Source organism: Nocardioides sp. (genome assembly GCF_051876515.1).
Taxonomy (GTDB): Bacteria; Actinomycetota; Actinomycetes; order Propionibacteriales; family Nocardioidaceae; genus Nocardioides.
Map to the genome: position 1 here is coordinate 1 of NZ_JBJEHY010000036.1, position 56,764 is coordinate 56,764.

At 71.9% G+C, this 56,764-nt stretch carries 53 protein-coding genes (1 of these 53 cut by a window edge); 27 read left to right on the forward strand and 26 right to left on the reverse strand.

Going from position 1 to position 56,764, the window contains the following annotated elements; translation table 11 throughout:
- A partial coding sequence (locus ACI379_RS02005; protein ID WP_439790384.1) for a carbon starvation CstA family protein occupies positions 1-384 on the reverse strand: 384 nt, incomplete at its 3' end.
- Between the two features lie 116 nt (positions 385-500).
- Here ACI379_RS02005 and ACI379_RS02010 point away from each other — a divergent pair.
- Entirely contained in the window at positions 501-737 is a 237-nt protein-coding gene (locus ACI379_RS02010) for a DUF3099 domain-containing protein (RefSeq protein WP_439790385.1), read from the forward strand.
- A 34-nt stretch (positions 738-771) separates the two neighbouring features.
- Here the strand turns inward: ACI379_RS02010 and ACI379_RS02015 are convergent, their stop codons facing one another.
- A complete protein-coding gene (locus tag ACI379_RS02015) occupies positions 772-1,740 on the reverse strand; it encodes an aldo/keto reductase (RefSeq protein WP_439790386.1) in 969 nt (322 codons plus the stop codon).
- Between the two features lie 75 nt (positions 1,741-1,815).
- Here ACI379_RS02015 and ACI379_RS02020 point away from each other — a divergent pair, with 75 nt between their 5' ends.
- Together ACI379_RS02020 and surE are read left to right on the forward strand one after the other, a co-directional pair.
- A complete protein-coding gene (locus tag ACI379_RS02020; protein WP_439790387.1) occupies positions 1,816-3,540 on the forward strand; it encodes a fumarate hydratase in 1,725 nt (574 codons plus the stop codon).
- Positions 3,541-3,701: 161 nt separating this feature from the next.
- On the forward strand, positions 3,702-4,889 hold the full coding sequence (gene surE, locus ACI379_RS02025; RefSeq protein WP_439790388.1) for a 5'/3'-nucleotidase SurE: 1,188 nt from the start codon (positions 3,702-3,704) through the stop codon (positions 4,887-4,889).
- Between the two features lie 17 nt (positions 4,890-4,906).
- Here surE and ACI379_RS02030 read toward each other — a convergent pair whose 3' ends face one another.
- Entirely contained in the window at positions 4,907-5,455 is a 549-nt protein-coding gene (locus tag ACI379_RS02030) for an NADPH-dependent FMN reductase (protein ID WP_439790389.1), read from the reverse strand.
- 70 nt (positions 5,456-5,525) lie between these two features.
- Here ACI379_RS02030 and ACI379_RS02035 point away from each other — a divergent pair, with 70 nt between their 5' ends.
- The 4 genes from ACI379_RS02035 to ACI379_RS02050 all read left to right on the forward strand — a co-directional run bounded on the left by ACI379_RS02035 (position 5,526) and on the right by ACI379_RS02050 (position 9,775).
- The gene (locus ACI379_RS02035) at positions 5,526-6,908 is read left to right on the forward strand and encodes a class II fumarate hydratase (RefSeq protein WP_439790390.1); all 1,383 of its coding nucleotides are present in this window, start codon (positions 5,526-5,528) and stop codon (positions 6,906-6,908) included.
- 59 nt (positions 6,909-6,967) lie between these two features.
- On the forward strand, positions 6,968-8,407 hold the full coding sequence (locus ACI379_RS02040) for an acyl-CoA synthetase (protein ID WP_439790391.1): 1,440 nt from the start codon (positions 6,968-6,970) through the stop codon (positions 8,405-8,407).
- A 105-nt stretch (positions 8,408-8,512) separates the two neighbouring features.
- Positions 8,513-8,947, forward strand: a complete 435-nt coding sequence (locus ACI379_RS02045) for a universal stress protein (RefSeq protein WP_439790392.1) — start codon at positions 8,513-8,515, stop codon at positions 8,945-8,947.
- Between the two features lie 3 nt (positions 8,948-8,950).
- Positions 8,951-9,775: an acyl-CoA thioesterase domain-containing protein gene (locus ACI379_RS02050; RefSeq protein ID WP_439790393.1), complete on the forward strand. Its 825-nt coding sequence runs from the start codon at positions 8,951-8,953 to the stop codon at positions 9,773-9,775.
- 10 nt (positions 9,776-9,785) lie between these two features.
- Here ACI379_RS02050 and efeB read toward each other — a convergent pair whose 3' ends face one another.
- Genes efeB through efeU form a run of 3 tightly spaced genes read right to left on the reverse strand, consistent with a single transcriptional unit; the run spans position 9,786 to position 13,160 of the window.
- Positions 9,786-11,129: an iron uptake transporter deferrochelatase/peroxidase subunit gene (gene efeB / locus ACI379_RS02055; RefSeq protein ID WP_439790437.1), complete on the reverse strand. Its 1,344-nt coding sequence runs from the start codon at positions 11,127-11,129 to the stop codon at positions 9,786-9,788.
- Entirely contained in the window at positions 11,126-12,286 is a 1,161-nt protein-coding gene (gene efeO, locus ACI379_RS02060) for an iron uptake system protein EfeO (protein ID WP_439790394.1), read from the reverse strand. Before efeO ends, efeB begins: the two co-directional genes overlap by 4 nt.
- Positions 12,287-12,305: 19 nt before the next feature.
- The gene (efeU, locus tag ACI379_RS02065; RefSeq protein ID WP_439790395.1) at positions 12,306-13,160 is read right to left on the reverse strand and encodes an iron uptake transporter permease EfeU; all 855 of its coding nucleotides are present in this window, start codon (positions 13,158-13,160) and stop codon (positions 12,306-12,308) included.
- Positions 13,161-13,239: 79 nt separating this feature from the next.
- Between efeU and ACI379_RS02070 the strand changes: the two genes are divergently transcribed.
- Positions 13,240-15,024: a DUF429 domain-containing protein gene (locus tag ACI379_RS02070; protein WP_439790396.1), complete on the forward strand. Its 1,785-nt coding sequence runs from the start codon at positions 13,240-13,242 to the stop codon at positions 15,022-15,024.
- Between the two features lie 64 nt (positions 15,025-15,088).
- On the opposite strand, the gene ACI379_RS02075 is transcribed toward ACI379_RS02070, so the two are convergent.
- Complete coding sequence (locus tag ACI379_RS02075; RefSeq protein WP_439790397.1) at positions 15,089-16,252, reverse strand: acyl-CoA dehydrogenase family protein; 1,164 nt, start codon at positions 16,250-16,252, stop codon at positions 15,089-15,091.
- 19 nt (positions 16,253-16,271) lie between these two features.
- On the reverse strand, positions 16,272-17,117 hold the full coding sequence (locus tag ACI379_RS02080) for a 3-hydroxybutyryl-CoA dehydrogenase (RefSeq protein ID WP_439790398.1): 846 nt from the start codon (positions 17,115-17,117) through the stop codon (positions 16,272-16,274).
- Between the two features lie 129 nt (positions 17,118-17,246).
- Here ACI379_RS02080 and ACI379_RS02085 point away from each other — a divergent pair, with 129 nt between their 5' ends.
- Together ACI379_RS02085 and ACI379_RS02090 are read left to right on the forward strand one after the other, a co-directional pair.
- Positions 17,247-17,927, forward strand: coding sequence for a TetR/AcrR family transcriptional regulator (locus ACI379_RS02085; protein WP_439790399.1), 681 nt, complete (start codon positions 17,247-17,249; stop codon positions 17,925-17,927).
- The gene (locus ACI379_RS02090) at positions 17,924-19,300 is read left to right on the forward strand and encodes an MFS transporter (RefSeq protein ID WP_439790400.1); all 1,377 of its coding nucleotides are present in this window, start codon (positions 17,924-17,926) and stop codon (positions 19,298-19,300) included. The genes ACI379_RS02085 and ACI379_RS02090 overlap by 4 nt, the downstream gene beginning before the upstream one ends.
- Here the strand turns inward: ACI379_RS02090 and ACI379_RS02095 are convergent.
- Genes ACI379_RS02095 through ACI379_RS02110 form a run of 4 tightly spaced genes read right to left on the reverse strand, consistent with a single transcriptional unit; the run spans position 19,230 to position 23,375 of the window.
- The gene (locus ACI379_RS02095; RefSeq protein ID WP_439790401.1) at positions 19,230-20,033 is read right to left on the reverse strand and encodes an SDR family NAD(P)-dependent oxidoreductase; all 804 of its coding nucleotides are present in this window, start codon (positions 20,031-20,033) and stop codon (positions 19,230-19,232) included. The genes ACI379_RS02090 and ACI379_RS02095 overlap by 71 nt on opposite strands.
- A complete protein-coding gene (locus tag ACI379_RS02100; protein ID WP_439790402.1) occupies positions 20,030-21,307 on the reverse strand; it encodes a class I SAM-dependent methyltransferase in 1,278 nt (425 codons plus the stop codon). The genes ACI379_RS02095 and ACI379_RS02100 overlap by 4 nt, the downstream gene beginning before the upstream one ends.
- Positions 21,304-22,095, reverse strand: coding sequence for a DUF1365 domain-containing protein (locus tag ACI379_RS02105; RefSeq protein ID WP_439790403.1), 792 nt, complete (start codon positions 22,093-22,095; stop codon positions 21,304-21,306). Before ACI379_RS02105 ends, ACI379_RS02100 begins: the two co-directional genes overlap by 4 nt.
- Positions 22,092-23,375, reverse strand: coding sequence for an NAD(P)/FAD-dependent oxidoreductase (locus tag ACI379_RS02110; RefSeq protein ID WP_439790404.1), 1,284 nt, complete (start codon positions 23,373-23,375; stop codon positions 22,092-22,094). Before ACI379_RS02110 ends, ACI379_RS02105 begins: the two co-directional genes overlap by 4 nt.
- Positions 23,376-23,474: 99 nt before the next feature.
- Here ACI379_RS02110 and ACI379_RS02115 point away from each other — a divergent pair, with 99 nt between their 5' ends.
- Together ACI379_RS02115 and ACI379_RS02120 are read left to right on the forward strand one after the other, a co-directional pair.
- The gene (locus ACI379_RS02115; protein ID WP_439790405.1) at positions 23,475-23,900 is read left to right on the forward strand and encodes an SRPBCC family protein; all 426 of its coding nucleotides are present in this window, start codon (positions 23,475-23,477) and stop codon (positions 23,898-23,900) included.
- Positions 23,901-23,908: 8 nt separating this feature from the next.
- Entirely contained in the window at positions 23,909-24,796 is an 888-nt protein-coding gene (locus tag ACI379_RS02120; RefSeq protein ID WP_439790406.1) for a MerR family transcriptional regulator, read from the forward strand.
- A gap of 109 nt (positions 24,797-24,905) precedes the next feature.
- Here ACI379_RS02120 and ACI379_RS02125 read toward each other — a convergent pair whose 3' ends face one another.
- From ACI379_RS02125 to ACI379_RS02135, 3 genes are read right to left on the reverse strand one after another with little or no spacing between them, the layout of a single operon-like run.
- Entirely contained in the window at positions 24,906-25,667 is a 762-nt protein-coding gene (locus tag ACI379_RS02125) for an enoyl-CoA hydratase/isomerase family protein (protein WP_439790407.1), read from the reverse strand.
- Positions 25,668-25,669: 2 nt separating this feature from the next.
- Complete coding sequence (locus ACI379_RS02130) at positions 25,670-26,848, reverse strand: thiolase family protein (protein WP_439790408.1); 1,179 nt, start codon at positions 26,846-26,848, stop codon at positions 25,670-25,672.
- Between the two features lie 58 nt (positions 26,849-26,906).
- Entirely contained in the window at positions 26,907-27,836 is a 930-nt protein-coding gene (locus ACI379_RS02135) for an alpha/beta hydrolase (protein ID WP_439790409.1), read from the reverse strand.
- Positions 27,837-27,909: 73 nt separating this feature from the next.
- Here ACI379_RS02135 and ACI379_RS02140 point away from each other — a divergent pair, with 73 nt between their 5' ends.
- From ACI379_RS02140 to ACI379_RS02160, 5 genes are all read left to right on the forward strand, one after another.
- The gene (locus ACI379_RS02140) at positions 27,910-28,413 is read left to right on the forward strand and encodes a MarR family transcriptional regulator (protein ID WP_439790410.1); all 504 of its coding nucleotides are present in this window, start codon (positions 27,910-27,912) and stop codon (positions 28,411-28,413) included.
- A gap of 300 nt (positions 28,414-28,713) precedes the next feature.
- Positions 28,714-29,958 carry an RtcB family protein gene (locus ACI379_RS02145; RefSeq protein WP_439790411.1) on the forward strand — a complete coding sequence of 415 codons (1,245 nt, stop codon included), beginning with the start codon at positions 28,714-28,716 and terminating at the stop codon, positions 29,956-29,958.
- Positions 29,959-30,004: 46 nt separating this feature from the next.
- Positions 30,005-30,478, forward strand: coding sequence for an HNH endonuclease (locus ACI379_RS02150; RefSeq protein WP_439790412.1), 474 nt, complete (start codon positions 30,005-30,007; stop codon positions 30,476-30,478).
- 87 nt (positions 30,479-30,565) lie between these two features.
- Complete coding sequence (gene icmF, locus ACI379_RS02155) at positions 30,566-33,796, forward strand: fused isobutyryl-CoA mutase/GTPase IcmF (protein WP_439790413.1); 3,231 nt, start codon at positions 30,566-30,568, stop codon at positions 33,794-33,796.
- 375 nt (positions 33,797-34,171) lie between these two features.
- The gene (locus ACI379_RS02160) at positions 34,172-34,909 is read left to right on the forward strand and encodes a FadR/GntR family transcriptional regulator (protein ID WP_439790414.1); all 738 of its coding nucleotides are present in this window, start codon (positions 34,172-34,174) and stop codon (positions 34,907-34,909) included.
- Between the two features lie 185 nt (positions 34,910-35,094).
- On the opposite strand, the gene ACI379_RS02165 is transcribed toward ACI379_RS02160, so the two are convergent.
- The 4 genes from ACI379_RS02165 to ACI379_RS02180 all read right to left on the reverse strand — a co-directional run bounded on the left by ACI379_RS02165 (position 35,095) and on the right by ACI379_RS02180 (position 39,413).
- Positions 35,095-35,865, reverse strand: a complete 771-nt coding sequence (locus ACI379_RS02165; RefSeq protein WP_439790415.1) for a FadR/GntR family transcriptional regulator — start codon at positions 35,863-35,865, stop codon at positions 35,095-35,097.
- A gap of 182 nt (positions 35,866-36,047) precedes the next feature.
- On the reverse strand, positions 36,048-36,716 hold the full coding sequence (locus tag ACI379_RS02170; RefSeq protein ID WP_439790416.1) for a lytic transglycosylase domain-containing protein: 669 nt from the start codon (positions 36,714-36,716) through the stop codon (positions 36,048-36,050).
- Positions 36,717-36,955: 239 nt separating this feature from the next.
- Positions 36,956-38,344: a PhoH family protein gene (locus ACI379_RS02175; protein ID WP_439790417.1), complete on the reverse strand. Its 1,389-nt coding sequence runs from the start codon at positions 38,342-38,344 to the stop codon at positions 36,956-36,958.
- A gap of 289 nt (positions 38,345-38,633) precedes the next feature.
- Positions 38,634-39,413, reverse strand: a complete 780-nt coding sequence (locus ACI379_RS02180; RefSeq protein WP_439790418.1) for an isoprenyl transferase — start codon at positions 39,411-39,413, stop codon at positions 38,634-38,636.
- Positions 39,414-39,447: 34 nt separating this feature from the next.
- Here ACI379_RS02180 and ACI379_RS02185 point away from each other — a divergent pair, with 34 nt between their 5' ends.
- Genes ACI379_RS02185 through trhA form a run of 3 tightly spaced genes read left to right on the forward strand, consistent with a single transcriptional unit; the run spans position 39,448 to position 41,242 of the window.
- Positions 39,448-39,978 (forward strand): hypothetical protein, encoded by a 531-nt coding sequence (locus ACI379_RS02185; protein ID WP_439790419.1) that lies wholly within the window; start codon positions 39,448-39,450, stop codon positions 39,976-39,978.
- Positions 39,978-40,463 carry a DUF421 domain-containing protein gene (locus ACI379_RS02190; protein WP_439790420.1) on the forward strand — a complete coding sequence of 162 codons (486 nt, stop codon included), beginning with the start codon at positions 39,978-39,980 and terminating at the stop codon, positions 40,461-40,463. Before ACI379_RS02185 ends, ACI379_RS02190 begins: the two co-directional genes overlap by 1 nt.
- A gap of 53 nt (positions 40,464-40,516) precedes the next feature.
- Positions 40,517-41,242 (forward strand): PAQR family membrane homeostasis protein TrhA, encoded by a 726-nt coding sequence (gene trhA, locus ACI379_RS02195; RefSeq protein ID WP_439790421.1) that lies wholly within the window; start codon positions 40,517-40,519, stop codon positions 41,240-41,242.
- Positions 41,243-41,248: 6 nt separating this feature from the next.
- Here the strand turns inward: trhA and ACI379_RS02200 are convergent, their stop codons facing one another.
- Positions 41,249-41,899 carry a TetR/AcrR family transcriptional regulator gene (locus ACI379_RS02200; RefSeq protein ID WP_439790422.1) on the reverse strand — a complete coding sequence of 217 codons (651 nt, stop codon included), beginning with the start codon at positions 41,897-41,899 and terminating at the stop codon, positions 41,249-41,251.
- 51 nt (positions 41,900-41,950) lie between these two features.
- On the opposite strand from ACI379_RS02200, the gene ACI379_RS02205 reads away from it, so the two are divergent.
- The 5 genes from ACI379_RS02205 to ACI379_RS02225 all read left to right on the forward strand — a co-directional run bounded on the left by ACI379_RS02205 (position 41,951) and on the right by ACI379_RS02225 (position 49,368).
- Positions 41,951-43,891 carry a YhgE/Pip family protein gene (locus ACI379_RS02205; protein ID WP_439790423.1) on the forward strand — a complete coding sequence of 647 codons (1,941 nt, stop codon included), beginning with the start codon at positions 41,951-41,953 and terminating at the stop codon, positions 43,889-43,891.
- Between the two features lie 218 nt (positions 43,892-44,109).
- Positions 44,110-45,504 (forward strand): hemolysin family protein, encoded by a 1,395-nt coding sequence (locus ACI379_RS02210; protein WP_439790424.1) that lies wholly within the window; start codon positions 44,110-44,112, stop codon positions 45,502-45,504.
- Positions 45,501-46,532, forward strand: coding sequence for a hemolysin family protein (locus ACI379_RS02215; RefSeq protein WP_439790425.1), 1,032 nt, complete (start codon positions 45,501-45,503; stop codon positions 46,530-46,532). The genes ACI379_RS02210 and ACI379_RS02215 overlap by 4 nt, the downstream gene beginning before the upstream one ends.
- A gap of 63 nt (positions 46,533-46,595) precedes the next feature.
- Entirely contained in the window at positions 46,596-47,237 is a 642-nt protein-coding gene (locus tag ACI379_RS02220; RefSeq protein WP_439790426.1) for a TetR/AcrR family transcriptional regulator, read from the forward strand.
- A 28-nt stretch (positions 47,238-47,265) separates the two neighbouring features.
- A complete protein-coding gene (locus ACI379_RS02225; protein WP_439790427.1) occupies positions 47,266-49,368 on the forward strand; it encodes a DUF4185 domain-containing protein in 2,103 nt (700 codons plus the stop codon).
- A gap of 13 nt (positions 49,369-49,381) precedes the next feature.
- Here ACI379_RS02225 and ACI379_RS02230 read toward each other — a convergent pair whose 3' ends face one another.
- The gene (locus ACI379_RS02230; protein ID WP_439790428.1) at positions 49,382-49,660 is read right to left on the reverse strand and encodes a hypothetical protein; all 279 of its coding nucleotides are present in this window, start codon (positions 49,658-49,660) and stop codon (positions 49,382-49,384) included.
- 13 nt (positions 49,661-49,673) lie between these two features.
- Positions 49,674-50,564 carry a mycothiol conjugate amidase Mca gene (gene mca / locus ACI379_RS02235; RefSeq protein ID WP_439790429.1) on the reverse strand — a complete coding sequence of 297 codons (891 nt, stop codon included), beginning with the start codon at positions 50,562-50,564 and terminating at the stop codon, positions 49,674-49,676.
- 43 nt (positions 50,565-50,607) lie between these two features.
- Here mca and ACI379_RS02240 point away from each other — a divergent pair, with 43 nt between their 5' ends.
- Both ACI379_RS02240 and greA read left to right on the forward strand, forming a co-directional pair.
- Positions 50,608-51,054: a DUF4307 domain-containing protein gene (locus ACI379_RS02240; RefSeq protein ID WP_439790430.1), complete on the forward strand. Its 447-nt coding sequence runs from the start codon at positions 50,608-50,610 to the stop codon at positions 51,052-51,054.
- 219 nt (positions 51,055-51,273) lie between these two features.
- On the forward strand, positions 51,274-51,768 hold the full coding sequence (gene greA, locus ACI379_RS02245; RefSeq protein WP_439790431.1) for a transcription elongation factor GreA: 495 nt from the start codon (positions 51,274-51,276) through the stop codon (positions 51,766-51,768).
- 81 nt (positions 51,769-51,849) lie between these two features.
- On the opposite strand, the gene ilvA is transcribed toward greA, so the two are convergent.
- The 4 genes in view from ilvA to ACI379_RS02265 are tightly spaced (at most 11 nt apart) and all read right to left on the reverse strand, a layout consistent with a single transcriptional unit that may run on beyond the window.
- Entirely contained in the window at positions 51,850-53,067 is a 1,218-nt protein-coding gene (gene ilvA / locus ACI379_RS02250) for a threonine ammonia-lyase (protein ID WP_439790432.1), read from the reverse strand.
- A complete protein-coding gene (locus ACI379_RS02255; protein WP_439790433.1) occupies positions 53,060-54,511 on the reverse strand; it encodes an AI-2E family transporter in 1,452 nt (483 codons plus the stop codon). Before ACI379_RS02255 ends, ilvA begins: the two co-directional genes overlap by 8 nt.
- A gap of 10 nt (positions 54,512-54,521) precedes the next feature.
- Complete coding sequence (locus ACI379_RS02260; protein ID WP_439790434.1) at positions 54,522-55,907, reverse strand: glutamate mutase L; 1,386 nt, start codon at positions 55,905-55,907, stop codon at positions 54,522-54,524.
- A gap of 11 nt (positions 55,908-55,918) precedes the next feature.
- Positions 55,919-56,764, reverse strand: the 3' portion of a protein-coding gene (locus ACI379_RS02265) for a cystathionine gamma-synthase (protein WP_439790435.1). Its footprint extends 315 nt past the window's final position; the window shows 846 of its 1,161 coding nt (coding positions 316-1,161); its start codon lies beyond the right edge, outside the window; its stop codon occupies positions 55,919-55,921.

Consider the following 56,764-nt stretch of genomic DNA (forward strand, 5'->3'; position numbering starts at 1 on the left):
CATCTGCGCGGCCAGCACCGGGCCGACCAGCGGGCCGGCGCCGGCGATGGCGGCGAAGTGGTGGCCGAACAGGACGCGACGGTCGGTGACGTCGAAGTCGCGCCCGTTCTCCAGGCGTTCGGCGGGCGTGGCCCGGGTCTTGTCGACCATGAGGACCCGGTACGCGATGAAGCGGGCGTAGAAGCGGTACGCGATCGCGTACGAGGCCAACGCCGCGAACAGGATCCACAACGCCGAGACGTCCTCACCCCGCCTGAGGGCCAGCATCGCCCAGCAGGTCGCGCCGGCGAGGGCGACGGCCACCCACACCACGACCTGCAGCGGTGAGGTCCGGCGGCGTCGGGTGGGCGGAGGTGGGGGTGCGGTCGCGGTCTCGTGCGCCATCACGTGGTCCTTCCCGAGAAGGGCCCGGCCGCGGCGGTCGGGCCACTCCTTCGAGAGTGGACCTCGGCGGGTGGGAGGGCAAGGAGGCGTGCGGTGCGGCGTGGCACGCTGGAACCATGGCGTACCACCCGAGACCGGTCAGCGTGACCGACGCCAAGGAGTCGCAGAGCGACCGCCTGCGCCGGCGCCAGCGCTGGTACGTGCTGCTGATGACGGTCTGCGTCACGCTGATCGTGCTCGCCTGGTACGTCGTGAAGGACTACTCGACCACCGCGGCCGTGGCCATGTCGGCGGTCGCGGCCGTCATCCCGCCCGTGGCCGCGATCGTCGCCAACTGGGGAGCCGACCGCTGACGCCGGGCCCCGGAGCGGGCCTCAGCGGCCCGGCTCAGTGCCCGACGATGCGGTGCGGCTCGTACGGGGCGGCCAGCTCGGCCAGCTCCTCGGCGGTGAGCTCGAGGTCGACGGCTGCGACAGCGTCGGTGAGGTGGTGCGGCTTGGTGACGCCCACGATCGGCGAGGTGACCGCCGGCTGCGCCATCAGCCAGGCCAGCGCCACCTGCGCGCGGGAGACGCCCCGACGCTCCGCGACCGCGGCCACGGTGTCGACGATGACCCGGTCGGAGTCCGGGTAGAGGTTGCGGCCCCACTCGTCGCCCTCGGAGCGGGCGGTGGTGGCGTCCCAGTCGCGGGTGAGCCGGCCCCGCGCCAGCGGGCTCCACGGCAGGACGCCGACGCCGGAGTCCTCGCAGTACGGCAGCATCTCCCGCTCCTCCTCGCGGTAGAGCAGGTTGTAGTGGTTCTGCATCGAGACGAACGTCGTCCACCCGTGGCGCTCGGCAACGTGCTGGGCCGTGGCGAACTGCCACGCGTACATCGACGATGCACCGATGTAGCGCGCCTTGCCCGCCTTCACCACGTCGTGGAGCGCCTCCATCGTCTCCTCGATCGGGGTCGCCGGGTCCCACCGGTGGATCTGGTAGAGGTCGACGTGGTCAGTGCCCAGGCGCGTCAGGCTGGCGTCGATCTCCGTCATGATCGCCCGCCGCGACAGCCCTGCGCCGTTGGGACCGGGCCGCATCCGGCCGTGCACCTTGGTGGCCAGCACGTACTCCTCGCGCGGGGCGATCTCGCGCAGGATCTTGCCCGTCACCTCCTCGCTCGAGCCGGCCGCGTACACGTTGGCCGTGTCGAAGACGGTGACCCCGGCCTCCCACGCGGCGGTGATCAGCGGGCGGGCCGCGTCCTCGTCGAGGATCCACGGGTGCCAGCCGCGGGCCGGGTCGCCCCAGCTCATGCAGCCCAGCGTGACGGCGGAGACCTCGAGGCCGGTGGTGCCGAGTCGGGTGTAACGCATGCCACGCATGCCTAGGTCGGCCGGATGGCGGAGCCCCCCGGTGTCCTCCTGGTGGGCGGCGTATCCTGACACATCGTGAGCAACGCTGCGACCGGACCCGAGTTCCGCTACTCCGACCTCCTCCCGACCCACGGCTCCAACGGCGAGGACGAGACGCCGTACCGGCTGATCACCACCGAGGGCGTCTCCACCTTCGAGGCCGACGGCGAGACGTTCCTCAAGGTCTCCCCCGAGGCGATCCAGACGCTGACCCGCGAGGCGATGCACGACATCAGCCACTACCTGCGCCCGGGCCACCTCAAGCAGCTGCGCAAGATCATCGACGACCCCGAGGCGTCCGGCAACGACCGCTTCGTCGCGCTCGACCTGCTCAAGAACGTCAACATCTCCGCCGGCGGCGTGCTGCCGATGTGCCAGGACACCGGCACCGCCATCGTGATGGGCAAGAAGTCCGAGGGCGTCCTGACCGGCTCCGACGACGGTGAGGCGATCAGCAAGGGCGTGTACGACGCGTACACCCAGCTGAACCTGCGCTACTCGCAGCTCGCGCCGATCACGACGTACGAGGAGAAGAACACCGGCACCAACCTGCCGGCGCAGATCGAGATCTACTCGACGCCGCAGACCTCCGGCAAGCCCGAGTACAAGTTCCTCTTCATGGCCAAGGGCGGCGGCTCGGCCAACAAGTCGTTCCTGTTCCAGGAGACCAAGGCGGTGCTCAACCCGACCCGCCTGCTGGAGTTCCTCGACGAGAAGATCCGCTCGCTCGGCACGGCCGCGTGCCCGCCGTACCACCTCGCCGTGGTCATCGGCGGCACCAGCGCCGAGTTCGCGCTCAAGACCGCCAAGTACGCCTCCGCGCACTACCTCGACGACCTGCCGACCGAGGGCTCCATGTCGGCCCACGGCTTCCGCGACACCGAGCTGGAGGAGGAGGTCTTCAAGCTGACCCAGTCCTTCGGCATCGGCGCCCAGTTCGGCGGCAAGTACTTCTGCCACGACGTGCGCGTGGTACGACTCCCCCGCCACGGCGCCTCCTGCCCCGTCGCGATCGCGGTCTCCTGCTCGGCCGACCGCCAGGCGCTCGGCAAGATCACCCCCGAGGGCGTCTTCCTCGAGCAGCTCGAGACCGACCCGGCGCAGTACATGCCGGACGCCGGCATCGCCGAGGACATCGCCGGCGGCGAGGTCGTCAAGGTCGACCTCAACCAGCCGATGGACCAGATCCTCGCCCAGCTGAGCCAGTACCCGGTCAAGACGCGTCTGTCGCTGACCGGCCCGCTGGTGGTGGCCCGCGACATCGCGCACGCCAAGATCAAGGAGCGCCTCGACGCCGGCGAGGAGATGCCCGACTACCTCAAGAACCACCCCGTCTACTACGCCGGCCCGGCCAAGACGCCGGAGGGCATGGCGTCCGGCTCGTTCGGTCCGACCACGGCCGGGCGCATGGACTCGTACGTCGAGCAGTTCCAGGCCGCCGGCGGCTCCATGGTGATGCTGGCCAAGGGCAACCGGTCCAAGCAGGTCACCGACGCCTGCGGGACCCACGGCGGCTTCTACCTCGGCTCGATCGGCGGCCCCGCCGCCCGTCTGGCGCAGGACTGCATCAAGTCCCAGGAGGTCATCGAGTACCCCGAGCTCGGCATGGAGGCCGTGTGGAAGATCGAGGTCGAGGACTTCCCGGCCTTCATCGTGGTCGACGACAAGGGCAACGACTTCTTCACCGACCCCTCCGGCGCGGTGACGGTCCCGCTGAGCACGCTGGCCGCCTCCGGGATCCGGGTGCGCTCCGCGGAGTGACCCCTCGTTCCTGACGCGCGACGTGCGACGACCCGGCTGCTCCAGCGGCCGGGTCGTCGCACGTCCGGTGAGTGGAAGCGGGAGACCCGTCGCGCGGCGCAGCCACCTACGGTGCGCGTCGTGACGGACGTCACACACCACCCCTGACACTCGGAGATCCCATGAAGATCCCTCACGCGCGCCGTACCGCCGGCGTCGCCAGCCTCGCGCTCGTCGCCACCCTCGGCGGCACCGTCGCCCTCACCGCGCACGCGGACGAGACGACCGCCCCCGCGGCCGCGGTCCTGCCCACGACCGGCCTCAACATCCTGCTCACCAACGACGACGGCTGGGACGCGCCGGGCATCACCGCCGTCCACGACGCCCTCGAGGCCGCCGGCCACACCGTCACCCTGGTCGCCCCCGCCACCAACCAGAGCGGCGTCAGCGCCCGCGTCGACTTCTCCGGCAACCTCACCGCCCTGGAGCAGCAACCGGGCGCGTGGTCGGTGAGCACCAGCCCCGCCGGCACCGTCCTGTTCGGCCTCGACCAGCTCTTCGACGAGAAGCCCGACCTGGTCGTCTCCGGCACGAACGTCGGCTCCAACACCGGCTTCGACACCAACTTCTCCGGCACGATCGGCGCCGCCACGGTCGCCGCCGGCATGTTCGACATCCCGTCGGTGGCGATCAGCACCGCCACCGGGTACGGGGCGGGCGCCACCGGGGCGTACGCCGAGACCGCGGACCTGCTCGTCGACATGCTCGCCCAGGGCCTTCCCGACCTCGACCGCGGCCACGTCATCAACGTCAACTACCCGCAGCTGAGCGCCGAGCGTCCCGCACCCCTGGGGATCCGGTACGCGGCGAATTCGCAGGCCTCCGCTGCCGCGTTCACCTACGTCCCGCAGGCCGACCCCGGCGTGTACAAGATCCAGGGCGCCCGCGGCACCGAGACGCCACTGCCCGGCACCGACACCGCCGTCCTGGCGCAGGGCTACGTCACCGTCGGCGTGCTCGACGCCGACCGGTCGGTGGCGATCGAGGACGCCGACGCCGTCACCGCGCTGATCGAGAAGCTGGGCGGCGACCCGGCCCCGCAGCCCGAGACCGTCGACCCGTGGGTCCAGGTTCTGCCCGCCCGGGCCGCGGCCGGCTCCACCCAGTGGCTGCGCCTGCGCGGCATCGAGGACAACGCCACCGTCCAGTTCGTGTGGACGCCGGTCCGCAAGGGCGCGAAGGTCACCACCACCGCCCGCGCCGCCGCCGACCTGGTGAAGCTGAAGGCGCCCAGGCGCAAGGCCACCTACAAGGTCGCCGTGCGCGTGGGCGGCAAGACGCTGCGCACGGGTCGGATCACGCTCGTCTGAGAGACGCGCCGCGGCGGTCAGCCGCGCAGGGTGGCGGTGAGCTCGAGCAGTGCGCCGAGCATCTTCTCCGCCTCTCCTGCGCGGCGCTCCGTCGGGGCGAACCCGTCGTCACCGAAGTCGATGTACGTCGGCAGCGTCACCACGGACCGCACCGCGAGCAGGTGGGCGTTGGCGACGACGGGACGCCAGTGCTCGACCGCGCGCACCCCGCCGTCGGCGCCGTACGAGACGAACGCGACCGCCTTGCCGCCCCACTCGGGGTACAGCACGTCGAAGGCGTTCTTGAAGGCCGCGGGGATGGAGTGGTTGTACTCCGCGGTGACGAAGACGAACCCGTCGAAGGAGTCGATCGTCTCCGACCAGCGCCGGGTCGCGGGGTTCTCGTACTGCCGGGCAGCGGCCCCGGGGACGGTCGCCTCGTCGAGCAGGACGAGGCCGAAGTCGGCGACCTCGACGAGCTCGTACTCCGCCCCGCCGTACGCCTGCGCCTGCTCCAGGACCCACCGGCCCACGCTGGGGCCGACGCGTCCGGGACGGGTGGTTCCGACGATGATCGCGATCCTCACGGGTTCTCCTCTGCACGGGGACGGGTCGTCGGCCAGTCAAGCAGCACCGGCTGCGCGCTAGGTTCGAGGCATGGCCGACTTCCGTACCGAGCACGACTCCATGGGCGAGGTCCAGGTGCCCGCCGACGCGATGTGGCGGGCGCAGACGCAGCGGGCGGTGGAGAACTTCCCGATCTCCGGCACCACGCTGGAGCCCCGGCACGTACGCGCCCTCGGCCTGGTCAAGCAGGCCGCGGCACGGGTCAACGGCGAGCTCGGCGTCCTCGACGCCGGGCAGGCGGCCGCGCTGCAGGTGGCGGCGGGACAGGTCGCGGCCGGGCGGCACGACGACGCGTTCCCGCTCGACGTCTTCCAGACCGGGTCGGGCACCAGCTCCAACATGAACGCCAACGAGGTCATCGCCTCCCTGGCCAGCACCGCCGGCACGCAGGTGCACCCCAACGACCACGTCAACGCTTCCCAGTCGTCCAACGACACCTTCCCGACCTCGATCCACGTCGCGGCGACCCTCGCGGTCGTCGAGGACCTGCTGCCCGCTCTCGACGTGCTCGCCACCTCGCTCGAGCGCAAGGCGGACGAGTTCGCGGGCGTGGTGAAGTCGGGCCGCACCCACCTGATGGACGCCACCCCGGTGATGCTGGGCCAGGAGTTCGGCGGGTACGCGGCCACCGTGCGGTACGCGACCGAGCGCCTCACCTCCGTGCTCCCGCGCGTCCGCGAGCTGCCGCTGGGCGGCACCGCCGTCGGCACCGGCATCAACACGCCGCCCGGCTTCTCCGCGCGGGTGATCGAGGTCCTCGCCGAGCTGACCGGCGAGCCGTTCACCGAGGCCCGCAACCACTTCGAGGCCCAGGGGACCCGCGACTCCCTCGTCGAGCTGTCGGGGGCGCTGCGCACGTACGCGGTGGGCCTGACCAAGATCTGCAACGACCTGCGCTGGATGTCCTCCGGCCCCACCACCGGGCTCGCCGAGATCCACCTGCCCGACCTGCAGCCGGGGTCGAGCATCATGCCCGGCAAGGTCAACCCGGTGCTCCCGGAGGCGACGCTGATGGTCTGCGCGCAGGTCGTCGGCAACGACGCGACGGTCGCGTGGGCGGGTGCCGCGGGCAACTTCGAGCTCAACGTGATGATGCCGGTGATGGCCCGCAACCTGCTGGAGTCCGTACGGATCCTGTCCACCTCCAGCCGCCTGCTCGCCGAGCGCTGCGTCGACGGCATCAACGTCGACGCCGACCGGATGCGCCGCTACGCCGAGTCGTCCCCGTCGGTGGTCACCCCGCTCAACCGGCACATCGGGTACGAGGCGGCGGCCACGGTGGCCAAGAAGGCACTGGCCGACGGCGCCACGATCCGCGACACGGTGCTGGCGATGGGCTTCGTGGAGCGCGGCGAGCTCACCGAGGAGCAGCTCGACGCCGCGCTCGACGTGGAGTCGATGACGCACCCGTGACACCCGGCGGTCTGGTCCCCCGTGACCCCGGACGAGGCCCGGGCCTAGGCTGCGGGCCTGTGATCAACGGCCTCCTGATCGGCGACCCGGAGCACTTCGTGGAAGTGGCCGGCGAGCGCCTGTCCCACCCGGACGTGTTCGGAGCCGCGGAGACGGTCGCCCGCTCCGTGACCGGGCTCGCCCGGGTCGCGGTCCTCGCGCGCCCCACGCTGAGCACCACCATCGCGGTGGTCGGCGCCCTCATGGCCGGCATCGAGGTGGTGCCCGTACCGCCCGACTCGGGCGCCGCCGAGCTGCGGCACATCCTCGCCGACAGCGCACCGGACGCGTGGTTGGGCGAGATGCCCGACGTCGACGGGTTGCCCGACCTCCCCCAGGTCCACGTCGACCTGGCCGAACGCACCTGGCCGGCCCTCCTGCGCCCCGTGGACGACGCCAGCACCACCGCGTTCGTCCTCTACACCTCGGGGACGACGGGCCTTCCGAAGGGCGTTCTGCTGTCTCGCAGCGCCGTGCGCGCCGGCCTCGACGCGCTGGTCGAGGCGTGGCAGTGGACCTCCGAGGACGTCCTGGCCCACGGCCTTCCCCTCTTCCACGTGCACGGACTCATCCTCGGCGTGCTCGGCCCCCTCACCGTCGGCGCGAGCCTGGTCCACGTCGGGCGCGGCACCCCCGAGGCGTACGCGTCCGCCGCCGGGAAGGGCGCGACGATGTACTTCGCGGTCCCCACGATCTGGTCGCGGATCGCGGACTCCCCCGAGCACGCGCGGGCCCTGGCGGGCGCCCGCCTGCTCGTGTCGGGGTCGGCGGCGCTGCCCGTCCCCGTCTTCGACCGGCTGCAGGAGCTGACCGGCCTGGCCCCGGTCGAGCGGTACGGGATGAGCGAGACCCTGATCACCGTGGCCACCCGTGCCGACGGCGAGCCCCGAGCCGGCTGGGTCGGCACCCCGGTCGCCGGGGTCGAGACCCGACTGGTGGACGACGCCGGCCACGAGGTCCCGCACGACGGCGAGACCGTGGGGCACCTGCAGGTCCGCGGCGCGACCCTGTTCGACGGCTACCTGAACCGTCCCGAGGCGACCGCGGAGGCGTGGACCGAGGACGGCTGGTTCCGTACGGGCGACGTCGCGGTGGTGACGGCCGACGGCGCGCACCGGATCGTGGGCCGCGAGTCGGTCGACCTGATCAAGTCCGGCGGCTGGCGCATCGGCGCCGGTGAGATCGAGTCCACGCTGCTGGGCCACCCCGCGGTGGCAGAGTGCGCGGTCGTCGGCGAGCCGGACGACGACCTCGGCCAGCGGATCGTCGCCCACGTGGTCGCGCGCACCGGAGTCGACGTGGCGGGCGCCGCGGGCGAGCGGCTGGGCGCCGAGCTGGTCGACCTCGTGGGCGCCGAGCTGTCCGCGCACAAGCGTCCGCGCGAGGTCCGGTTCGCCACCTCACTGCCGCGCAACGAGATGGGCAAGGTCCAGAAGAAGCGGCTGCTGCCACCCCCGTGAGGCCTCCGGGCGTGCCACCCGAGATCCGCTGGGCGGTACCCGCTGTTCCGTACCGGCGGTCGGGCTGACATTCTGCGCAGACACGGACCGGACAAAGGAGTTCACGTGGCACCCAAGATCGTCGTCGGAGTCGACAACAGCATCACCGCCGCCGCCGCGGCCGACCGCGCCGCCACCCTCGCCGCCGCACTGGGCGCCGAGCTGCACGTGGTGAGCGCGTTCGGCAAGCAGGAGGTCGAGACGGTGGAGATCGGTCACGAGACCTTTGTGATCTCCTCGGCCGACGAGGCCCGCCAGCTGACCGAGTCGCTGGCCGCCCGCCTTCACCTGGCCCACCCCGAGCTCACGGTGGTCACCAGCGGCCTCGAGGGCCGCGCGGCCACCGCGATCACCGACCACGCGGAGTCGATCGGTGCCAGCCTCATCGTGATCGGCAACAAGCGCGTCCAGGGACCCTCGCGGGTGCTCGGCAGCATCGCGACCGCGATCCTGCACAAGGCGCACTGCGACGTCTACGTCGCGCACACCCACGACCACTGATCGGTGAGCGACGCCTACTTCGCCCGGCAGGGGACGCTGTTCGCGCCCCTGCCGGACGCCCGTGGCTCCTGGAGCCACGACAGCATCCACGGCGTGGCCGTGTGCGGCCTGCTCGGTCACGCCGCCGAGCAGGCGCTCGTCGGCCACGGGCGTGCCGAGGACCTGGTCCCGGCCCGGTTCGCCGTCGAGCTCTTCGCGCCGCCGCGGTACGCCGACTGCACGGTGAGCACCCGGGTGGTGCGCGACGGGCCCCGGATCTGCCTGCTCGACGTGGAGCTCACCCAGGACGGACGACCGGTGGCCCGGGCCAGCGCGACGTTCGTCCGCGCCAGCGAGTCCGCGCCCGGGGAGGTCTGGTCCCCCACCGACCGACCCACCGCCCCGAGCACCGACGTGGCACCCGTCTCCGACGTGCCCCAGATGCCGTTCGTACGCAGCGGCGAGGGCCCGTGGACCCAGGAGTTCGCCTCGCACCAGAACGGTGAGCGGCACAGCTACTTCCACGTCTGCCACCCGGTCGTCGACGGCTCCCCGCTGACGGCGTTCGAGGCTGCTGCGTCCTCGGCCGACGGGGTCAACATGACGACCAACTGGGGCAGCCGCGGCGTGGAGTACATCAACACCGACGCCACCCTGAGCATGACCAGGCTGCCGGTCGGGGTCGAGGTCGGCCTGCGCACGCTGGACCGCACCGAGCACGCCGGCGTGGCCGCAGGAGCGGCCGCCGTCTTCGACCGCGAGGGTCAGTTCGGCGTGGTGGTGTGCAGCTCGATCGCCAACGCCCGCCGTACGGTCGACATGGCCACGCTCGAGGACGACACCGTCTGACGCACGTCGGTCAGGCGGTGGCCTCGAACAGCGCCTGACCCACGTGCTCACCGGGCTTGGCTCCGGCGGGGATCGCGAACAGCGCCGACCCGGTGACCTTGAGGTACTCCATCAGCGCGTCGGACTTGGCCATCGCGGTCTGCACGGGGATGAAGTGGGTGTCGGGGTTGCGGACGTAGGCCAGGAAGAACAGGCCCGCGTTGAGCCCCCCGAGGTCGTTGGAGCCGTCGACGAAGTTGTAGCCGCGACGCAGCATCCGGGCGCCGTCGTGGAAGTCGGGGTGCACCACGCGCACGTGGGCGTCCACCGCGATCGCGGGACCGTTGGAGCCCGGCAGGTCGAAGTCGGGCTCGGTGAACTCCTGCCCTCCCGACAGCGGTGCGCCGGTGTCCTTGGAGCGGCCCGTGAAGGCCTCCTGGTCGGCCAGCGGCTGGCGGTCCCAGGTCTCGATCAGCATGTTGATGCGACGCGCCGCGAGGTACGACCCGCCGGCCAGCCAGGCGCCCTTGGGGTCGTCGTCGGCCTGCACCCACACGTGGTCGGCGAGCGCCTCGGTCTCCTCGGCCTTGACGTTGGCGGTGCCGTCCTTGAACCCGAACAGGTTGCGCGGGGTGGACTGGGAGGTCGACGTGGTCGACGTACGCCCGAAGCCCAGCTGCGACCAGCGCACGGCCACGGTGCCCATGCCGATGCGGGCCAGGTTGCGGATCGCGTGCACGGCGACCTGCGGGTCGTCCGCGCACGCCTGGATGCACAGGTCCCCGCCGACCGCCCGCTCCTCGAGGACGTCGAACGGGAAGTGCGGCAGCGGACGCAGAGCCGCGGGCTGCGCGGAGGCCAGGCCGAAGCGGTCCTTGCCGTCGGCGTCGGTGAAGAGCGTGGGCCCGAACCCGAAGGTCAGGGTCAGGCCGCTGGCGCCCAGACCGATCGCCTCACCGGTGTCGTCGGGCGGCAGGTTGGCCGCACCCTGGACGGGTCCGATCTCGCCGGCCGGCTCACCGCGGGTGAGCCGCTCGGCCGCCTCGGTCCAGGCGACCAGCAGGGCCACGAGCTCCTCGCGGGAGTCGGTGGTGACGTCGAAGGCGGCGAAGTGCAGGCGGTCCTGGGCGGGGGTGGTGATGCCGGCCTGGTGCTCGCCGCGGAAGGCGTACGGCTCGCGCGGGGCGGCGGGTGCCCCAGCGTCGCGGGACTCGTTGACTGCCCAGCCGGCCGCGAAGACGCCGGGAGCGGCAGCCGCCGCGGCGCCCCCGCCGAGCAGACCGCGGCGCGAGAGCGCGCCGCGCGCCGGGGCGGTGGCGTGCGGCGACGCCGGGGGCTGCTCGCCCCCGGCGTCCGGAAGGGTGTTGCCGGTCAGGACAGCACCGCCGCGGTGAGCTTGGACAGCGGCTCCGAGAGCGCGTTGACCGCGTTGGAGAGCTCCTGCACCTCGGCCTGGGAGAGCTCGTCGTAGTAGCGGAAGCCGTCGTCGGTGCGCTGGGCGTCGAGCAGCTCCTGCAGGGCGTCGAACCGGGTGGTCAGGGTGTCGGCCAGCTCGGCGTCCTTGGCCTCGACGATCGGCTTGACGCCCTCGAAGGCGACGCGGGCGCCGTCGATGTTGGCCTGGAAGTCCCACAGGTCGGTGTGCGACCAGATCTCCTCCTCGCCGGTGACCTTGCCGCTGGCGACCTCCTCGAGCAGGCCGCGCGAGCCGTTGGCGATCTGGTCGACGGTGTACTCGAGCTCCTGGACGCGCTCGTCGAGGGTCTCGGTGTTCTTCATGAGGTCGTCGGCGAAGGTGGCGCGCTGCTTGTCGTTGAGCGCCTTGTATCCCTTGGCCGGCGGCCACAGGTCCTTCTCGATGCGGTGCCAGCCGGTCCACTTCTGACCGGGCTCGAGGTCGGCCTCGCGGGCGTCCATCATCGGATCGAGGTCACCGAAGGACTCGGCGACGGTCTCGATGCGCTCCCAGTGCACGCGGGCCTCCGCGTACAGGGCGCGCGCCTCGTCGTCGTTGCCGGCCTTGTAGAGCTCGACGAACTCGGAGGTCTTGGTGACGAGCTGGTCGGACTGGTCCTGGACGTACGCGGCGTAGTTCTTCAGCGCCGCGTCCACCAGGGCCTGGTCGTCGGCGTCCACCGTGGGCGCCTCGTCGGACTCGGTGACCGTGAAGTCGTCGCGGATGCCGTCGCCCTTCATCCCCGGCTTGCAGGCGGTGAGGTACCCGCCCTCGGGGGCGGCGACCACGAGCTGGCGCGACAGCTGGGGACCGATGTTCTCGACCTCGGCCACGATCCGCAGGCCGTCGGAGGCCAGGAGGTAGAACTCGGTGACCTCGGAGCCGTTGTTGGTGACGTTGAACGTCAGCGTCCCCGCCGGTGCCTCGGTGGCCGACAGCTCGCACGCGTCCGCGGTGGACAGGACGTCGATGGTGCGGGCGTCGCCGGACTCCGTGTCCGGGTCGACGTTCTCGGTGCAGGCCGCCAGCAGGGGCACCGCGGCGAGCAGTGCGACGGCGAGGGACGAGCGCTTCATGGTGCTTCCTTGGTGTCGGTCAGATCTCGGACGCGGCCGGTTGCGGCGTCGAGGGGGTGGAGGAACGTCGGATCCCGCGGACGAAGAGGAACATCACCGGGACCACGTAGAGCACCCACGCGACGGCCTCGAGGACCGTCGTGGCGGGCGAGAAGTTGAAGATGCCCTTGAGCAGGGTTCCGTACCAGCTGGACGGCGGGATGGCCTCCGAGACGTCCCAGGCCAGGGTGTGCAGGCCGGGCAGGATGCCGGCCTCCTGCAGGTCGTGGACGCCGTACGCGAGGACGCCGGCGGCCACGATGATGAGGAAGCCACCGGTCCAGGCGAAGAACTTCGACAGGTTGATCGAGATGGCCCCGCGGTAGATGAGCCACCCGAGGACCACGGCGGTGGCCAGTCCGGCCGCGGCGCCGAGGAGCGGCTGCCAGGTGGCCCCGGACTCGCGGGTGGCGGCCTCGGTGGTCGACCACAGGAACAGGGCCGTCTCCAGGCCCTCGCGGCCCACCGCGAGCATGGCGACGAGGACGAGACCCCACCAGCTGCCCTCGGCGGCGTCGTCGATCTGGCCGCGCAGCTCCCCGCTCAACGAGCGGGACGCCTTGGCCATCCAGAAGATCATCCAGGTGACCAGGCCGACCGCGACGATCGACAGGATGCCTCCGATGGCCTCCTGGGCCTCGAACGTCAGTCCGCGCGGGCCGTAGAAGAGGGCGAACCCGAACGCGAGCGCCACCCCGGCGGCGATGGCCACGCCGAGCCAGATCCGCGGAAGGAGGTGACGTCGGTCCGTCTTGACGAGGTAGGCCACCAGGATGCTCACCACGAGGGCAGCCTCCAGGCCTTCACGCAGACCGATCAGGTAGTTCGCCAGCACATCTCGGGAATGTACTCCTGCTTCTTAGGTTCACCTAACTGATGCGGCGCACGTCACTGTCGTACGGCAGGGTGGCCCCATGCATGTCGTAGGAGTGGACCTCGCCTGGGGTGGCCGCCGCCCGACCGGGCTGGCCGTGCTGGACGCCCATGGGCGCCTGGCGCACCTGAGCAGCGTCACCGACGACGACGAGATCGTGTCGGCCCTCGACCCGTACGTCGCCGACGCCTGCCTGGTCGCGTTCGACGCGCCCCTCATCGTCGTCAACGCGACTGGCAACCGGCCGGCCGAGGCCGCACTCAACCGCGACTTCGCCCGGTTCGACGCCGGCGCGCACCCGTCCAACACGGGCAAGCCCGAGTTCGCCGGCAAGCCCCGCGGCGCCCGCCTGGCCGGACGGCTCGGGCTGGACATGAACCCGCGCTCCGGACGGGCCCGGCGTGCCCTGGAGGTCTACCCGCACCCGGCGACGGTCGCGCTGTTCGGGCTGGGCCGCACGCTGAAGTACAAGAACAAGCCGGGCCGCACGCTGGACCAGCTGCGGTCCGAGCTGCTGGTCCTGATGGGGCTGCTGGAGGGGCTGGCACGGGCCGAGGTCCCGCTGCGCCTCGACGAGGGGGCCGCCGCCGGCGTCTGGTCGTCGCTGCGCTCCGACGTGGCCGGCGCTGGCCGCAAGAGCGAGGTCCGCGTCGTGGAGGACCAGGTCGACGCCGTGGTCTGCGCGTACGTCGGGCTCCTGGCGGTGCGCACCCCGGAGGCGCTGACGACGTACGGGGACTTCGAGAACGGCTACATCGTGACGCCGACCCTGCCGGCCGGGCACTCCCCCGCGCCGCGCCGCCCGGCGGCGGAGCAGGCGAGCCAGACGCCGGCGGCGCCGACCGACACGTCGGCGGCGGTGAGCGAGTACGCCCGCCGGCAGCCCGCGCTCAAGCGGGCCACCACGTCGTTCACCGAGCTCATCACCTCCGTGCTGGACGAGGCCGGCATCAACTACCTGGCGATCAGCGGACGCACGAAGTCGGTCGCCTCGTTCGCCGGCAAGGCGCGGCGCACGGTCGACGGGGTGCCGATGTACGCCGAGCCGCTGGAGGACATCGGCGACCAGATCGGGCTGCGCGTCATCACCTACGCCCAGGACGACGTCACCGCGGTGGCGCACCTGATCCACGAGCAGTTCGTGGTCCACGACGACCGCGACCTGGGGCTGGTCACGGCCAGCGAGGGACGCTTCGGGTACGCCAGCCGCCACCTGCACATCGGGCTGGGGCCCGACGACGCCGCCGCGCACCCCGAGCTGGCCGACCTGGTCGCGCAGGTGCAGCTGCGCACCGTCCTGCAGCACGCGTGGGCCGAGTTCGAGCACGACATCCGCTACAAGGGCACCGTCCCCGACGAGCACGTGCCCGACCTCGACCGCCGGTTCACCCTCGCCGCGGGCCTGCTCGAGCTGGCCGACCGAGAGTTCTCGACGATCCGCGCCAAGCTGCGCGAGTCGCTGACCAGCGCCGGGGCTCCGGAGACGGGCGGGGACCCGCGGATCTCGGCGCGCGAGCTGGCCGCCTTCCTGGCCGGGCAGTACTCCGACGCGGGCTGGTCGCGCACCGAGCACTACGACTGGATCGGCACCCTGGTGCTCGAGCTGGGCATCACCTCGCTCACCGAGCTGGGCGAGACCCTGCGCGGCGTGGACGAGGAGACGCTCGCAGAGCGCATGGACTACCGCTACCCTCCCGCCGCCGTGCGGCGCCTCGACGACGCCCTGCTGTGGGCGCACGGCGAGACGTACGTGTCCCTGCACGCCAACGCGCACCGCGTCGACGCGCTGCGGGCCCGGCTGGCCAAGATGCGCGCCAGCGACTGAGCGCCCCGGACGCACGACGGCCCCTCCCCGCGGTGGCGGGAAGGGGCCGTACGAGAGGTCTGCGTCAGCCGGCCAGGACCTGGCGGCCCATCACCAGACGCTGGATCTGGTTGGTGCCCTCGTAGATCTGGGTGATCTTGGCGTCGCGCATCATGCGCTCGACCGGGAAGTCCTGCGTGTAGCCGTACCCGCCGAGCAGCTGCACGGCGTCGGTGGTGATCTCCATGGCCACGTCGGAGGCGAAGCACTTGGCGGCGGCACCGAAGAAGCCGAGGTCGGCGTCGTCGCGCTCGGACTTGGCGGCGGCGACGTAGACCATCTGGCGGGCGGCCTCGAGCTTCATCGCCATGTCGGCCAGCATGAACTGGATCGACTGGAAGTCGGCGATGTGCTTGCCGAACTGCTTGCGCTCCTTGACGTAGCCCACGGCGAAGTCGAGCGCGCCCTGGGCGATGCCGACGGCCTGCGCACCGATGGTGACGCGGGTGTGGTCGAGGGTGCGCAGCGCCAGCTTGAGGCCGGTGCCGGGCTCGCCGATCATGCGGTCGGCGGGGATCCGGACGTTGTCGAAGAGCAGCTCGCGGGTCGGGGACCCCTTGATGCCGAGCTTGCGCTCCTTCTCGCCGAAGGTGAAGCCCTCGTCGGACTTCTCCACGATGAACGCCGAGACGTTGCTGCCGCGCTTGCCCTCGGGGTCGGTCACCGCGAGCACGGTGTAGAACTCCGAGACGCCCGCGTTGGTGATCCACGACTTCTGGCCGTTGAGGACGTACTCGTCACCGTCGCGCACCGCACGGGTCTTCATCGAGGCCGTGTCGGACCCGGCGTCGCGCTCGGACAGGCCGTAGGAGAAGCCGCCCTTGCCCTGCGCGAGCGGGGTCAGGTACTTCGCCTTCAGCTCCTCCGAGCCGCCCAGGATGAGCGGCATCGAACCGAGCTTGTTGACCGCCGGGATCAGCGAGGACGACGCGCAGACACGGGCGACCTCCTCGATCACGATGCAGGTGGCCAGCGCGTCGGCGCCGACACCGTCGTACTCCTCGGCCACGTGGGGCGCGTAGAAGTCGGAGGCGATGAGGGCGTCCTCGGCCTCCTGCGGGTACCGGGCCTGGTCGTCCACCTCGGCCGCGAACGGCGCGATCTTGGCCTCGCAGATCTCACGGACGGCCTCGCGGATCGCCTCGTGGTCCTCGGAGAGCCGGTAGACGTCGAAGTCGGGGTTGCTCATGGGGTGGTGCCTTCCGAGATCAGTTGTAGGTGTAGAAGCCGCGACCGGTCTTGCGGCCCAGCAGGCCGGCGTCGACCATGCGGTTGAGCAGCGGCGGGGCGGCGTACAGGGACTCCTTGAACTCCTCGTACAGCGACTCGGCGACGGCCTTGGTGGTGTCGAGGCCGATCAGGTCGGCCAGGGCGAGCGGGCCCTGCGGGTGCGCGGCGCCCAGCACGAGGCCGTTGTCGATGTCCTCGGCGGAGGCGAAGCCGGACTCGAACATCCGGATCGCCGAGAGGATGAACGGGATCAGCAGCGAGTTGACCACGAAGCCGGCGCGGTCCTGGCAGTCGATAGCGGTCTTGCCCAGGGTGCCCTCGACGAAGGTGCGCGCCTGCTCGGTGACCTCCTTGGAGGTGACGATGGAGGGCACGAGCTCGACGAGCTTGAGGACCGGCACCGGGTTGAAGAAGTGGATGCCGAGCACGCGCTCGGGGCGCGAGGTGACCACGCCGAGCTTCATGATCGGGATCGAGGAGGTGTTGGAGGCCAGGATCGCGTCGGGCGAGGTGACGATCTTGTCGAGCTGGCGGAACAGCTCGGTCTTGGCGTCCTCGTCCTCGACGATGGCCTCGATGACCAGGTCGCGGTCGGCGAGCTCGTCCAGCGAGGTGACGACGCGGATGTTGTCGAGCACGGCGGCCGCGGAGTCGATCTTGCCCTTCGCCTCGGCACGCTCGAGCGACTTGGTCAGGCGGCCCTTCGCGGCCTCGGCGGCGGCGTCCGAGGACTCCACCACGATCACGTCGAGACCGGCGCGCGCGCTGACCTCGGCGATGCCCGAACCCATCAAGCCGCCACCGACGACTCCGACCTTCTGCATCTGCATCTCCTTGCGGGAACTGGTCTCCGTACCGGAATTGGTACTCGATACAGTCCGTACGGTACTCAGTACCATGACGTTCGCGCACATCGACGCCGTCGATCCCCACCCCAGGAAGGGACGCCCCACGTGAGCAGCACCCGCGACCGCCTCATCGAGGCCGCCTTCGCCCTCTTCGAGGAGCGCGGGTACGAGGCGACCACGGTGGACGACGTGGCCGAGCGCGCCGGCGTCGGGCGTACGACGTTCTTCCGCGCCTTCCGCTCCAAGGAGGACGTGATCTTCCCCGACCACGCCGCCGTGGTCGGGGCCATCGAGGACCGGCTGGCGACCGCCACCGACACGACCGCGCTGCTGGCCGTCACGGAGGCCGCGCGGCTCGTCCTGCTGCACTACCTGCACGAGGGCGCCCGCGCCCGCACCCGGTACGGCCTGACCCGCAGCGTCCCCGCCCTGCGCGCCCGCGAGATCGCGGGCCAGCAGCGCTACCAGCGCACCTTCCGCGGCTTCCTGCACGAGTGGATGGGCGGCACCGCCGCCAGCGCCCTGCGGGCCGAGCTGATGGCCAACGCGGTCGTGACCGCGCACAACCACGTGCTGCGCCGCTGGTTGCGCGCCGAGATCGGCGACGCGGTGGCGCAGAAGGAGTTCGACACGGCGATGGGTTACCTCACCCAGCTCTTCGAGGACCAGACCGGAGAGCGGAAGCAGGACGAACCGGCGGCCGTGGTGGTGGTACGAACGGACAGCAACCTCGCCTCCGTCGCCGACGCCGTGCGCACCGCCCTCGAAGGATTCCGCACCACGTGACCCCCTCCCCGCAGCCCCGGCTGCTCCTGACCGCTCTGGTCGTCATCACCACCGCCACCTCCGTCGTGAGCAGCCTCGGCGCTCCCCTGGTGCCCCTGCTCGCCACGCACTTCGAGGTCAGCCTCACCGACGCGCAGTGGTCGCTGACCGCATCGCTGCTGACCTCGGTGGTGGCCACGCCGCTGCTGGGGCGCCTGGGCAGCGGGCGGCGACGACGGCCGGTGGTCCTCACGGCGCTGGCACTCGTTCTGCTCGGCACCGTCGTCGCCGCGTTCTCGCCGTCGTTCTGGCTGCTGGTGGCCGGGCGCTCCCTGCAGGGGCTCGGCCTCTCGGTCACGCCGCTGGCGCTGGCCATCGCCCGCGAGCACCTGCCAGCCAGCCAGGCACCCGGGGCGCTCGCGGTGCTCTCGCTGACCACCGTGGCAGGAGCCGGGCTGGGCTACCCGTTCACGTCGTTCATGGCCGAGCACCTCGGCATCCGCGGGGCGTACCTCGCCGGCGCGGTGCTGATGGCGATCACCCTCGCGATCACCGTGGTGGCGGTGCCCGGGGCCCAGGGTGACGACCCGCAGCGTACGGACGTGCTCGGTGCCGGCCTGATCGGCGTCGGCCTGGGTGGCGTGCTGCTCGCCCTCTCGCGCGGCGAGACGTGGGGGTGGACGTCGGTCGCGACCCTGGTCACCGCCGGCCTGGGCGCGGCGCTGCTGGCCGCTTTCGTGGTCCGTACCCTGCGGGTCCCCCACCCGCTGGTGGACCTGCGCCTGGCCGTCCGGCCAGGGCTGGCCAACGCCAACCTCGTCGCCTTCGCGGCAGGCGTGGGGATGTACAGCCTGCTGACCCTCGCCGTCGTGGTCGTGCAGGCCGACTGGGGGCTGGGCCGGTCCGTGGCAGTGGCCGGCTGGGTGCTGGTCCCCTACTCGCTGTGCGCCGTGATCGGGACCCGGCTGTCCCAGGCGTACCGCCGCCAGCTCGGCGTCCGGTACCAGCTGCTCGTCGGGTGCCTCGTGTTCGGCGGCGCGTGCGCGCTCATGGCGCTGAGCCACGACAGCCTCACCGCCGTGCTGGTGGCGATGGGCGTCGGAGGCATCGGCAGCGGGTTCACCTTCTCCTCGATGGCGGTGATCATGGTGCCGTACCTGCCCCCGGGCGAGACCGGCAGCGCGATGGCGCTCAACATGCTGCTGCGCCACAGCGGGTTCACCGTCGGCAGCGCGGCCGCGATCACCCTGATGCACGTCTTCGGAGGGCTCGGCGAGCGCGGCTTCACCGGAGCCCTCACGGTCATCGTCGGGCTCTGGGTCCTCACCGCGCTGGCGAGCGCCGTGATGGACCGTCGGACGCCCCCGAGCGGCGCGGTGCCCGGCTCCGCGTGAGGAGCGTCCACAGCCGCGCCGGGAGCAGGCGGGCGGCCCCCATGAGCACGGCCATCGGCCAGGGGAAGACGATCGTGGCGCGCTCGGCCTCCAGCCCGTCGGCGATCGCCCGCGCCGCCTCGTCGGCCTCCACCATGAACGGCATCGGGAACGTGTTCCGCGCCGTCATCGGCGTCCGCACGAACCCGGGGCAGACCGTCGTGACCCGGACGCCGCGCCGCTGCAGCGCCCCGCGCAGGGCCTCCAGGAGGTTGATCTGGGCGGCCTTCGTCGCCCCGTACGCCTCCGATCCGGGCAGCCCGCGGTAGCCCGCCACCGACGCCACCCCGACGACGTGGCCGGCGCCGCGGGCGACCATCGGCGGCACCACGGCAGCGAGCAGGTTGTTGAGTCCCAGCAGGTTGACCCGTACGTGCTGCTCGAAGACGTCGGCGTCCCAGGTGGCGGCGTCGAACTGCTCCCAGTGGCCCGCGCACCACACGACCATGTCGATCCCGCCCAGACCGTCGGCCACCGCGGTCGCAGCCTCGGCGACCGAGGCCCGGTCGGCGGCGTCCACCGGGACCGCCAGCATGCGGGTGCCGGCCACCTCCTCCAGCGCCTCGCGGCGGCGGGCGCTGACCGCCACCCGCGCCCCGCGGGCCCGGAGCTCGTCGGCCAGTGCGGCGCCGATGCCGCTGCTGGCCCCGACCACCCAGCAGCGGCGGCCGTGCAGTGGCGACAGGCCGCTCACGCGACACCCTCCTCGGGGCGGGTCAGGCGGATCTGCGCCACGTCGAGGTAGCCGGAGGTGAACCCCGCCTCGCAGTAGGCCAGGTAGAACTCCCACGTGCGGCGGAACGACTCGTCGAAGCCGAGGACGTCGACCTGCTCCGCGGCCGCGACGAACGCTGCGCGCCAGCGGCGCAGCGTCTCGGCGTAGTGCTGGCCGAAGGCGTGCACGCGGTCCACCCGCAGGGCGGTGTGGCGCTCGGTCGTCTCCTCGATCGCCCGGACCGAGGGGATGAGTCCCCCGGGGAAGATGTGCTTCTGGATCCAGCCGTACGACCGGCGCGTGGCCAGGTAGCGGTCGTGGGACATCAGGATCGCCTGCACCGCCACCACTCCCCCGGGCGCCAGCAGCCGGTCCAGGGCGGAGAAGTACGTGGGCCAGTACTCCTCGCCGACGGCCTCGACCATCTCGACGCTGACCACGGCGTCGTACCGGCCGGTGGCCTCGCGGTAGTCCTCCAGCCGTACCTCGACCCGGTCCTCCAGGCCGGCGTCGCGCACCCGCTCGCGGGCGAGCTCGGCCTGCTCGGTGGAGAGGGTCAGCGTGGTCACCTGCGCCCCGCGGCGTGCCGCCTCGATCGCCAGGGTCCCCCAGCCGGTGCCGATCTCCAGCACCGTGCTCCCCGCGCGCACCTCGGCCAGGTCGAGCACCGCGTGCACCTTGCGCAGCTGCGCCTCCTCGAACCCCTGGGCAGCGAAGGGCTCGGCGGGGTCGAACAGCGCCGAGCTGTAGGAGAGCGTGGGGTCGAGGAAGGTGGCGAACAGGTCGTTGCTCAGGTCGTAGTGGGCCTCGATGTTGCGGCGCGACCCGCTGAGCGTGTTGCGCTCGGCGTCGGGCAGCGGCTGGTCGACGAGACGGCGCAGCCGGGCCAGCGGCCGCGGGACGACGTGGGAGAGGCGCTCGGCGAAGGGCAGCAGGACCTCCGCGAGGTCGTACCCGTCCCCGGCGCGCCAGTCCCCGGCCGTGTAGCCCTCACCGATCCCGATCTTCGGGTTGTCCGCCAGACGGGCGTACATCGCCTCCGGCCGCACGATCTGGACCACGCCGCGCAGGGGTCGTACGGCGTTGCCGAGGGTGGAGCCGTCGGGCAGGCGCAGCTCGACCGGCACGCGACCGGCCACCTGGCGCATCACGGCGCGGGCGGCACGGGCCCGCAGCCCGCGACGGGACGGCGCCGCGACCTCGGGCCGCGCGCCCGGGAGGGTGTGCTGCTGGGGAACGAGGGTGGTGCTCATCGGACGGCCTCCTGGGAGTGCGGCGGTCGGGGTTGGACGGGGAGTCGGGAGAGCCACAGCCGGATGCCGTGGAAACGGATGAGGGCGCTGACCCGGTGGGTCATGCCGAGGTGTCGGGCCCACGTGCGGAGCAGGGTGCGGGAGGTGGCGGGGACCGCACGGCCCCGGGCGGAGGCGGTGAAGACCTCCTGCCCCTCGCGCACCAGGCGCACCGTGACGCCCACCCGGTCGGGACCGAGCGCGAGCCGCACCCGGTAGGTGCCGGACACGTCGTTGAACGGGGAGACGTAGAAGGCCTTCTCGACCTCCGCGTTCCCCTCGGCGTCAGGTTCCAGGAGGTACGCGTGCCGCTCGCCGTAGGTGTTGTGGACCTCGAGCACCACCGCCCGCGGCGTGCCGTCGGGGCGCAGCACCCAGAAGACGGTGAGCGGGTCGAACGCGTACCCCAAGGAGCGGGCGTGGGCGAGCATCAGGACCCGGTCCTCGGTGGCGACCTCCACCGACCGGCCGGCGAGCCAGCGCTCCAGGTCACCCCGGATGCCACCGCCGAGCCGGCCCCCGTCGAGGTGGTCCGCGGCGTCGAAGCGGGCCAGGACCCGCAGTCCGCGGGGCAGGCGCGGGAGGTCGTCGAGGTCGACCAGCCACTGGTAGTGGTCGTGGGTGAAGGCGTAGCGGCGCGGAGTCCTGCGCAGGTGGCTGACCTGGCCCACCACCAGGGCGGGGACGGTCGGCGGCACCAGGGCCGCCCGGCTGGCGGCGGTCGGCCCGGTCAGGTGCAGCGTGCTCACCAGGCCACCCCCAGGGAGGCGGCGGCCTCGACACCGGAGCGGCAGCCGTCCTCGTGGAACCCCCACCCGAGGTGGGCTCCGGCGAAGGCGAGGCGCTCGCCCCCGGCCGCACGGAGCCGCTCGGCGGCCGCGACCGCCTGCGGGGTGAAGACGGGGTGCTCGTAGACCATCTCCGCGACCACCGACCCAGGCGCCACCAGGTCGCCGCCGTTGAGGGTGACCACGAGGTCCTCGCCCTCGAACCCCTGCAGCCGGTTCATCCAGTACGACACGGTGACGCCGTCGGGCCGCGCGCCCGGGCCGCAGGTGGTGCGGTGGTTCCACGAGGCGCGGGCACGGGTCGGCGGCAGCAGCGAGGAGTCGCGGTGCAGCTGGGTGCGGTTGACCGAGTAGCCGATCGCCCCGAGCAGCTCCTTCTCCTCCACCGACGCGTCGGCGAGGAGTCCGAGCGCCTGGTCGGCATGGGTGGCGACCACGACCTGGTCGAACTCCTCGACGTGCCCGTCGGCCGTGCGGACCTCGACCCCGTCGTGGTGCCGCGTCACGGCGACGACCGGCGCCGAGGTACGGACGTCGGGCAGCGCGGCGGCCAGCTTCTCCACGTACGTGCGCGACCCGCCCTCGACCGTACGCCAGGTCGGCGACCCCTTCACGGTGAGCATCCCGTGGTGGTCGAGGAAGCGGAAGAGGTGCCGGGCCGGGTAGGCCAGCGCGTCCTCCACGCCGGCCGACCACACGCACGAGACGAGCGGCACGGCGAAGTGGTCCACGAAGTAGGCCGACCACCCGCCGGAGGTGAGGAAGTCGCCCCAGGTGATCGCGTCCGCGACCGGGTCGTCGTCCTCCAGCAGCTCGCGGGCCGCCCGGTGGAACCGCGGCACGTCGGCGAGCATGCGCACGTACCGGGGGTCGAGGGCGCGCCGGGGCTGGGCCAGGAATCCGGCGGCACCACGGCCGCCGGCGTACGTCAGACCGCACGTGGTGCAGCTGATGCTCATGCTCATCTCGGTGGCCCGGGTCCGCACCCCCAGCTCGGCGAAGAGGCGGAGCAGCTGGGGGTACGTGCGGTCGTTGTGGACGATGAAGCCGCTGTCCACCGCGACGTCGCGCTCCCCTGCCGGTCCACCCAGCGGCACGTCGTGGGTGTGGGCGTGCCCGCCGAGACGTCCGTCCTGCTCGAACAGGGTCACCCGACGCGCTCCCGAGAGCACGTGGGCGGCGGTCAGGCCCGAGACGCCGCCACCGACGACGGCGGCTGTGGGTTCGTGTCGTGCAGTCATGCGGCTCTCCCGGGTCCTGGTCGACCGGCACGTGTTGCCGGCCCCCGATGACGACGCTAGAGTCTTTGTTCAAGGTTTGTCAAAGGTTTGGAGAGGGTTATGAAGATCGAGCGCACCGTCACCTCGTCGCGCCCCGCGGCGGAGGTCTTCGCCTACCTGAGCGACTTCACGACGACCGAGGAGTGGGACCCCGGTACGATCCGGACGACCCGGGTCTCGGGCGACGGCGGGGTCGGCACCGTGTACGCCAACGTCTCGCAGTTCCGCGGCCGCCCGACCGAGCTCACCTACGAGGTCACCCACCTCGAACCCGAGCGCCTGATCCGCCTGCGCGGCGAGAACCGGACCGTCCTCGCCGAGGACACGATGACCTTCACCCCCACCAGCACCGGAGGAACCGACGTGACCTACACGGCGCAGTTCACCCTCAAGGGTGTGGCGCGGCTGGCCGCCCCGTTCCTCGCTGGCGCGTTCCGCGCGCTGGGTGACGAGGCCGAGCAAGGTCTCTGCGCGGCCCTGGCCTGAGCGGTCCCATGTTCACTATCAAGCGCGCGGCCGAGCTCGTCGGGGTCTCCGAGGCGACCCTGCGCGCCTGGGAACGCCGGTACGGCATCGGCGCCCCGGCACGCAGCGAGTCCGGGTACCGCCTGTACGACGACGCGGCAGTGCGCGACCTGACCCGGATGCAGGCGCTGGTCATGGACGGTTGGTCGGCCCGCGAGGCAGCCGCCGAGGCACTGGCGCTCCGGGACGCGCCGGTCCCCCGCGCCAGCGCGGCAGCGGGGGGCGGGCCGACCGAGCCGGACCTGGGCGCCCTCGCCCGGGCCGCGACCACCCTGGACGCCCAGGAGCTGGCGCGGCTGCTCGACGAGCGGTTCGCCGGAGGCTCGTTCGAGACCGTCGTCGACTCTTGGCTGCTGCCCGCGCTCGACCGCCTGGGCGCGGGCTGGGAGGCCGGCGAGCTCACCGTCGCGGGTGAGCACTTCGTCGCCCACGGCGTGACTCGCCGGTTGGCCGCCGCCTACGAGGCTGCGGGCGACAACCCGACCGGGCCCCGCGTGCTGATCGGTCTGCCGCCGGGCGCGCGCCACGACCTCGGGCTGCTCAGCTTCGCCACCGCTGCCCGGCGTGCCGGCCTGTCCACCCGCTACCTGGGCGCCGACGTGCCCGTGGCCGCGTGGGCCCACGCCGCCTCCGACTCGTCGGTCTCAGCGGCCGTGCTGGCCGTGCCCATGGCCTCCGACGCTCCGGCGCTGGAACGGACGGTGGAGGCCCTCCTGGGCGTACGGCCCGACCTGCTCGTCGCGGTCGGTGGGGCGGCCCAGGAGCTGGCCCCCGCAGCGTGTCTGCTGCTGGGCCACTCGGTCCCCCGGGCCGCCGCCGAGCTGGTCCTCAGAACTCCACGCGCAGCGCGTCGCTGAGCGGACGCGCCCGACGTACGCCCAGCTCCCGGAGACGACTCGACCCACCAGCGTCCGCTGGTGGGTCGAGTGGGTGGGCGCGCGTGGGCGCGCGTGGGCGCGCGTGGGCTCAGCGCTTGAGGAACGCCTTGATCAGCGCCTGGGACTCCTCGGTGGAGACGCTGGCGGCGATGGTGCGCGCCTCGTCGGCACCGATCTCCTCGCGGGTACGGTCGGCGCTGCCGCGGATCAGGCGGCGGGCCTGGCCCAGCGCGAGGGCGGGACCGGCGGCGAACGTGGCAGCGACCTGCGCAGCACGCTCGGCGGCGGCCTCGTCGACCTCCGCGACCAGGCCCCAGTCGAGGGCCTGCTCGGCCGACAGCGGCTTGCCGAGCAGCGCGAACTGCAGCGCACGCTGCTGGCCGACCGCACGCGGCAGCAGGTACGAGACCCCGCAGTCCGGCGTGGCGCCGATGCCCGGGTAGGCGAAGACGAACTTCGTCCCGGGCTCGGAGATCACCACGTCGGCGGCCAGCATGAGACCGAGACCGGCACCCGCGACGGCACCCTGGACGACCGAGACGACCGGCTTGGCGAGCGAGGCGAGGTGGCGGAACGCCGCGTCGAGCTCGGTGGCCAGGACCAGCAGGTAGTCCGACGGCTCGGGGGCGTCCACGAAGGACGCCACGTCGCCGCCCGCGCAGAACCGCTTGCCGGCGCCGCTGACCAGCACCACGCGGACGCTGTCGTCGCCGTCGGCCTTCACCACGGCGGCCGCGAACTCACGGGCCGTGGGCAGGTCGAAGGCGTTGGCCGCCTCGGGACGGTTGACGGTGATGTGCCCGACGCCGTCGGCGACGGAGAACGTGACGAGGGAGGTATCCGCAGCCATCGTCAGACCCGCTTCAGCAGGGCCGCGAGCGCCTGGCCGCCACCGATGCACATGGTGACGATGCCGTACTCGAGGTCGTTGCGAACCATGGTCTTGGCCGCGCGGACCGTCAGGATCGCGCCGGTCGCACCGACCGGGTGGCCCAGCGCGATCGCGCCGCCGTACGGGTTGACCTGGTCGGCCGAGAGGCCGGCGTCGCGCGCCACGGCCACGGCCTGCGAGGCGAACGCCTCGTTGAGCTCGATCGTGCCGATGTCGGCCGGGGTGAGGCCGGTGCGCTCGAAGAGGTCCTTGAGCGCGAGCACCGGGGCGTAACCCATGAGTTCGGGCTCCATCGCGCCGGTGGAGACGGCCTCGATGGAGACCAGCGGCGTCAGGCCGTGCTCGGCGGCGGCGGCCTCGGTGGCCAGGACCACGGCGCCGGCGCCGTCGTTGATGCCCGAGGCGTTGCCGGCGGTGACGGAGCCGTCCTTCACGAACGCGGCGCGCAGGCCACCGAGGGTCTCCATCGTGGTGCCGGGCTTGGGGTGCTCGTCGACCTCGACCGTGTACGGCTTGCGGCCGCCCACCTCGACGGGGGTGATCTCCTCGGCGAACGCCGCCTTGGCCTCGTCGGTGGCGGCGCGACGCTGCGACTCGACGGCGAACTCGTCCTGCTCGGTACGGCTCACGCCGTACTTGGAGGCGACGTTCTCCGCGGTGACGCCCATGTGCTTGTTGCTGAACGGGTCGGTGAGCATGCCGACGGTGCCGTCGACCAGGGCGCGGTCGCCGAGCTTGTAGCCGTTGCGGGCACCGAAGTCGAGGAACGGCATCCGGCTCATCGACTCGTCGCCGCCGGCGACGGTGAAGTCCAGGTTGTTCCAGCGCATCTCCATCGCGGCCGACCAGATGGCCTGCAGGCCCGAGCCGCACAGGCGGTTGACCGTGTACGCGGGCACGTTGGTGGGCAGACCGGCGGCGAGCGCGACGCGGCGGGCGTTGTACCCGTCGGGGCCGACCTGGCCGATCTGGCCCATGACGACCTCGCGGACCTGCTCGCCGCTCACGCCGGCGCGGCTCAGGGCGGCGGTCACCGCGGTGGCGCCGAGCTCGTGGGCGGGGACGTCCTTCAACGTCCCGCCGAAGCTGCCGACCGGCGTACGCGCGCCGTCGACGATGACGATCTTCTGCTCACTCATGAGCGTGTTCTCCTTGAATCTGTGCGGCGGTCCCCGGCAAGGATATCCGTGATCAGGATTAGGGCTGACGCAGCATGTCCGCGAACCGGGCGTGCATGTCCGCGGACGCCTCGTCGCAGGCCGGGGCCAGGCGTCCCATCTCGGTGAAGCCGTGCACGAGGCCGTCGTAGCGCACCGCGTCCACGCGCACCCCCGCCGCCTGCAGCGCGGCGGCGTACGCCTCCCCCTCGTCGCGCAGCGGGTCGAACTCGGCGGTCACCACGACGGCGGCCGGCAGGCCGGTGAGGTCGCCCGCGATCGGCGAGAGGCGCGGGTCGTCGGCGTCGATCCCCGACTCGTCGGGCAGGTACATGCGGCGGTACCAGCTCATCTGGGAGATCTCCAGGCCGTACCCGCTGCCGTTGGCGCGGCGCGATTCGTACCGCCGGCGGCCGTGGTCGACCAGCGGGTAGACGAGGAGCTGCGCAGTGATCCGGTCGCGGTACGCCTGCGCGACCACCGCGGCCAGGTTGCCGCCGGCGGAGTCGCCTGCCACCCCCACGACGTCGGAGCCGCCGAGCTCGTCGAGGTGGTCGAGCACCCACGCGGTGGCCGTCAGGGAGTCCTCCACGCCGGCCGGGAACGGGCGTTCGGGGGCCAGCCCGTACGCCACGCTCACCACGACCGAGCCGGTGTCGCGGCACAGCCGCCGGATCGTGTGGTCGTAGGAGTCCAGGTCGCCGACCACGAACCCGCCGCCGTGCAGGTGCACGATCGTGGGCACCGGGGCCGAGGAGTCCTCCAGCAGCGGCCGGAAGACGCGGGCCGGCACGCCGCCGGCGTCGACGTCGACGACCTCGGCCACCTCGGGGCGCCGGGAGTCCGGGTGCAGGTAGGCCGTGGAGGCCGCCAGCGTCGCGCGTGCCTGCTCGGCGGTGGGCTCCACCTCGGGCACCGGGGTGGCGCGCATGAGGACGAGCATGTTCTCGATGTCGGGATCGACGGGCATGCGCGGAATCTAGCCGTCCACGCCCGGCCACGGGTGCACGGGCACCCGGCAGGCGGTCAGTAGCCTGAGCACCATGAGCCCCGAGCGCGACCCGATCCGCGAGGCGCACCGCCAGTGGGTGCGCCACGGGTGGGACGACGCCGCCGACGGGATGGCGATGGTGACCTCGGTGGTCCGCGCCCACCAGCTGCTCATGGAGCGCGTCGAGGGCGTGCTGCGCCCCCGCGACCTCACGTTCGCCCGGTACGAGATCCTGCGACTGCTGTCGTTCACCAAGGAGCGGAGCCTGCCGATGACCCGGCTCGGGTCGCTGCTGCAGGTGCACCCCACCTCGGTGACCAGCGCGGTGGACCGCCTGGTCAGGCAGGGCTTCGTGGAGCGCGAGCGCGGCACCGCCGACCGGCGCGTCATCCTGGCCACCCTCACCCCGGCGGGCGCCGAGGTGGTCGAGGAGGCCACGGTGGCCCTCAACAGCGAGGTCTTCGAGAAGCCCGGGCTGGAGCCCGACGAGGTGCTCGGCCTCACCGGTCTGCTGGGGGCGTTGCGCGCCTCGGGCGGCGACCACGTGTCGGACTGACGGACCCGACCCCGTAAATCGGTTGGCCGGGCGCCCCTGCCCCGGTAACTTCCTCGGCGACACCGCGCGGCCGCACCGGCCGCCGACGAAGGGACACCCCGTGCAGCAGTTCAGGAGCACCACCAGCGAGCGCCCCGAGCGCTGCTCGCTGCGCCCCGGCCTGCTCCGGCTCCTCCCCCAGCACCGTCGTTAGCCCGTCACGGGCCACGTACGTCGGGCCGCTGCGGGCGAGGAGTTCACCTCGCCGGCAGCGGCCCTTCGCATTTCCCACCCAGACTCACGCCGAGGAGGCGAGACACCATGACCACCCCCATGACCACCCCCATGACCACCCCCACGAACCAGCACCCGGACTTCCCCGTCGCCCTGCCCGGCGCCCGCGAGGACAACGTGCGGATGTGGGCGCAGCCGTACGACGTGGAGCCGGCCGCGCTCGACCAGCTCCGCAACATCTCCCGGCTGCCCTGGACCCACGGCGTCCGGGTGATGCCCGACGTCCACCTCGGCAAGGGGGCGACCGTGGGCTCGGTGATCGCGATGCGCAACGCCGTCGCGCCGGCCGCCGTCGGCGTCGACATCGGGTGCGGCATGGTGGCGGTGCGGACCGACGTCACCCAGTCGCAGCTGCCCGACGACCTGTCGGCGATGCGACGGGCGATCGAGCAGGCGATCCCGGTCGGCTTCTCCTCGCACTCCGGCGTGGCCGAGGTGATCCGCAAGGACTTCGTGCTGCGGCGGCGCTTCGGTCTCCTCATGGACGGCTTCTCCGGCCTGCGGGCCGAGAAGATCGGCGAGCGCGAGAAGCGGGCCTCCCAGCAGTGCGGCTCGCTCGGGGGCGGCAACCACTTCATCGAGGTGACCGCCGACGAGGACGGCACCGTGTGGCTGATGCTGCACTCCGGCTCGCGCAACATCGGCAAGGAGATCGCCGAGCGGCACATGTACGCGGCCCGCAACCTCGAGCACAACCTGGGGCTGCCCGACCGCGACCTGGCCGTCTTCGTCTCCGACACCGTGGAGATGGAGAACTACCTGCACGACCTCTACTGGGCGCAGGACTACGCCCTGCTCAACCGGAGCGCCATGATGACGGCCCTCAAGGGGGTCTTCGCACGGTGGTTCCCGCAGGCGCGGTTCGCCGAGGAGATCCAGGCCCACCACAACTACGTCTCCCCGGAGACCTACGACGGGGTGGAGGTCTTGGTGACCCGCAAGGGCGCGATCTCGGCACAGCAGGGGCAGTACGGCCTCATCCCGGGCTCCATGGGGACCGGGTCGTACGTGGTCAAGGGCCTGGGCAACACCGACTCGTACTGCTCGGCCTCGCACGGGGCCGGGCGGCGGATGAGCCGGACGAAGGCCAAGAAGACCTTCACCCTCGACGACCTGGCAGCCCAGACCGCCGGGGTGGAGTGCCGCAAGGACGGCGGGGTGCTCGACGAGATCCCCGGCGCCTACAAGGACCTCGAGTCCGTCATCGCCGCGCAGGTCGACCTGGTCCAGGTCGAGGCGCGGCTCACCACGCTGCTCTGCGTCAAGGGGTAGCGCCCACGGCCATCACCGCCAACACTGGAGAGAGGAGTTGGACACCATGACGATCGCAGCGAACCGCGCGGCCCTGCGCACGGTCACGATCCTCGACGCCTCCTCGGTGCCGCTGGACCGCGTCGACGTCGCGCACGCGGTCCGGATGCTCAACCGGCAGGTGGCGGTGGTGGTCGAGTCGGTCGCGGGACGGATGTTCGGTCCGTACCCGTGGCCGCGGGTGATCCGGCTGCTGCGCCGGGTCCGGCGGACCTGGTACGCCCAGCCGGCGCGCTGGCACCGCGGCGGGGTCTTCCTGCGCGACCGGCACCGCTGCGCGTACTGCGGGGCGCTGGCCGACACGATCGACCACGTGCTCCCCCGCTCCCGGGGCGGCGCGTGGTCGTGGACGAACTGCGTGGCGGCCTGCGAGGCCTGCAACCACGCCAAGGCGGACCGTACGCCGGCGGAGGCCGGCATGCCGCTCGTCCACGCCAGGCCGTACGTCCCCACCCGGGGCGAGCTGGTCGCCCGCCGCTGAGGCGACGGGCGTCCTACTTCACAGTAGATACTTGGATGTCCTACCATTTGAATTACTAGGACATCCAAGTATCTCTGCGAGGACCCCATGAGCGAGCTCCACCAGCCCACGAACCCCGTACGCCTCGTCACCGCGTCGGCGCTGTTCGACGGTCACGACGCCTCGATCAACATCATGCGGCGGATCTTCCAGAGCCAGGGCTGCGAGGTGATCCACCTCGGCCACAACCGCTCCGTCTCCGAGGTCGTCGAGGCCGCACTGGAGGAGGACGCCCAGGGCATCGCCGTCTCCTCCTACCAGGGCGGCCACGTCGAGTACTTCGAGTATCTCGTCGAGCAGCTGCGCGCGGCCGGCGCCGACCACGTCAAGGTCGTCGGCGGCGGCGGCGGCGTGATCGTCCCCGAGGAGATCGCCCGCCTGCGGAAGTCCGGCGTCACCATCTTCTCCCCCGAGGACGGGCAGCGGCTCGGCCTGGTCGGGATGATCAACTCCGTGGTCGCCGACTGCGACTTCGACCCGTGGGCGGTCCGCGCCGCAGACCTCGACGGGGTGCTGGCGGGCGACCGGCTGTCGGTGGCCCGCGCCATCACGGGCGCCGAGTCGGGCCGCCTCGACGAGGCCTTCCTCTCCGCCGTACGCTCCGCCGCCGCCGCGAGCGCCGCCCCGGTCCTCGGCATCACCGGCACCGGCGGCTCGGGCAAGTCCTCGCTCACCGACGAGCTGGTCCGCCGCTTCCGCGTCGACCAGGGTGACAAGCTGCGGATCGCCGTCATCGCCGTCGACCCGACCCGTCGCCGGGGCGGCGGGGCGCTGCTGGGTGACCGGATCCGCGCCAACGCGCTCGACCCGGGCCACACCTTCTTCCGCTCGCTGGCCACGCGCGGCGCCCACGAGGTGCCCGAGAGCCTCGCCGACGTGATCGCGGTGACCAAGGCCGCCGGCTTCGACCTGGTCGTCGTCGAGACCCCCGGCATCGGCCAGGGCGACGCCGCCATCGTCCCCTTCGTCGACACCTCGCTGTACGTCATGACACCCGAGTTCGGCGCGGCCAGCCAGCTGGAGAAGATCGACATGCTCGACTTCGCCGACACCGTCGCGATCAACAAGTTCGAGCGCCGCGGCGCCAAGGACGCCCTGCGCGACGTGGGCCGCCAGATGGTGCGCAACCGCGAGGCGTTCGGGAAGCGCCCTGAGGACATGCCGGTCTTCGGCACCAGCGCCGCCACCTTCAACGACGACGGCGTCACCGCCCTGTACCAGCACCTGCGCGACCTGCTCGCCGAGAAGGGGCTCCCCGTCGTCGAGGGCCTGCTCCCCCACGTGGACGTGCGCCACTCCTCGGGGATCCGTCAGGTCGTGCCCACCGACCGGGTGCGCTACCTGGCCGAGATCACCGAGACCGTGCGCGGCTACCACGCCGACACCGAGCGGTACGCCGAGGCGGCGCGTCGCCTGCAGCGCATCGACCTGGTCCGCGGCGAGGTGGTCTCGAGCGGCTCGACCAGCGAGGCCCTCGACGGCCTGCTGGAGGACGCCCGCAAGCAGGTCCCGCACGAGGTGACCGACCAGATCGCCGCGTGGCCGGCGGTCGTGGAGTCGTACTCCGGCGACCAGCAGGTCGTGAAGGTGCGAGACCGCGAGATCGTCACCCAGCTGACCAAGGAGTCGCTGAGCGGCAACAAGATCCCCCGTGTCGCCCTGCCCCGGTACACCGACCACGGCGAGCTGGTGACGTTCTGGCGCAAGGAGAACCTGCCCGGCTTCTTCCCGTTCACCGCGGGTGTCTTCCCGTTCAAGCGGGACGGCGAGGACCCGGCGCGCATGTTCGCCGGCGAGGGCGACCCGTTCCGCACCAACCGCCGCTTCAAGATGCTGTCCGCCGAGGGCGAGGCGACCCGATTGTCGACGGCCTTCGACTCGGTGACCCTGTACGGCCGCGACCCCGACCCGCGCCCCGACGTGTACGGCAAGGTCGGCACCTCGGGCGTCTCGGTCGCGACGCTGGAGGACATGAAGGCGCTGTACGACGGCTTCGACCTGGTGGCGCCGTCCACCTCGGTGTCGATGACGATCAACGGCCCCGCCCCCACCGTCCTGGCGTTCTTCCTCAACACCGTCATCGACCAGCAGGTCGAGAAGTTCCGTGAGCGCGAGGGCCGCGAGCCGTCCGACGCCGAGCACGAGGAGCTGCGCGCGTTCGCGCTGGCCAACGTCCGCGGCACCGTGCAGGCCGACATCCTCAAGGAGGACCAGGGCCAGAACACCTGCCTGTTCTCCACCGAGTTCAGCCTGCGGATGATGGCCGACATCCAGGAGTGGTTCATCGAGCAGAAGGTGCGCAACTTCTACTCCGTGTCGATCTCCGGCTACCACATCGCCGAGGCCGGGGCGAACCCCATCAGCCAGCTCGCGTTCACGCTGGCCAACGGGTTCACCTACGTCGAGGCGTACCTCGCGCGCGGCATGGACATCGACGACTTCGCGCCGAACCTGTCGTTCTTCTTCTCCAACGGCATGGACCCCGAGTACTCGGTGCTCGGCCGGGTCGCCCGCCGCATCTGGGCGATCACGATGAAGGAGAAGTACGGCGCCGCCGAGCGCAGCCAGAAGCTGAAGTACCACGTCCAGACCTCGGGCCGTTCGCTGCACGCCCAGGAGATGGACTTCAACGACATCCGCACCACGCTGCAGGCGCTCATCGCGATCTACGACAACGCCAACAGCCTTCACACCAACGCCTACGACGAGGCCGTCACGACCCCGACGGAGGAGTCCGTGCGCCGCGCGCTGGCGATCCAGCTCATCATCAACCGCGAGTGGGGCCTCGCGATGAACGAGAACCCCAACCAGGGGTCGTTCATCATCGACGAGCTCACCGACCTGGTGGAGGCGGCCGTGCTCGCCGAGTTCGACCGGATCAACGAGCGCGGCGGCGTGCTGGGCGCCATGGAGACCGGCTACCAGCGTGGCCGGATCCAGGACGAGTCGATGCTGTACGAGCACCGCAAGCACGACGGCTCGCTGCCCCTGATCGGCGTCAACACCTTCCTCAACCCGCACGCCGACGACGCCGAGCCCATGGAGATCGAGCTGGCCCGGGCGACCGAGGCGGAGAAGGAGTCCCAGCTGTCCCGCGTACGCGCCTGGCAGGCCTCGCACTCCAGCGAGGCCCAGGAGGCGCTGGCCCGCCTCAAGGACGCCGCGGTCGCCGGGGACAACGTCTTCGCCGTCCTGATGGACGCCGCCCGCGTCTGCTCCCTGCAGCAGGTCACCGACGCGTTCTTCGAGGTGGGCGGGCAGTACCGGCGCAACGTCTGAGGTTGGCTGTGCTCCCTCCGGTGGGGGTCGTCTCTCCGGCGGGACCTGCCAGTGACCCCAAGTTGGGTCACCTGACCCAACTTGGGGTCGGCCGGAGAGGGTCGCCCCAACTTGGGGACGGTCGGAGAGGTTCCGGCGACCTCCCAACCTCTCCCAGTGACCACCATTTGGAGTGGCCGCAAGCTGGGCGTACGCCTACGGCACGCCTCTGGATGACGCCGAGATGTCAGAACCACCTCCAGTCGGGCCTTCTCATCCCGGGCCACGTGTCATCTGATCGCGACGCCGCGCTGAACGAGCCGGCCCCGTATTACATGATTATGATTGGTCATTACTGTCGAGTAGTTGTGATGACTCGGCGAAGGAGACACCGCAATGACATCCGGGAACCCGCGACCGATGAAGACGGCCATGCTGGTCGCTCAGCGCATCGTGTCGGACATCAACGACCGTGGAAACGTCATCGGCGACCGCCTCCCACCCGAGCGGATCATGCTGGAGAAGTACGACGTGGGCCGCGGCACCCTGAGGGAGTCCCTGCGGTTCCTCGAGCTGCAGGGCCTGATCATGCTCAAGCCGGGCCCGGGCGGCGGCCCCGTCGTCGTCCAGCCCGACGCGACGTCCCTGGCCACCTCGCTCACTCTGCTGCTGCAGTTCGCGAACGCGCCGTTCCGCACGATCGCCGAGGCCCGTCTGGGTCTGGAGCCGATGATGTCGCAGCTCGCCGCCGAGCGCATGGACATCGACACGCTCAAGGACCTCAAGGCGAGCGTCGACACCATGTACGACAACCTCGGCAACCGGACGATCTTCCTGGAGGAGAACAAGCGCTTCCACGACGTCATCGCGCACGGCTCCGGCAACGCGATGTTCGGCTACCTCGTCGACGCCCTGCTCGGCATGCTCGACGGCTCCGCGATCGGCATCGACTACCCCGAGCACCGCCGCGAGGCCGTGCACAAGGCGCACCGTCAGATCTACGAGACCATCGAGTCGCGTGACCCCGCTGCCGCGGCGGCCGCGATGCACGACCACATCGACCAGTACGTCACGTACGCGCAGAAGAAGTTCCCCGAGGTGCTCGACGGCCCCATCGTGTGGGGACAGGTCTGACCCCGGCCCGCGAGGTCACCAGGCCATCAGCTGGACCTTCGGGAACGTGCGGGCGATGTGGCGGATCGTGGGGTTGGACAGCGTGTTCGGGTGGGCGTTTGCCACCCGGCTCGCCGCCGTCGACCACGAAGATCCTGAGTGGGATGGATTCGAGGAGCGTGGCTCCCTCCACGGAGGAGCAGACCTCAGGCCCAGAGCACCGGGTCACCCATGCGGTCGGCCGCGTGGGTGTCGTAGTAGGCGATGACGGCCGCGATGTGGCCGTCCACGGCCTCGTACGCGCGACGCTTGTGGCCGCGCACGATCGCCTCGGCGGCCTCGGCGTGCCAGCTTCGGGCCTCGGCGTACGGGACGCGCACCGGGAGTGCGGCCATCACCTGGTCGGTGACCAGGTGTCCGACAGTGCGGGTGAGGAGCTGGACCACCTTGTTGCCCGAGAGCTGGGCGATCGCGGCGTGGAAGGAGTCGTCCTCCGACACGTCGCTGTCGGGGCTCGCACCCGGGTCCAGGTACGGGCCCATCAGCTCACGCACCGTGGCTCGGTCGGGGTTGCCCGCGGCGCGGGCGGCCAGCGGCGGCTCCATCAGCTGCCATGCCTGGAGCACCTCGGCGTACGACGCGCCGGCGAGGTGGAAGTAGAGGGACGCGCTGCGCGCCAGGAAGCCCGCGTTGACGGCCTCCAGCGTCGGCCCACCTCCGGGTCCCCGGCGGATGCTCAGGAAACCCTGCACCTCGAGCAGGCGCAGCGCCTCGCGCAGGGTCTCGCGGCTCACCCCGAACTGGACGATCATGTCGGCCTCGGGTGGGAGGCGGGTGCCGGCCGTCAGTCCGTCGGCGACGACCTGGTCCACGATCTTGGCAGCAACCTCCTCGGACGCCTTGCGGCGCACGGGCCGGGCCGACGCTCCACCGCCGACCCTCTCCGAGATGATCTCAATCCCCGGTCGATTGCTCATCGTTCCTTGATCCCCCTCAGGCCCGCGCGCGTGCGCGGTCGGCGAAGCCTACGGTTTCGTTGGTGTCTGTGTAGTCCGATTTCTGGTAATGGACCAGCAGGGACGCGCCGAATGCCCCGATTGGCGGAGCAAAAGTGCTGATCTGCGGCACCCGGGACGGCCGTGGCGGCCGTCCGCACAGATCAGTACCAGCCGCGGGAACTCTTGAACGACCACGCCGCGCACGGGGTGCCGTAGCGGTTCTTGATGTACTCCAAACCCCAGCGGATCTGCACCTCCGCGGAGGTCATGTACCCCTCCGGCAGGTCGTGGGTCGCCGTGAGCGCCTGCGGGATGCCGTACGCCGAGGAGCTGGGGTTGTCGGCGTCGACGCGCCACCCGGACTCGCTGGCGTAGAGGGAGTCGAGGCAGCTGAACTCCGAGGCCGCGAACCCGTACTCCGAGAGCAGGACGCGGGCGATGTCGCGCGGGTCTCCGGTGGCCAGGTTCTCCTCGCGGGTCACCGCCACTCCCCCGGCCTGGGTCAGCGCGGCCTGCTTGACCGAGTCGGTCTCGCCACGGCGGTCCGAGCGGGAGACCACGTCGTCGCGGTTGGCCAGGATCTCAGCGGCCTGCTCGTCGGCGCCGGTGTCGGCCACCGCAGCACCGAGGTCCGCGCCCGCCAGCAGGGAGGCGTCGCGGGTCGCGTCGTCGGTGAACCCGACGCCGGTCGCGACGGTGGCACCGGTCGCGACGGCCGCCAGCGACGTCATCGCGAGGCTCGTGCGGACCACGCGGGTGCGTCGGGACGTGACCGCCTTGTGGCGTCCGGGCGCGCGGTGCTTCGGGACGTACTTGTCGGTTTCAGACACAGTTCAGGGGACCCACGTTTCGAGGACGGTCGGACACGGCCTGGCGTGTCCTCCCCCGGCGGAACTGACCCTCCACCAGGACTCGGCAGGCACAGCCACCCTGCAACAGTGCCCGGCGAGGTGCAAACGGAACCGCCCAATTCGTGGGACCACTTTGATCACACCAGCCTCAACAGACGCGTACGTCCCTCCCGCCACTGCGCGCACGGGAGGGACGTACGTGACCAACCTCCTACCCCCTACAGAGTCACGCCCTCGAGCATCTCGGTGACCAGCGCTGCGATCGGCGAGCGCTCGGACCGGGTCAGCGTCACGTGCGCGAACAGCGGGTGCCCCTTGAGCTTGTCCACCACCGCGACCACGCCGTCGTGCCGCCCGACCCGCAGGTTGTCGCGCTGCGCCACGTCGTGGGTCAGCACCACCTTGGAGTTGGCGCCGATGCGCGAGAGCACCGTCAGCAGCACGTTGCGCTCCAGCGACTGGGCCTCGTCGACGATCACGAACGCGTCGTGCAGCGACCGGCCACGGATGTGGGTCAGCGGCAGCACCTCGAGCATCCCGCGGCGCAGGATCTCGTCGATCACGTGGTGGCTGCACACCGACCCCAGGGTGTCGAAGACCGCTTGGGTCCAGGGCGCCATCTTCTCGGTCTCCGAGCCCGGCAGGTACCCCAGCTCCTGCCCACCCACCGCGTACAACGGCCTGAAGACGACCACCTTCTTGTGCTGGCGCCGCTCCATCACGGCCTCCAGACCAGCGCACAGGGCCATCGCGGACTTGCCGGTGCCGGCGCGCCCGCCGAGGGAGACGATCCCCACCTCGGGGTCCAGCAGCAGCTCGAGCGCGACCCTCTGCTCGGCCGAACGGCCGTGGATCCCGAAGGCCTCTCGGTCGCCCCGGACCAGGTGGACCCGCTTGTCCGGGCCTACCCGCCCCAGCGCGGCACCCCGCTCGGAGAGCAGCACCAGCCCGTTGTGGCAGGGCAGGTCGCGCGCCGCGTCCAGGTCGACCACGCCGTCCTCGTACAGCTCGTCGAGGAGGTCGGCGGCGATGTCGACCTCGCTCATCCCCGAGTAGCCGGTGTCGGAGTCGCTGATCGACTCGGCCCGGTACTCCTCCGCGCGCAGCCCCACCGCGGAGGCCTTGATCCGCATCGGGAGGTCCTTGGAGACCAGGGTGACCTGGTGGCCCTCGTCGGCAAGGTTGCGCGCGACGGCGAGGATGCGGGTGTCGTTGTCGCCCAGCCGGAACCCCGAGGGCAGCGAGCTGGCGTCGGTGTGGTTGAGCTCCACCCGGATCGTCCCGCCGAGCTCCCCGACGGGAACCGGCGAGTCCAGCCGGCCGTGGGTGATCCGCAGCTCGTCGAGCAGCCGCAGCGCCGAGCGGGCGAAGAAGCCCAGCTCGGGGTGGTGCCGTTTGCCCTCGAGCTCGGTGATGACCACCACCGGCAGCACCACCTCGTGCTCGGCGAAGCGCCGCAGCGCGGCTGGGTCGGCCAGCAGCACGCTGGTGTCCAGCACGTACGTGAGTCGCCCGGAGCCCTCCCCGGCTCCTGGCTGGTCCGCCGGCGCCTGCGCGGCGGCCTGCTGCTGGTCGGTGCTCTGGGCTGATCTGGACGTCGTGGCCACGGTGACTACCCCTCACGGGTCCGTGCGCGCACTCCTCGCCCGGCCCTGGTTCAGCAGACGGACCGGGTCGCCCGAGGACCGGAGTGCCGGCCCCCTCGAAGGCCGCACGGAGCCGGTGCCACCGACTCCCCTCGGCGCTTCATCTGGTCGTGAGCTCTCACGAACGGGCCTCCTGGTCACGGCCGGCTTCCCCACCTGCCGATGCCGCGAAAGTACGCCCGTGCGCGACCCGCCCGTGTGCGCCACGCCACAACGGCGCGTTAAATCGAGATGACGGTCCGGCGTCGCCTCAGGCGCCGAAGCGGCGCTCACGCTCGGCGTACGCACGGATGGCGCGCAGGAAGTCGACGCGGCGGAAGTCGGGCCACAGCGCCTCGCAGAAGTAGAACTCCGAGTGGGCCGACTGCCAGAGCAGGAACCCGCCCAAGCGCTGCTCGCCGGAGGTGCGGATCACCAGGTCCGGGTCGGGCTGCCCCTTGGTGTAGAGGTGCTCGGCGATGTGGTCGACGTCGAGGATCTCGGCGACCTCCTCGATCGTGCGGCCCTCGCTCGCGGCCTTGTGCAGCATCGCGCGCACCGCGTCGGTGATCTCGCGGCGGCCGCCGTACCCGATGGCGACGTTGACGATGATCCCGTCGACCTCGCGGGTGGCCTCCTCGGCCGCCTTGAGCTTCTCGGCCGTCTCGGGCGGGAGCAGGTCGAGCGCGCCGACCGGGTGGATCCGCCAGCGCCCGGTGCTGGCCAGCGACTCCACCGCCCCCTCGATGATCGCGAGCAGGCCGGTCAGCTGGTCGGCCGGACGCGAGGTGAGGTTGTCGTTGGAGAGCAGCCACAGGGTGACGACCTTGACGCCGACCTCCTCGCACCACTCCAGCAGCGGGAAGATGTTGTCCGCCCCGGCCTGGTAGCCCTGGGCGGTGTCCATCCCGACCGCCCTGGCCCAGCGCCGGTTCCCGTCGAGCATCACCCCGATGTGCTGGGGGATGCGGTCGGCGGGCAGCCGCTTGACCACCCGGTGCTCGTACGCCGGGTAGAGCACACGCCGGACGGCGTCCTTGAATCTCGACACGCCCTCGATCGTATCTGTGCCTAGAGTGGTGAGGGTGCTGCACGACCCCCTGCGCGGCGAGGACCGCACCACCAGCGACCTGAGGCTCGGCCCGCCCAGCGCGTTGTCCCACGCGGTGCGGGCCGCGGGAACGGCGGCCCTGGTACTCGTGCTGGTGCTGGCCGCGCTCAACCTCCTCGGGCCCCGTACCGGGACCGTCCGCGCCTCGGCCCAGGGCTACTCGCTCACCGTCGCGTACCCCGCGATCACGCGCGCCGGCCAGCCGGCACCCCTGCAGCTGACGGTCGACGGGTCGCTGGGGAGCACCGTCCGCCTGCGCCTGTGCCAGGAGTTCTTCCGCGACAGCGACTTCCAGTCGTGGTTCCCCACGCCGTCCGCCGAGACCAGCGACGAGGACTGGATCGAGTACGAGTTCGACGCGCCCTCCACCGGCGCCCTGGAGATCGCACTGGACTCGCGCACCGCCCCGGGGCAGTTCGGCCAGACCGAGGAGTGTGCCGTGAGCGTCATGGTCGACGACGAACCGACGGTGAGCGCCACGTTCCGGGTCTGGAGGTTGCCCTGATGGACATCCTGGTGCGCTCGGCGATCATCTTCGTCTTTCTGTGGCTGGTGGTCCGGCTCGGCGGCAAGCGCGAGGTGGCCCAGCTGTCGGCCTTCGACATGATCCTGCTCATCACCGTCGGCGACCTGGTCAGCCAGGCCGTGCTGCAGGAGGACTACTCCCTCACCGCCGCGGTCATCTCAGTGGCGACCTTCTCGCTGGCGGGCCTGCTGCTCGGCGCCGTGGTCCGGCGGTTCCCACGTACCCGACCGGTGCTGGCCGGCACCCCGGCGGTGGTGGTGCGCGACGGCGAGCCGCTGCTGGACGTCCTGTCCGGGGAGCGGCTCACCCTGGCCGACCTGCACGAGGCCGCACGCGAGCAAGGCGTACGGCGCCTGCGCGACATCGAGCTGTGCGTCCTGGAGGTCGACGGGTCGTTCTCGTTCTTCTGCACCGAGGAGGACGACGGCCGCGACGGCGCCCCGGACGGGGGCGGGCTGCCGTGAGGGATGCGTCGCTTTCGCGTGACGGGTTGGGAACCGGCAGGTAGGTTCGGCCCATGAACGAGGTGCTGCGTTCCCGCATCGACGACCTGCACGAGCGGGTCGACGACGTCATCGCGGAGGTCAAGCCCAAGCTGCGCGGCTGGCTTCACGCCTGCACCGCACCGCTGACACTGGCGGCCGGCATCGTGCTGGTCGTCCTGTCGCCCGACGCCGCCACCCGTACGGGGTCCGCCGTCTTCGCGCTCTCGGCGGTGGTCCTGTTCACCGTCTCGGCGATCTACCACCGTGGCCGCTGGTCGCCCCGCGCCCAGCTGATGCTCAAGCGGTTCGACCACTCCAACATCTTCGTGCTGATCGCGGGCTCCTGCACCCCGTTCGCGCTGCTGCTCCTCGAGGGCTCCGACCGGTGGCTGATGCTCGGCATCAGCTGGGGTGGCGCACTGTCGGGCGTCCTGATGAAGGTCTTCTGGACCGGTGCGCCCCGGTGGCTCTCAGCGCCCATCTACATCGCCCTGGGCTGGGCCCCGGTCTTCTTCTTCGGCGGCTTCGTGCGGGGCGCCATGACCGACTACAGCACCGGGATCGGCGTGGCCGTGATCGTCCTGATCGTGGTGGGCGGCGCCCTCTACACGCTCGGCGGCATCGTGTACGGCACCAAGCGCCCCAACCCGTGGCCGCGCTGGTTCGGCTTCCACGAGGTGTTCCACAGCTTCACGGTGCTCGCCTTCATCACCCACTACGTCGGGGTGTCGCTGGCGACGTACGCGGCCACCACCTGACGTCGTTCAGGAGTCCGCGAGCTCGACGCTGAATCCGTTGACCAGCGTGACGAGGACCTGGTCGGTGAGCCAGCGCCCCTGCGGGGCGCCGTCGCTCAGCGTGGTGTCGCCGAGCGCACCGAGGGTCATCGCGTGGAACTGCAGCGAGATCACGAGCTGGGCGAGCTGGTCGGTCGGGACCGAGCCGCGGCGCCCCAACCGGGCGAGCACGTCGTCGATCACCTCGACCACCTGGGCCCGCATCTCGCGTGAGAAGACGGCGAGGACCTCGCGGGCGCGCTCGTCGCGCAGGGCGAGCAGCGTGAACTCGCCGTGCAGCACCACCCACGGTGAGCCCGGCCCCGCGAGGGAGGCCAAGACCTCCCCGACCGCCTCCACGCCGAACGCCCCGTCGGGGACCGCGGCAATCTGCTCCCGGACCTGGTCGAGCATCCCGTTCGCGTACCGGCGGAACACCTCGAAGAACACCTCGTCGACGCTGGTGAAGTTCGAGTAGAAGGCACCGCGGGTGAACCCGGCAGCGCCGACGAGGTCGTCCACGGTCACCCGCTTGAGCCCGGTGTCCACGAAGACCCCGACGGCCGCCTCGAGCAGGCGCTCGCGGGTGTTCTCGCGGCGACGGGTGCGGGCCGCTGCCGGCTGGGTGGGCTGAGTCACTGCGTCCTCCAATACGTTGCTGCATTCAATACGATACAGTATTGAATCGTTATGAGTGCCACACCCACCTCCCTCCGCCTCGCACTGCGCGAGCTGCGCCGTCACCTCTCCACCCGCATGGGCGCGATCACACTGCTCGCGCTCGTCACGGTCCCGACCATCTACGGCGGGCTGTACCTCTACGCGAACCACGACCCGTACGGCGCGCTCGACCGCGTCCCGGCCGCCGTCGTGGTCGCCGACACCGGCGCCACCGCCGCGGACGGCAGCCGGCTCGAGGCCGGCAGCAAGGTCGCCGACCAGCTCCTCGAACGGGGCGACTTCGACTGGCACCGGGTCGACCCCGCCGAGGCGCGCGCAGGGGTGGCCGAGGGGACCTACGACTTCGCCCTGGTGATCCCCGAGGACTTCTCGGCCGCCCTGAGCAGCACCGCGGGCACCGACCCGCACCAGGCCCGGCTGCGCATGGTCACCAACGACGCCAACTCCTACCTGTCCACCACGATCGCCAACACGGTCACCAGCCGGGTGCGCGAGGCCATCGCCTCCGAGGTCTCCCAGGAGGCCACCTCCCGCTTCCTGCTCGGCTTCGCCGACGTGCACGACGGACTGACCACCGCGGCCGACGGGGCGGAGCAGCTCCGTGACGGCCTGCGGACCGCCCACCGCGGCGCCGGGCGGCTGGCCGACGGCGCCACCGACGTCGCCACCGGGGCAGAGGAGCTGTCGGCCGGGGCCGGCGAGCTCTCCACCGGCCTGGGCACCCTGTCCGACGCCGTGGCGCCGCTGCCGGGGCAGGCCCGGCAGCTGGCCCGCGGGGCGGACCAGGTGGCCGACGGCAACGAGACCCTCGCAGCCACCGGCCGGGACGTGGCAGACGTCGTCCACCGCGTCGCCCGCGACCACGCCGCCCGCCGCGCCGAGCTGGTGACGGCCATGGAGGAGGCCGGACTCGACGAGGCCTCCCAGCAAGACGTCCTGCGTGCCTTCGACCGCTGGGGCGACCAGGTCGACGCCGCCGACACCCGCGTCTCAGGAGTGTCGGGCCAGCTGGACCGTCTCGCCACGGGTGCACGCCGCGTCGCGGACGGCAACCGCGACCTCGCAGACGCCACCCCCGCCCTGGTCAGCGGGATCGACTCGGCGCACGACGGGGCGCAGGCGGTCGCCCGCGGCGGCGATCGCCTCAGCACCGGGGCGGACGAGCTCTCCGACGGGGCCGGCGACCTCGACGAGGGCCTCGGCGACCTCTCCGCCGGAGCCGGCCACCTCACCCGTGGCCTGCGCGGCGCCCTGGACGAGGTCCCGGCCACCGACAGCGCCCTGCGCGCCCAGATCGCTGAGACCGTCGCCGACCCGGTCGAGGTACGCAGCAGCTCGCAGGCCCAGGCCCGCTCGTACGGCGACGGCCTGGCCCCGTTCTTCCTGGCCCTGGCCACCTGGATCGGGGCGTACGTCCTGTTCATCGTGCTCAAACCGCGTCTGGCCGGCCGCGACGCGGAGCGGGTGCACGGCTGGCGTGCCGCGCTGGGGGGCTGGCTCCCGGCCGCCCTGCTCGGCGCCGCCCAGGCGTCCGTGCTGGTGCTGGTGGTGGCCTTCGGGGTCGGGATCAGCTCGGTGGACCTGCTCGCCACCTGGGGGTTCCTGGTGCTGCTCTCCGTCGTGTTCGTCGCGGTCGTGCACGCGTTCACCCTCGTGCTGGGCCAGCCCGGCCAGTTCCTGGCGCTCGTGCTGATGGTGCTGCAGCTCGTCACGGCCGGCGGGACCTTCCCCTGGCAGACCATCCCCGAACCGCTTCACTGGCTCCACCACGTGCTGCCGATGTCGTACGCGGTCGACGGCCTGCGCCTGCTGATGTACGGCGCGCCCTCGACGAGGCTGGCCACCGACGTGGCGGTGCTGCTCGCCTGGGGAGGCGCCGCGCTGGCCGTCTCCCTCCTCGTCGGCACCCGGCAGGAGCGGCGGGCCCGCGCGGCGCTCGGGGACGCCTGAGCGCGGCCGCCTGAGCGCGAGCGACGACGATCCGAAAGGTGTGCTCGGACACGTCGGGAACTATCGTCGGCCCCGACGCGTTCACTTGTGCGCAGAATCCTGACCGGCCGGGCCGCCAGCGCGCCCGCCCCGACCGAAAGAGCCATGGACCCTCAAAGTAGTTGCCCGCTCCCCGCTGACCGCGGCGCCCTGCGCCGCCCGATGTCGCAGGAGGAGCGGTGACCGACGTCCTGTCCCTCCTGCTGGGGCTGCTGGTGATCCTCGCGATCACCGCCCTGACCGGATACTTCGTGGCCCAGGAGTTCGCCTACATGGCGGTGGACCGCTCGCGCCTCAACGCGGCGGCCGCCACCGGTGACCCCTCGGCCCGCAAGACCCTGCGCGTGACCTCGCGCACCTCGTTCATGCTGTCCGGGGCCCAGCTCGGCATCACCGTCACCGGCCTTCTCGTCGGGTACGTCGCCGAACCCCTCGTCGGTGAGTCGCTCGGCAGCCTGCTGGGCGGGGTGGGCGTACCCACCGCGGTCGGCGTCGGGGTCGGCACCGTCCTGGCCCTGACCATCTCGACCGGTGTGCAGATGGTCTTCGGCGAGCTGTTCCCCAAGAACCTCGCGATCGCCCGGCCCGAGCCCGTGGCGCGCTTCCTCGCGACCTCGACCCTGGCGTACCTGAAGGTCTTCGGCTGGCTGATCTGGATCTTCGACCAGTCCTCCAACGTGCTGCTCAAGCTGCTGCGGATCGAGCCCGTCCACGACGTCGAGCACTCCGCGACCGCCCGCGACCTCGAGCACATCGTGGCCGAGTCGCGCGCCGCCGGTGACCTGCCCGAGGAGCTGTCCATGCTCCTGGACCGGATGCTCGACTTCCCCGAGGAGGACGTCGAGCACGCGATGATCCCCCGCGTGCGCGTCGACACCGTCTCGGCCGACCTCACCGTCGGCGAGCTGCGCGCCGAGATGGCCGGCGGCCACTCCCGCTACCCGGTGCTCGACGACGACGAGCGCATCGTCGGCGTGGTGCACCTCATCGACGTCCTCGCCTTCACCGGGGACCCCGACGCCTCCACCGCGGCCGACCTGGCCCGCGAGGCGCTCGTGGTGCCCACGCTGATGAGCCTGCCCGACGCCGCCCGCGACCTGTCCCGCACTCGCAACCAGCTGGCCTGCGTCCTGGACGAGCACGGCGGCTTCGCCGGTGTCCTCACCGTGGAGGACCTGGCCGAGGAGCTGGTCGGTGAGATCACCGACGAGCACGACGACCCGTCCACGCCCGACGTCGTGGAGTCCGCAGACGACGGCGTCTGGATCGCACCGGGCCACACCCACATCGACGAGATCGAGCGCGCCCTGGGACACGAGCTGCCCCAGGGCGACTACGAGACGTTGTCGGGCCTCCTGATCGCGCAGCACGGCCGCTTCCCCGAGGTCGGCACCGTCATCGACGTGCCGCTCCCCCTCGACCCGGCCGCGTACGCCGAGCACGAGGAGCCCGAGCCGCTGGTGGCCCGCATGGAGGTGCTGGAGATCTCCGAGCACGTCCCCGGCAAGGTGCGGATCGAGCTGGACCTCGACGCCACGGACGACGAGAGCACCGAGGAGGGTGAGGACCGATGATGGAGAACCCCTGGGTGGTGGCGGCCTGCACCGCCACGATCATCGTGCTGAGCGCCTTCTTCGTCGCCGCCGAGTTCGCCCTGATCGCGGCGCGCCGGCACCGCATCGAGGACGCCGCCGCGACGAGCCGCTCGGCCCGCGCGGCCCTGCGCTCGGCCAACGAGCTGACCCTGCTCCTGGCCGGTTCCCAGCTCGGGATCACGGTCTGCACGCTGGCGCTCGGTGCGATCACCAAGCCGGCCGTGCACCACTGGCTGACCCCGCTCTTCGAGTCGTGGGGCATGCCGCTGTGGCCGGCGGACGTCGCCGGCTTCGTGCTGGCCCTGGTCATCGTGACCTTCCTGCACCTCGTGGTCGGCGAGATGGCCCCCAAGTCGTGGGCGATCGCCCACCCGGAGCGGTCGGCGATCATGCTGGCGCTGCCGATGCGGGCGTTCATGTGGTTGACCCGCCCTGTGCTGCGCTGGATGAACAACGCCGCCAACTGGTGCCTGCGCCGTGTCGGCGTCGAGGCGACCGACTCGCTGTCCAGCGGCCAGGACTCCGCCGCGCTGCGTCACCTCGTCGAGCACTCCGCCAACGTGGGTGCGCTCGACGCCAGCATCTCGCGCCCGCTCACCGGGGCGCTGGACCTGCAGACCCTGACGCTGGGCGACATCGTCGTACGCCGCCCGCTTGTCACCGTGCCCAGCACGGCGACGGCGGCCGACGTCCAGGAGCTGTCGCGACGCTCGGGACACCTGCGGATCCTGGTGGACCGTTCCCCCGGCGGCAGCACGCCGGCGGTCGACCTGCTGGGCACGGTGCACGTGCGCGACACCCTCAGCCAGCCGGCCTCGGCTCCGGTGACCGACCTGGTGCGGCCGGTGCCGTCGATCACCGCGGAGACCACCGTGTACGACGCCCTGGCCCGGATGCGGCGCACCAGCAGCCACCTGGTGCTGGTCACCGAGGCCGAGGAGGTGGTCGGCGTGATCACGATGGCCGACCTGCTGCACCAGCTCTTCCCGAGCACGGGCGTGGCCTGAGCCTCACCGACGAGCTCGCGCAAACCATGACCACCCGGTCATGGCTTGTGCGAGCATGACGAGGTGGCCACGACCAGCACCTGGGACCGCCTCCCGCCGGAGCGTCGCGAGGCAGTCCTCGCCGCTGCGCAGCGGGAGTTCGGCCTCCACGGGTTCGCCGGCGCGAGCATGAACACCATCGCCCGCGACGCCGGCGTGGCCAAGGGCAGCCTGTTCCAGTACTTCGACGACAAGCTGGGCCTGTACCTGCACCTGGGCGAGGTGGCGACGCTGCGGGTCCGCGCCGCCATGGAGGCCCAGCTCGCGGACCTGCCGTGGGAGGAGGACTTCTACGGGGCCCTGCGCACGATCCTGGGCCGGTGGGAGGCGTACTTCCACACCCACCCCAGCGAGCTGTCCATGATGGCGGCGGTCAACCTGGAGCCCGACGCGGGCCCGCGCGGCCAGATCCGCACCACGGTGTACCCGCACTACCTCGCCATCATCGAGCCGCTCGTCGACCTCGGGCAGGCGGTCGGGGCCCTGCGCCCGGACATCGACCGCGAGGTCCTGGTCTCGTTGCTGCTGCTCCTGCTCCCCCACATCGCGCTCGCCCCGCACCGCGACGGGCTCGACCCGGTGCTCGGCCTCGGCAGCCCCGACGAGGCCGACCGGGACCGCGCCCTGGACCGGCTGGTGGCCACCCTGCGCGCCGCCTTCGGCTGACGGACCGGGCTCGGGCAGGATGGTGCCCGTGAGGTGGGCTTCCGTGCGTGTGGGCGGCATCGCCGTCCTGGCCGCCCTCCTGCTCGGCCTGCTGGCCCTGCTGGCGTGGGGGCCGGGAGCCGGACGCCCCCACGACGTGCCCGTCGGGATCGTCGCGCCCGGGCTGACCGGTGAGCTGCTGGCCGAGTCCGTCGCCGGGACCAGCGGCGAGCTCGTCCCCGTCGACGTCGAGGACGCGGACGAGGCCCTCGACCTGCTCGCCGACGGCGAGGTCACCGCCGTGGTCGACGTCGACCTGTCGCGCACCGAGGACGTCATCTGGATCGACCCCGGACGCAACCCCGACCTCCTGGACGCCGTGGTGGCGCGCATCCAGGCCGTCGAGCACCACTACGGCCGTACCGCGCGGGTCCAGGAGGCGCCGTCGAGCCGGGACGGCCGGTACGCCCGCATCGACTGGGCCACGCTGGCCGCGGTGGTCGCCGGCGCCGTGATGGGGCTGGCGGTCGCGGGCGTGCGCTGGCTGCGCCGGGTGCCCATCGCCGGGCTGCCCAGGACCGCTCTGGCACTCGTCCCGGGGGCGTGGCTCATCGCCGCCGTCCTGGTCTCCGTCCCCGCCCTGGACACCGGCCACCCGTGGTGGTTCGCAGGCACCTACCTCGCCCTCGTCGCCGGGATCGCCGCCGGGATCAGCGTCACCTGCGTGGCCGCCAGTCCGGGTTACGGCGCGGCCGTGGCCCTGGGACTCCAGCTGACGATGCTGGCTCCCGTGCTCAACGGGGTGGCGCACGCGATGCTGCCCCAGCCGTGGAGGTTCCTGTACCCGCTCACCCCGGTGGGGGCCGCACGCTCCGCGCTGACCTTCACCACCGACGAGTGGGTCTGGCGCACGCTCCTGGTGATGCTCGTGTGGCTGGTCGGGACCGCCGTCGCTGGCCGCCGTGCCGTACGCCGCTCCTCCGACTGGCACGACGAGCTGCCGCTGCTGCGCACGGCCGCCCCCGTGCTGCCTGCCGTCGCCGCGCTGGTCGTGATCACCCTCCTGCTGCCCACCGGGCCACCTGACGACCAGGTGGACCAGGTCCTGGCCACCACCACCGAGTGCATCGACCCCGGTCCCGTGGAGACGGTCGCCGACCTCAACCGGATCGCCCAGCTGCGCGGCCGCGACGTGTTCGGTGGGGCCGACGTGGGCGCCTCCGCCCAGCTGCAGGACGGACGGACGGTGTGGCTCTTCGGGGACACCGTCAGCCGCGACCCCGCCTCCGGTCGCAGCAGGTTCACGCGCAACTCCATGCTCGTCATGGACCCCGGCTGCATCCAGGTGCTGCTCATGCCCGGCCAGGGCGCGGTGATCCCCGACCGCGACAGCGAGGTCGGGTACTGGCCGATGTCCGTGACCGTCTCGCAGGCGCAGGGCTACGACCTCGTCACGGTGATGGCCCAACGCGTCGCGGCGACCGGGACCGGCGGGTGGGACTTCGCCAACCTGGGTCCCTCCGTGGCCGCGTACGTCGTCCCCGTGGGCGGCGTGCCCCAGCTCATGGCGGTGCGCGACGCAGGCGACGACACCGTCGACCGGACCCGTCCGATGTGGGGTGCCGCGAGTACCGAGCACGACGGGTGGCTCTACCTGTACGGCACCGCCAGCCCCGGCGAGCACCTCGTCTTCGGCTTCTCCCTGAGCGTGGCCAGGGTACGCCCCGACGAGGTTCTCGACGTCTCCGCGTGGCGCTACTTCGACGGCTCGGAGTGGGTCAAGGACCCGACGCAGGCGGTCGAGCTCATCGACGCCGAGAGCGGGACCTCGCAGACCTTGTCGGTCTGGGAGTCGGAGGGGACCTGGTACGCGCTGTCGAAGCGCGACGAGTACCTGGGCAGCGAGGTGGTCGTGTGGACCGCTCCCGGCCCCACCGGGCCGTTCACCGCCCAGGCCCCGGTCAAGGACCTGCCCTCCGACCTCGAGGGTGGCCGGCTGCGCTACATGCCGCTGGCACACCCCGAGCTGCTGCCGCGCGAGGGCACGGTCGTGGTGTCGTGGAGCAACAACCAGTCGGACCCGCAGGCCGTCATCGACGACCCCCTGCTCTACCGGCCCGCGTTCGCGCGGGTTGCCCTGCCCAGCCCCTGAGTCTGCGAACGCCTCAGTCGGCGCTGCCGCCGGACGAGTCGCCAGCGCCCGAGGAGTCAGCGGTGTCGCCGGCCTCGACGGGGTCGCCGAAGACACCGTCGGCCTTGGCCTTCTCGGTGCGGCGCAGCTGCTTGTTGAGGCTGATGCTGATCACCACGACCGCGGCCACCAGGGCCAGCACCACGAAGAGACCCAGGTAGCCGGCCTTGACCTCGTCGTCCTCCGGCACGTCGTCGGCGAACCGGAGGAACGACGTCACGTCGTGGGCGATGAGGTACACGGAGGAGAACATGTCCACCAGTCTCTCAGGCGTCGGCAACGATGCCGGCGAAGAGGTCGTCCTCGGGCAGCTGACTGGCGACGTGGCTCACCACCAGCTCGAAGTCCTCGGTCGGCCACACCTCCTGCTGGATCTCCCGCGGGATCGCGAACCAGAAGCTGTCCGGGTCGATCTGGGTGGCGTGCGCCAGCAGTGCCTGGTCGCGCACGCCGAACCAGTCACCGCACGGGACGCGGGTGGTGAGGCGCTTCTCCCACTCCGGCTCCCGCTTCCAGTGCGCCAGCCGCTCGGCGTACGGAGAGTCCAGACCGTGCTCGAGCATCGCGTTGTGCAGCGCCTCGAACCGGGCGAAGCTGCTGTGGTGGTAGTACAGCTTGAGCGGCTGCCACGGCTCCCCGGCGTCGGGGTAGCGCTCCGGGTCGCCGGCGGCCTCGAAGGCGTGCACCGCGACGTTGTGGCACATGATGTGGTCGGGGTGCGGGTAGCCGCCCCGCTCGTCGTACGTCGTGACCACGTGCGGGCGGAAGCTGCGGATGAGGCGCACCAGCGGCTCCGCGGCCTCCTCGACGGGGACCAGCGCGAAGCAGCCCTCGGGCAGCGGCGGCTTGGGGTCACCCTCGGGCCACCCGGAGTCGACGAAGCCGAGCCAGTCCTGGGTCACCCCCAGGATGTCGCGGGCGCACTCCATCTCGCGACGGCGCACCTCGGTGATCTTGGCCAGGATGTCGGGCCGGTCCATCTTGGGGTTGAGGATCGACCCGCGCTCACCGCCCGTGCACGTGGCCACGTGCACGTCGACACCCTCGGAGACGTAGCGCGCCGTCGACGCAGCCCCCTTGCTGGACTCGTCGTCGGGGTGGGCGTGGACGTGCATCAGGCGCAGCCCCTTGCGGGGCTGCTCAGTGGGCTGGGCCATGGGCGGAAGTCTATGAGAACCACCCACCACCTACGCTGGGTGCGTGACTGACGCGGTACCCACGCCTGCCCCGGACGCCTCCGTGAACCACGGGGCAGCGCTCCCCTCCTCCGGCGGCGGGACCGATCTCGCGGCGCGGTACGGCACCGGCCCCTCGCGCTGGCGCCCGCTGGCTCTCGCCCTGCTCGGCGTGCTCGTGGCGGGGGCCGCGGCGTGGGTGGTGTGGGCGATGGTGGTGCACGGCTCCCCCGACGTCGACGCGGAGATGGTGAAGTTCGACATCGTCGACGACCACACGGTCGAGGCCACGATGGACGTCATCCTCGGCGACGGCGTCGAGGCCACCTGCCGGTTGCGCTCCCTGGCCGAGGACAAGAACACCGTCGGCGACCTCGCGTTCACCCCGCACGAGGGCCGCAACACGGTGACGGTACGCACCGAGCGCCTCGCCTCCTCCGTCGAGCTGCTGGGCTGCACCCGCACCAACTGAGTCCCGCCGCACGACCCGACCGCCGGGCGAGGACCTGCGCAGGAGCCTCGACAGTTGCTACTGTGGAGTTTCTGCCCGTCCGGCGGCGCTGGCCCTCGTCCCGAGGGACGTTCCCTGCGGCCACCCCTTGACCGGACGGAATCCGCTACCAACCACAGGAGTTGGGTGCGCTTCGGCACATCCTCTCCAGCAGTATCCGCATCTATCCAGGAGTGGCACATGACCGACCAGGGCACCATCTGGCTGACCCAGGAGGCCTACGAAAAGCTTCAGGCCGAGTTGGAGGACCTCAAGGGCCCTCGCCGTCAGGAGATCATCGACAAGATCGCCGCAGCGCGCGACGAGGGCGACCTGAAGGAGAACAGCGGCTACCACGCTGCCCGCGACGAGCAGGGCAAGCAGGAGGCGCGCATCCGTCAGCTCACCGAGATGCTCCAGCGGGCCGAGGTCGGCGAGACCCCGCCCAACGACGGCGTCGTCGAGCCCGGCATGGTCGTCACCATCCGTTTCGAGGGTGACGACGAGACCGAGAAGTTCCTGCTCGGTGCCCGCGAGAACCTCTCCGAGGGCGACAAGCTCACGGTCTACTCCCCGCAGTCCGCCATGGGTTCGGCCATCAACGGCCACTCCAAGGGCGAGACCGTCAGCTACACCGCGCCCAACGGCAAGGAGATCGCCGTCGACATCGTCGACGCGGTGCCGTACGCCGGCTGAGCACCCGCGACACCGCGAGAACCCCCGCCCCGGCGGGGGTTCTCGTCGTCCCAGGGCTCGTCGCCGCCAGGGGTGCTGGGGCTAGGGCTGGACCACGTAGCCGGCCGCTCGGAGGCGGCCCATCACGTCCTCGGCGTGCCGCTCGCCGCGGGTCTCCAGCTGCAGGCGCACCTCGACCTCGTCGAGCCGCAGACTCGAGGAGATGCGCTCGTGGGCGACCTCGAGCACGTTGGCCCCGGCCGCGCTCACCTCGGCGAGCAGGCCGGCCAGGCCGCCGGGCTGGTCGCGGATGAGCACGCGCAGGTAGAGGTAGCGCCCTGCCGAGGCGAGGCCGTGCCGGATCACCTTGCCCAGCAGGAGCGGGTCGATGTTGCCGCCGGACAGCACCGCCACCGTGGGGCCCGCGAACGACTCCGGGGAGTCGAGCATCGCCGCCACGGCGGCCGCACCGGCGGGCTCGACGACCACCTTGGCCCGCTCCAGCAGGGCCAGCAGCGCCCGGGAGAGCGACTCCTCGGAGACCGTGAGCATCTCGTCGCAGTGCTGCTGCACCGCGACGAACGGGATCTCGCCGGGCAGGCCGACCGCGATGCCGTCGGCCATCGTCTCCATGGAGGCCAGCCCCACCGGCCGTCCCGCCGCCAGTGAGGCGGGGTACGCGGCGGCACCGTCCGCCTGCACGCCGACCACGCGTACGTCGGGGCGCAGTGTCTTGACCGCGATCGCGACGCCGGCCAGCAGTCCTCCGCCACCGGTGGGCACCAGCACGGTGCTCGCCTCGGGCGCCTGCTCGAGCACCTCCAGGCCGAGCGTGCCCTGGCCGGCGACGATGTCGGGGTGGTCGAACGGGTGGATCAGCACCGCGCCCGTCTCGGCCGCGAACTCGCGGGCGGCCGCCAGGGCGTCCTCGAGGTAGCGGCCGGCGAAGCGGACGTCGGCGCCGTACCCGCGGGTGGCCTTCTCCTTGGGGATCGGCGCCCCCTCCGGCATGAAGACCGTCGAACGGATGCCGAGCATGGTGGCGGCCAGCGCCACCCCCTGCGCGTGGTTGCCGGCCGACGCGGCGACCACGCCGGCGGCCCGCTCCTGCGGGGAGAGGCGCGAGATCCGGACGTACGCCCCGCGCACCTTGAACGACCCGGTGCGCTGGAGGTTCTCGCACTTGAGACTGACCGGAGCCCCCGTCAGCGCGGAGAGCCAGCGCGAGGTCTCCATCGGGGTGCGCACAGAGACGCCCTCGAGCAGGTCACGAGCGACCTCGATGTCGTGCAGGGTCACCTGGCTGGTCGGGTCACTCATCGTCGTCCCCCTGCGGGGTGCCCGGCTCGGACGGTGGGGGCTCGGGCGCTGGGGGCGCGGAGGGCTCCGTGGCCGCCGGGGACGGCTCGGAGGCGGAGGCCTCGGCCACGCCGCCCAGCGCCGCACCCGGTGGGGCGGGCACGCCGTCCTCGGGTGGTTCGTCGTGGTCCGAGAGGTGCTGCACCACGGCGTTGAGCGAGGCCACGATCGGCACCGCGATCAGGGCGCCGGCGAGGCCGGCCACCATGATGCCGATGGCGATGGCGAGGAGCACGCCCAGCGGGTGCACCGAGACGAACCGGCCCATCAGGAACGGCTGCAGGACGTTGCCCTCGATCTGCTGGACCAGCAGGACGCCGCCCAGCATGAGCAGGGCCGTGATCGGCCCCTGGTCGACCAGCGCCACCAGGACGGCCACGGTGCCGGCCACCGTGGCGCCCACCATCGGGACGAACGAACCCAGGAAGACGAGCACGCCGATGGCGGCCACCAGGGGCAGTCCGAGGATCTTGGCGACCAGGGCGATGCCCAGCGCGTCGACGAGCGCCACGATCACCGTGGCGCGGACGTACTGGGTCAGCGACACCCAGGCCACGCGCCCCGATGAGTCGATCCGCTCACGGCCGGCGCGCGGCGCCAGACGTACGACCCAGGACCAGATGCGGTCCCCGTCGGCGAGGAAGAAGTAGAAGGCGAAGACGACGATGAAGAAGCCCGCCACCCCGTTGCCGATCGCCACACCCACGTCGGTGATCGAGTTGAGCACCCCGGCCGGCTCGGCCGCCTCGGAGATCGACCGTTGGGCGTCCTTGATCCAGGCGTCGAGCTGGGAGTCGCTGACGGCGAGTGGCCCCTCCCGGATCCACTCGCGGATCTCGCCCAGGCCCGCCACCACCTGGTCGGCGAGCTGGAAGGCCCCGTTGACCACCTGCTGGCCGACGAAGTAGAGCATGAGTCCCACGCCGCCGATGCCCAGCAACATGACCAGGAAGGAGCTGAGACCTCGCGGGATGCCCGCGCGGTGCATCGCACCCACCAACGGGTTGCCCAGGGCCGCGAGCAGCAGCGCAACCGCCAGCGGCACCGTGACCAGGGAGAATTCCCGCAGCAGCCACAGCACCGCCAGCGAGGCGACCGCGATCACGATGAGCCGCCAGGACCAGGCGGCGGCCAGGTCGACGCCCCACGGGACCTGGGCACGCGAGAAGTTGGACGGTCCGCTGCGGATCGCCGGCAGCGGCTCGGCCCTGCGCTCGGCCCTCAGCGCGGCCCACTGCTGCGCGAACTGCTGGGTGAGTCGCTCGCCGAGACCCTCGTCGTCGTCGCCCCTCCCGAGGTTGAGGAACAGCCGGCGCCGTGCGTGCTCGGCCTCCGCGGCCTCGCGGGCGCGGGTGGCGTCCGCCCGCTCCTCATGCCCCACGTCGTCCCCCTGTGGCTCTGTCACCTCGGACACGCTAGTCCCTCCCCCCGACAGCCAGGGTCCTCACCAGCCGGTGCGCCGCGAGCGGGTGGCGTACGGCGAGCAACCCGGCCGCGGCGAGCACGTACTGGTCGTCGACCACGATGCGCGGCGCCCGGGGCAGCTGCCAGCCTCCGGGGTGCTCGCCGGTCGCCGGACCGAGGACCTCGGCCCGGCTGGCGCCGGTCCCCCGCGCCCGCAGCACTCCGCCCGAGCCCACCAGCAGGTCGACCTCGCGCAGGTCCTTGCCGGTCCGTTCCACGACCCGCCCGTCCGGGCCGAGCACCACCTTGGAGCGCCCCGCGTGGCGCTTGAGGGCCACCTCGACCGCTGCGGCAGCGAGCGCGGTGTCGATGAGCGTCTCCTCCGCGGAGCCGGGCAGGAACCCGGGATCCGCCTGGCGCCGCTCGGCGGCCTCACGCAGGTCCTCGCGACCGGCCGCCTCGGCGGTGCTGGGCGCCGACCACCTCATGCCGAGGTCGCCCTCGACCGTACGGGTCAGTGCCGTGGTCGCCACCACCTCGCGCGCCAGCCCGGCGTCCTCGGGGTCGGTCTCGACGAACGAGTGCACGTCGGTGGTCGCCCCGCCGACGTCGACGACCACGACGTCCCCGACGCCCGGCGCGTCCGGTCCGAGTCCACGGGCCAGCAGCTCGACGCCGGTGAGCACCACGTCGGGGGTGGCACCGACGACCATCTCGGCGAACGCGGGGCTCGCGCTGAGTCCCTTGCCGCCGATGACGTGGCGCAGGAACATCTCGCGGATGGCGGCCCGCGCGGAGTCCGGCGCGAGGACCCCGATCCGCGGCACCACGTTGTCGGCGAGCACGTACGGCGTGCCGGACTCCTCGAAGCCGCGCGCCACCTCGGCCTGGGCCTCGACGTTGCCGGCCACGACGACCGGCAGCGACCAGCCGGCGTGGGCGAGGAAGGCAGCGTCGTGCAGCAGGACCTCGGCGTTGCCGCCGTCGGTGCCCCCGACGAGCAGCAGCACGTCGGGCCCCGCGGCGCGGAGCTGGTCGTACGACGCCTCGCCCAGACCGCCCGACAGGACCGCCACGACGCGGCCGCCGCTGGACAGCGCGACCCGGCGGCCCGCCTCGGCCGTGACGAGCTCCTCGTTGCCGACCACGGCGATCCGCAGGCCACCACCGGCACTCGAGCAGGCCAGCACCTCGGCGTCGGCGGCGCGGGCGTCCTGGGCCGTGAGGACCGCGAGGCAGGCCTCGAACCCGTCCAGCACGTCCGTGCCGATCGTGGTGGCGTGCGCCGCGCTGGCGGCCACCGCACCGGAGTCGAGGTCGACGAGCAGGGCCTTGGTGAACGTGGACCCGAAGTCGACGCACACCACCGCCTCGCCGGTCACGGGCGCACCGCTCACCTCGCCTCCGCTCAGGCCAGCGCGCGGTCGAGGTCGGCGATGAGGTCCTCGGCGCTCTCCAGGCCCACGCTGAGCCGGATCAGGTCGGAGGGGACCTCGAGGTCGGTGCCGGCGACGCTCGCGTGGGTCATCCGGCCGGGGTGCTCGATGAGGGACTCGACGCCGCCGAGCGACTCGCCGAGCGTGAAGACCTCGGCGGCCGCGCAGACGTCGAGCGCCTTCTGCTCGCCGGCGGCGACGCGGAAGGAGACGATCCCGCCGAACCGACGCATCTGGCGCGCGGCGACCTCGTGACCGGGGTGGGTCGGCAGCCCCGGGTAGATGACCTCGGCCACCGCGGGGTGGGAGACCAGGAAGTCGACGACCTTCTCGGCGTTGTCGCAGTGACGCTCCATCCGCACCGCCAGCGTCTTGAGGCCGCGGTGGGTGAGGAACGCGTCGAAGGGTCCCGCGACGCCGCCGATGGAGTTCTGGTGGAACGCGATCGCCTCGGCCAGCTCGAGGTCGCGCACGACGAGCGCTCCCCCGACGACGTCGGAGTGCCCACCGACGTACTTGGTGGTGGAGTGCACGACCACGTCGGCGCCGAGGGTGAGCGGCTGCTGCAGGTACGGCGAGGCGAAGGTGTTGTCGACCACCAGCAGCGCCCCGGCGTCGTGCGCGACGGCGGCCAGCGCCTCGATGTCGGCGATGTTCAGCATCGGGTTGGTGGGCGTCTCGACCCACACCACCTTCGTACGGCCGGGCTCGATCGCCGCGCGGACGGCCTCGACGTCGGAGAGGACCGCGGGGGTGTGGTCGAGGCCCCAGACCTTCTCCACCTTGTCGAAGAGGCGGTAGGTGCCGCCGTACGCGTC

Excerpts from the sequence above, each read along its gene's own strand:
- ACI379_RS02010 (WP_439790385.1), top strand. The coding sequence starts at position 501 with ATGGCGTACCACCCGAGACCGGTCAGCGTGACCGACGCCAAGGAGTCG.
- ACI379_RS02015 (WP_439790386.1), bottom strand. The coding sequence starts at position 1,740 with ATGCGTTACACCCGACTCGGCACCACCGGCCTCGAGGTCTCCGCCGTC.
- surE (WP_439790388.1), top strand. The coding sequence starts at position 3,702 with ATGAAGATCCCTCACGCGCGCCGTACCGCCGGCGTCGCCAGCCTCGCG.
- ACI379_RS02035 (WP_439790390.1), top strand. The coding sequence starts at position 5,526 with ATGGCCGACTTCCGTACCGAGCACGACTCCATGGGCGAGGTCCAGGTG.
- efeO (WP_439790394.1), bottom strand. The coding sequence starts at position 12,286 with ATGAAGCGCTCGTCCCTCGCCGTCGCACTGCTCGCCGCGGTGCCCCTG.
- ACI379_RS02070 (WP_439790396.1), top strand. The coding sequence starts at position 13,240 with ATGCATGTCGTAGGAGTGGACCTCGCCTGGGGTGGCCGCCGCCCGACC.
- ACI379_RS02075 (WP_439790397.1), bottom strand. The coding sequence starts at position 16,252 with ATGAGCAACCCCGACTTCGACGTCTACCGGCTCTCCGAGGACCACGAG.
- ACI379_RS02080 (WP_439790398.1), bottom strand. The coding sequence starts at position 17,117 with ATGCAGAAGGTCGGAGTCGTCGGTGGCGGCTTGATGGGTTCGGGCATC.
- ACI379_RS02100 (WP_439790402.1), bottom strand. The coding sequence starts at position 21,307 with ATGAGCACCACCCTCGTTCCCCAGCAGCACACCCTCCCGGGCGCGCGG.
- ACI379_RS02110 (WP_439790404.1), bottom strand. The coding sequence starts at position 23,375 with ATGACTGCACGACACGAACCCACAGCCGCCGTCGTCGGTGGCGGCGTC.
- ACI379_RS02115 (WP_439790405.1), top strand. The coding sequence starts at position 23,475 with ATGAAGATCGAGCGCACCGTCACCTCGTCGCGCCCCGCGGCGGAGGTC.
- ACI379_RS02120 (WP_439790406.1), top strand. The coding sequence starts at position 23,909 with ATGTTCACTATCAAGCGCGCGGCCGAGCTCGTCGGGGTCTCCGAGGCG.
- ACI379_RS02125 (WP_439790407.1), bottom strand. The coding sequence starts at position 25,667 with ATGGCTGCGGATACCTCCCTCGTCACGTTCTCCGTCGCCGACGGCGTC.
- ACI379_RS02130 (WP_439790408.1), bottom strand. The coding sequence starts at position 26,848 with ATGAGTGAGCAGAAGATCGTCATCGTCGACGGCGCGCGTACGCCGGTC.
- ACI379_RS02135 (WP_439790409.1), bottom strand. The coding sequence starts at position 27,836 with ATGCCCGTCGATCCCGACATCGAGAACATGCTCGTCCTCATGCGCGCC.
- ACI379_RS02140 (WP_439790410.1), top strand. The coding sequence starts at position 27,910 with ATGAGCCCCGAGCGCGACCCGATCCGCGAGGCGCACCGCCAGTGGGTG.
- ACI379_RS02145 (WP_439790411.1), top strand. The coding sequence starts at position 28,714 with ATGACCACCCCCATGACCACCCCCATGACCACCCCCACGAACCAGCAC.
- ACI379_RS02150 (WP_439790412.1), top strand. The coding sequence starts at position 30,005 with ATGACGATCGCAGCGAACCGCGCGGCCCTGCGCACGGTCACGATCCTC.
- icmF (WP_439790413.1), top strand. The coding sequence starts at position 30,566 with ATGAGCGAGCTCCACCAGCCCACGAACCCCGTACGCCTCGTCACCGCG.
- ACI379_RS02160 (WP_439790414.1), top strand. The coding sequence starts at position 34,172 with ATGACATCCGGGAACCCGCGACCGATGAAGACGGCCATGCTGGTCGCT.
- ACI379_RS02165 (WP_439790415.1), bottom strand. The coding sequence starts at position 35,865 with ATGAGCAATCGACCGGGGATTGAGATCATCTCGGAGAGGGTCGGCGGT.
- ACI379_RS02190 (WP_439790420.1), top strand. The coding sequence starts at position 39,978 with ATGGACATCCTGGTGCGCTCGGCGATCATCTTCGTCTTTCTGTGGCTG.
- trhA (WP_439790421.1), top strand. The coding sequence starts at position 40,517 with ATGAACGAGGTGCTGCGTTCCCGCATCGACGACCTGCACGAGCGGGTC.
- ACI379_RS02205 (WP_439790423.1), top strand. The coding sequence starts at position 41,951 with ATGAGTGCCACACCCACCTCCCTCCGCCTCGCACTGCGCGAGCTGCGC.
- ACI379_RS02215 (WP_439790425.1), top strand. The coding sequence starts at position 45,501 with ATGATGGAGAACCCCTGGGTGGTGGCGGCCTGCACCGCCACGATCATC.
- ACI379_RS02230 (WP_439790428.1), bottom strand. The coding sequence starts at position 49,660 with ATGTTCTCCTCCGTGTACCTCATCGCCCACGACGTGACGTCGTTCCTC.
- mca (WP_439790429.1), bottom strand. The coding sequence starts at position 50,564 with ATGGCCCAGCCCACTGAGCAGCCCCGCAAGGGGCTGCGCCTGATGCAC.
- greA (WP_439790431.1), top strand. The coding sequence starts at position 51,274 with ATGACCGACCAGGGCACCATCTGGCTGACCCAGGAGGCCTACGAAAAG.
- ilvA (WP_439790432.1), bottom strand. The coding sequence starts at position 53,067 with ATGAGTGACCCGACCAGCCAGGTGACCCTGCACGACATCGAGGTCGCT.